Origin of the sequence: Aequorivita aquimaris (genome assembly GCF_001573155.1) — a bacterium.
Taxonomy (GTDB): domain Bacteria; phylum Bacteroidota; class Bacteroidia; order Flavobacteriales; family Flavobacteriaceae; genus Aequorivita; species Aequorivita aquimaris.
Genome location: NZ_JRWG01000006.1, coordinates 173,015 through 230,685, shown reverse-complemented (window position 1 = coordinate 230,685; position 57,671 = coordinate 173,015). Strand labels below are relative to the sequence as shown.

Here is a 57,671-nt window from a genome sequence, read left to right as displayed (position 1 = left end):
TGGAGGACGAAACCAAGGAGTGGGCAAAAGCTGGTCTTGCCGAAAATACCGGAATAGCAATAGTGCATCGCGACAGCAACGGCGTTATTTTGGAAGCGGGCGATTCTGTGGTTTTGATTAAAGACTTAAAAGTGAAGGGTAGCAGTATGGTTGCCAAACAGGGCACGGCCGTGCGCAGAATTTCTCTCGATCACGAAAACGAAAAATATATTGAAGGGAAAGTTGACGGACAACAGATTGTAATTATTACTGATTTTGTAAAAAAAATATAGACTAATATTTATAGTCCAATTTTTTCATAAACTCCTTGAAGCGAGTTTCGTTTCTATAGGCTTCAAACATAGGTTCGTTTGGCAATTCTATTAACCCAAGGTCATTGTACGTCCGGGCTTTTTCCAGCCAATAGTACATTTTTTCTTTATCTTGTAGTACTGCATAGGTTCCTGCAATTTGAAAGCTCCAAGCTTTTTCATATTCATTGATCATTTTAGTCAACGCGGCATTGGATTTTTCCTCATCTCCCAATAAATGATACACTATAGCTTCTATGTGTAACCTGAATCCTTCCAAAGGTTCTTTTTTTATGACTTCTAAGGCTTCTTTATATCTTTTCTGGTTTATTAATATTAGCGCATATAATGAGTATGCAACATCTTGATGGGCATTTAAGTCAATAGATTCCTTTATAGCTATTTCGGCCTCCTTGAATTTTTTCGCCATATAATAGGTGTTGGCTAGACTGTAATAATTGCCAGCATTTATGGGGTCGAGTGTAATTACTTTTTTGTGGATTGCAATGGCCTCTTCTGTATTGCCACGCAACAGCGCTACTTCTGACGCCCTGTGGAGGGCTGTTTCATTATTGGGCTCTAAGCGCAAAGCCTTTTCGGCGAGTCTTCCGGCTTTTCCGATATCATTTTCATATTCCAAAGATAACAACGACAGGAAGGCATAAGTTTCTGCATAGGTGCTGTCTGCTTGTATGGCTTTTTCTGCCACTTGATATGTGAGCTTTTTAGCCTCTTCATAATCAATAATTCCAAAATTATTTTTTGAGTGATATATATTGCCCAATGTTATTAAAGCTGGAGCATAAGTGGAATCTATAGCCAAAGATTTATTCAATAATTGTTCAGCTTTGAGCAAAGATGAATCGTCAAAATTATTGTGAAATATATGCCTGCCTTCCAAAAATAGGGTATAGGCATCGGTATTTGGTTCTTCTGCCTTTGGAATTATTTTATCCAATATCCGCAATTGAAGGTTTTCAGCCACTGCCTCGGCAATTTCATTTTGGATCTTAAAAATGTTTTTTAGTTCCTTTTCCCAACTCTGCGACCAAATATTGTTGTCGCCTTTAGTTTCAACAAGGTTTACACTTACTCTTATAACGCTGTCTTGGGAGCGTACACTGCCTTCAAGAATATAGGCTACTTGCAGGGTCTTGGCTATTTCTGACAAGTCCATTGCTTTATTTTTAAATGAAAAGGCGGAGGTACGCGAGGTAACCTGGAGTTCGTTTATTTTAACGAGCGAGTTCAGTACCTCTTCTGCCAGGCCATCGGCAAAATAGCCTTGTTGTTTGTTCGGTGACATGTCTGAAAAAGGCAAAACGGCGATGGATTTTTCCGGATTGGTTTCCAGGGCTATGGTGGGCTCGTTTTTTTGGGATCGCAACCTAAACCTATCCACAAACAATAAAATTATCGCGAGCGCCAAAAAAGCAATGATGAAAGTATTTAGTTTTTGACCCGTTTTTTGGGTTATGGATTTTTCTTTGGGAACGTTCCTGGTTTTTTTGATGCCATCGGCCGTAATTTCAAAAAACCATGAAATACAGACCCAAACCGGGAGCAGAACGATCAAAATGATTAAAATCATTTTTCCCACCCAAACGGGCGCATTAATAATAGGGGTGAGTATGGCTATGACCTGCAGCAAAACCCACGAAAACACCAAATATGAAACGGTGCCTTTAAAGACATTTCTTCTTCTCAGCTCGTTAAAAAAATCATTTAGATTCATTATTTACCGTTTTCAGTTTTAGGAAAGCCCATTTTGTCTATGAATTTTTGCCATCTTTTATCGGAGTGCAGATTCCGAAAGCGGGGTTCGGATAATACTTCGTTCAACCCAACATCGTGTACCTCGTACGCCTTATTCAGCCATTTGAAAGCATTTTCGGTATCATTTCTAAAGGAATAGCTTTCTGCAATTTGATAGGCCATATCATTGGTGTATTTTGCTATGAGTTCCTGCATATAGGCATCAGATTTTTCCATATCGCCCAATTTATAATATATGTCGGCATAAATTTGCAGGCTCCAGCCTTCATCCTCTTCTCTTTTAATAGCTTCCAAAGCGGTTTCAGTTCTGTTTTGTTGCAATAAGATTCGCGCGTAATAATAATGCACGGCATAGCGATTGGGCTGTAATTCTATACACTTTTTGGAAGCTGCCACGGCTTTGTCTAACTGGTCCGCACAATAATATGCATTCATCAACTGATAATAGGAGTCGGGATTTAGGGGGTCTAAACTTGCTGAATATTCCTGAAGTCTAACGGCACTATCCACATTGCCCAAAGCCAATGCAAGCGTAGATGTAAGGCTTATTATTTCGGGATTGGAGCCGTCCAGTTTTAGGGCTATTGCATTTAATTGTTGGGCTTTGGTAAAATTCCAGTCATAGCTTAATTCATAATCTGCCAAATATGCATAGGCCAATGCATTTTCGGGGTCTATTTCCAATACTTTTTTTGCAGCATCCTTTGCTAAAGTATAGCCCTGCTTAAAACCTAGGGTTCCATTGTTGGCCTGGGTTTCATACACTCTTGAAAGTAGCAGCCAAGCCGGCACGTACTTACTGTCTATTTGCAGTGCTTGTTTGGCTAGGGAAACAGCTTCTACCAGTTTTTGTTCGTCGCTGGAATAATTATATGCGTGCACTGCCTGTAAATATAATTTATAAGCTTCGGGATTGGTTTTTTTTGACTTTGGAAATGGTTTCGAATCCAACAGATTTAACTCCAGTGCTTTTACCACAGCTTCGGAAACCTCGTCCTGTATTGCAAATATGTTATCCATATTTCTATCATACGTTTCAGACCATAGGTGCTTATCTTCTTTTGCTTCAATAAGCTGTGCGGTAATACGCAGTAAGTTTCCAGATTTGCGCACGCTACCTTCCAAGACATAGGTAACGTTTAGTTTTTCTGCAATTTCGGGAATCTGTAAGTCTGAATTTTTAAAAGAAAAGGTTGAGGTGCGGGAAGTAACTTTCAGATTTTTGATCTGCGATAATAAATTCAGAAGTTCTTCCGTAAGTCCATCCGCAAAATATTCGTTGTCGTTTTTTTCAGAAAAATCCTCAAATGGAAGGACCGCAATGGTTTTGGAACTCATTGCTATGGGAAGATCAACGAAAGTATTGTTATTTTTTCTGTCGGTTATAATAAATCTGTCAATAACTAAAACAACAAGAATAAGCACTAATATTCCAATTATAATTTTATTGAGTTTTTTTCCAGTCTTTTTTCGGATGGAAGCAGATTCGGCTACTTTACTGGTTCGCTTTAAACCAGTTGGTGTAAATTCAAAAATCCAAGTAAGCAATAAATATATGGGAAAACCTATCAAAAGCAGGTAAAATAAGCTTTTGGAAATCCAAAGTGGCATTTCCGTAATATCCTTCAACAGTGCAGCAATGCGAATAAGGAGCCATGACACCACTATATATGAAATGGCTCCCTTTATTACATTGCGCCGCTTTAGTTCATCCCAGAAACTTTTGCCCCTCTTCACAACTCAAAATATTTGGTTAGCTATATTGAATCCTAAAGGTAGCGAATTTATTGATTATCAGTAGTTACACTTTTGGGGATGCAATCAGGGGATTTTAAAATGCCTTTAAATGAAACTTAGCTCATACGAAAATTACTTGCTCAATTCGGTGAAATAGTGATAAAACTGCGGAATGGTTTCAATCCCTTTTAAATAGTTCCAAATCCCAAAATGCTCATTGGGCGAGTGGATGGCATCACTATCCAAACCGAAGCCCATTAAAATGGTTTTGCTTTTCAGTTCTTTTTCAAACAAAGCTACAATAGGAATACTTCCGCCACTTCGCTGCGGAATCGGCGTTTTCCCAAAAGTTTCTTCGTACGCTTTTTCAGCAGCTTTATAGCCCAAACTATCTATTGGCGTAACGTAAGCCTGTCCGCCGTGGTGTGGTTTCACTTTTACGCGAACGCCTTCGGGGGCGATGTTTTCAAAGTGTTTTTTGAAAAGCTCGGTAATCTTTTTCCAGTCTTGGTTTGGCACCAAACGCATGCTTATTTTCGCAAATGCTTTGCTCGCTATCACTGTTTTGGCACCTTCGCCAATGTAGCCGCCCCAAATTCCGTTTACGTCCAAAGTTGGGCGGATGGAATTCCGTTCATTTGTGGAATATCCCTTTTCGCCATAAACTGCGTCAATGTCCAATGCTTTCTTATAATTTTCAAGACTGAAGGGCGCTTCCGCCATTTTCTCGCGTTCTTTTTTGGAAAGTTTTTCAACATCGTCATAAAACCCCGGAATGGTGATATGATTGTTTTTATCGTGAAGCGATGCAATCATTTTTGTCAAAACGTTTATCGGGTTTGCCACTGCGCCTCCGTACAATCCACTGTGCAGATCACGGTTTGGTCCGGTGACTTCCACTTCCACATAACTCAGGCCACGAAGCCCCGTTGTTATTGATGGAACGTCTTTAGCAATCATTCCCGTGTCGCTGATTAAAATAACGTCGTTGGCCAATTTCTTTTTGTTTTTGGTAACGAACCATTCCAAACTGCTGCTGCCCACTTCTTCCTCACCTTCAATCATAAATTTTACGTTGCAGGGCAGTTGGTCGGTTTTGGTCATATATTCCAAAGCCTTTACGTGCATATACATTTGGCCTTTGTCGTCACAGCTTCCGCGGGCGAAAATGGCGCCTTCGGGGTGCAATTTTGTTTTTTTTATGACCGGCTCAAACGGCGGACTGTCCCATAAATCCAACGGATCTGGCGGTTGCACGTCGTAATGGCCGTAAACCAAAATGGTCGGCAGTTTTTTATCAATTATCTTTTCGCCGTAAACAATTGGGTAACCGGGCGTTTCACAGATTTCGACCGAATCGCAGCCTGCTTTTTCGAGTTGCTTTTTTACGGCTTCCGCAGTTTTTAAAACGTCTTTTTTGTAAGCTGAATCGGCGCTGATGGAAGGTATTTTCAACAGTTCGATCAATTCATCCAAAAAGCGTTCTTTGTTTTTTTCAATATAAGGTTTTGCACTTTTCATTCTGATATATTATTTTTTCTAAAAGTACTAAAAATGCCGTAATTTGGCAGGTAAACCAACGCTTTCATTTTATGAAAACTGCTTTTTTGAAATTGCCTTTTCACTTTTCGGAAGAAAAACTTCTTAAGGATTTGGAGGTATGTAAAAGGTATGATTTCACTTCACACTTCAACGAAAATGATTATTCGGGCGATTGGACCTCAATCTCGCTGCGTTCCCAAAATGGCGAAATGAACAATATTTTTGCTCTTCCACAAACCGAAAAAAAATATAAGGACACGGAGCTGCTTCAAAAATGCACCTATTTCAAAGCAATTATCGATTCTTTTGAATGCGAAAAGGAATCCATTCGGCTTCTGAATTTAAAACCGGGTAGCGTTATTAAAGAGCATACGGATTATAATTTGGGCTATGAAGATGGTATTTTCAGAATCCACATTCCAATTACTACAAATGAAGGAGTTCATTTTTTTATCAATCATGATGAAGTAAAAATGCTACCCCAGGAATGTTGGTACGGCAATTTCAACTTGCCGCACAGCGTTCGCAACGAAGGAAAAACCGATAGAATCCACTTGGTGATGGACTGCTTGCGCAATGATTGGTCTGATAAATTATTTGCGGAAAGTGGCTATAATTTTGAAGCTGAAAACGTCCAACCTGAATATTCCCGAGAAACAAAACTGCAAATGATTGAACAATTGAAATTGATGGATACTGAAATTTCCAGGGAAATGATACTGCAATTACAAAAGGAGCTTTAATGGAACAGGGGAAAGAACGCGACTTGGTTTTGGAACGGATTTTTCAATTTTTTGATGAAATTTCCATCCGATATATTTTCACCGAAATTGAAACAGAAACCTTTTTGCCCGGTATCCAAATTAAAAATGGCGTCCTGCAAATTGATTTGCAAAAGCTTAAATACCCTGGCGATTTAGTGCACGAAGCGGGACATATTGCGGTAACAAAATCAGAAGAGCGAAATGGCTTAAACGATAACGTAATTGAAAACAATGCAGAAAAGGCTGGTGATGAAATAGCGGTATTGTTATGGTCTTATGCCGCAGCGAAGAAAATAGGTTTGGCTCCCGAAATTGTTTTTCACGAAGACGGTTATAAAGGGGAAGCAATCTGGCTTCGGGAACAGTTTGAGGGTAAAAATTATATAGGTTTGCCGCTATTGCAATGGATGGGACTTACTGATGTGGAAGGTAAGGATGCCTTCCCCAAAATGAAAGCTTGGCTGCGCGAGTAAAAATCCTTCAAAAAATTTTCAAAATAAGTTGGCGTTCATTTAGAAGTATTATTTATATTTGCACTCCTTTTACAATATGTCCTAAGTGTTGTAAAGGATTTTGATGCAGGCGTGGTGGAATTGGTAGACACGCTAGACTTAGGATCTAGTGCCGTGAGGTGTGAGAGTTCGAGTCTCTCCGCCTGTACAAATAAAAAAAGCTGACTTTAACGAGTCAGCTTTTTTGTTTTTAAAAATTTTTGTTTGTGAGAGTTCTCCCGAAGCCTCTGGGTCTCCGCCTGTAAAAGTTAAAAGCTCTTCAGAAATGAAGGGCTTTTTTATTGATTGTCTTTTCCGTTTTCAATCAACTCCTCAATCTCCTCTTTATCATCTCCGTTCAGTTTTGGGTTTTTCGGGGTCTGGACTTTTTTTTTGTGGTGAATTTCATAATACATAGCGAAATGATCACTGCCAAAGTTTTTGGAACGGACCATTTTCCCCACGTACAAATCGCGGGTGTGAAAAAGATGGTCCAACGGGAAACGCAAAAAGAAATAATCTGCGTGATAGGTAGAAAAGAAACCCCGGCCCACGCGCGGATCGATCATTCCAGTCATTTTTTTGAAAAGTCGGGTGGTGCGGCTCCAAACCACATCGTTCATATCGCCACAAACCACGGTGGGCTTGTCCAAATCACGAATTCTTTTTCCGGTAAGCATCAGTTCGGCATCGCGCTCTTTTGAAGTTTCGTTTTCGGTTGGGCTTGGCGGCGCGGGATGCAGGCAACAGAAAAAGATAGGAGGATTTCCTTCAAGGGGAAAATCGAAAAAGATTGAAGGCTTATCATCTTCAATCTGGTATTTCACTTCCACGTTTTTCAATTCCTTTTTTGAATAAAGGTGCATTCCGTAAAAATTCTCCAAAGGTACTTTTACGGTGAACGGATAGTCTTTTTCAATCTCGGAAAGACAATTTTCCCAGTCTTTGTTGCTTTCCATCGTTAAAACCAAATCGGGGTCAAAACGTTTCACTTCATTTAAAAAATCGGGATAGCAGGAATTGGTCTGCAGTACGTTTCCCGCTAAAATTGAAACATGCCCATCACTTTCAGCCTGCGATCTTCTTCGTGGGAAAAGAGAACTGTACGGAAATACTTTGTAAAGTTGATAAATCATGGTAGCCGCTAGACAAGCAAGCAATATCCAACTAAAAGCAGTAAAATTTTCTTCGAAATACAGAAACAAACCCAATAAAATAAGTTGGATAAATAACGATTGAAGCCTCACAAAATCTGCCGTACGGAAAAACCAATGCGGATTTCCCGTGGCTGGAAAAAAGGGGCTGATGATAAAGAAGATTATCAAAATGTATAGAACCATTTTCCAAAGTTAGTTTTTTTCAAAATGCTAAAGCGTACAAATATCTTTTTTGCTTAAACGCATATTCCTACTTTTACGGCTTCAAAAAAAATAAACCCATGAAAAAAATTATCCTCAGTACATTTTTACTTTTTCTAACTTTTATTGCCTTTGCACAGGATTATACTACACCAAATACGGGCGTAACCTGGACATTGGATGACATTGCAGCGGCAAGTCCCACAACAATTACAATTTCTGGAAGTGAATACACGCTTTTGGGAAATTTGACTATTTCTGAAAATGATACGGTAATAATAGATTCAGATTTGACGCTTTTAATTGATGATGCAAAGCTGGTAACAGTTTTTGGAACATTTACGGTAAATTCGAACGCGGTAACCATTACGGCTTTGGATGAAAATGCCCCTTACGAAGGTTTCCGTTTTGAGGAATTTTCAACTATAAATATCAGTAATGCCACTATTGAATATGGCGGCGGACTTCGAGTTTTGACCGAAACGTTTTCGATAGATGGCTGTACGCTCACAAACAACGTATCTGGCGCAACCACAAGTGCAGTAATCCAGCTTTCGCGCGGCTTGCCACAGATTACAAATAACACCATTTCTTTCAATGAAAATCCAGCAATCGGTTCCGCAGCAAACTCTGCAGTTTCGGCATATATTTTCAATAATATGATTGAAGGGAATAACCAGGCCAACAGCAACCGTCCGCAAATAAATTTGGGTACAACCTTGGCCAATGAACCGTTGGAAATTATCCAAAACACAATCATCGGCGATCCTGCTTTGGAACAAGCCGGCGGTATTGCCATAGCCAACTTTGTGGGTGGCAATGTAAATGTGGTTATTGATAACAACATCATTCGCGGCAACCGCTATGGAATCACTATGCTTGGAATAAACGATTCTGCGGAAATCACAAACAATATTATCGAGGACAACAACATACAGGGCGATCCAAATCTTGGCGGAAGCGGTATCAACCTTAATAGTTCCACTACGAGTGAAGATGTGATTATTTCGGGTAATGAAATAAGAAGAAACCTTTGGGGAATAACGCTTCAAGGTTTGGCATCCGCAAATCTTGGCGACGATACAAACAATCCTGGCCAAAATGTTTTTGCTGAAAACGAAAATGGCGGCCAAGTGTATGCGCTTTACAACAATACGGCAAACACAATTTCAGCAAAACACAATTGCTGGATTGAAAATCAACAAAGCACTGAGCAACAAGTTGAAGATGTTATTTTCCACAGCGTGGACGACCCAACTTTAGGCGAAGTAATTTTCGAACCATTCCTCTGCGGTATTTTGGGAGTTGTCGATAATACCCTTGAAAACGTCAGCTTTTATCCAAATCCGGTGAAAAACGAAATCAATTTCAACAATATTTATTCTTTTTCAACAGTTGAAATTTATGGTGTACAGGGCAATTTGATTGTTTCCGAAACTATTTCTGAAGGGCAAAACAGTTTATCTATAAATCTTCCTTCAGGATTGTATTTTGTGAATTTCAGCAATGACTTACAAAACGTTACGAAGAAAATGGTGGTGGAGTAATCTATCTATCCAATAGTAACAGACCCCAAAGGTTTCGAAAACCTTTGGGGTTTTTTTAGGATTTTTTTATCGTAAATCGCTAAATCCCTTCCTAAAACCGTAATTTTGCACCCGCCTGCCCCCTTTTCGGTAGGCTTTCAAAAAAATTCAAAAAACAAATACGTGAAAATTCAGAATAAAGCTACGCTGGAATTGAGCAAGGACGATATGAAAACCTACGGCTACGAAGTGGTTGACGCCATTGTAGAACACTTTGCAACGCAAAATGAAAAACTGCCCGTGGTTTCGGGATCCCGTGAAGAAATGGAAAAATTATTTCTTGAGGATGCGCCCGAAAAACCCAGTGACCCAAGAAAGGTGCTAAATTTTGTTTTGGACGAAGTAATGACCAAAAGTAACATTGTTTCGCATCCAAAATCGTATTCCTTCGTGCCGGGGCCGAGCAACTACATCAGTGCGATGGCCGATAGTTTGGCTTCTGGGTTCAATATTTTTTCCGGGGGTTGGGCGGCTTCGCCAGCTGCTGCAGAAATGGAAATCGTAGCGATGAACTGGCTTTTGAAAATGTTCGGTTTTCCACAAAAAAAGGGGGGCGGAATTTTTACCAGTGGCGGCTCCATGGCCAATTTAACCGCATTGGTTACGGCGCGTTCCGTAAAGTGCGGCGACGATTTCAGCAAGGCCGTAATTTATCTTTCTGATCAGGCACACTCTTCAAATATAAAGGCGATCCGCGTTTTGGGGTTCAGAAAAGAACAGATCCGCGTAATTCCCACGGATAGTGAATTCAAGTTTTCATTGAATAAACTTAAAAACGCAATCGCAAAGGACCGTTTGGAAGGCTTGCAGCCTTTTTGCCTGATTGCAACTGCCGGAACCACAAATACGGGAACGGTCGATCCGCTTTCCGATATTGCGAAAATCTGCAAAAAAGAAGACATTTGGTTCCACATTGACGGCGCTTACGGCGGGTTTGCAATTCTTGCCGAGAATGGGAAACAGCTTTTAAAAGGAATAGGAAAAGCCGATTCATTAACTGTCGATCCTCATAAATGGTTTTTCCAGCCGTATGAAATTGGCTGCCTGTTGATTAAAAACCACAAATGGCTAAAAGGAACTTTTACCGAAAAACCCGAATATTTAAGGGATATTGAAGGCAATACTTCCGAAATTAATTTTTACGATCACGGCATTGAGTTGACGCGCCGTTTCCGGGCATTGAAGTTTTACATGTCAGTAAAAACCTTTGGAATGGGTGAATTCCGAAAAGCGATTTCGTATAACGTGAAATTGGCCGAGGCTACGGAAGCATTTCTTCGAAAAAGCTCCAATTGGGAAGTGATTTCACCCGCAACTTTGGCTGTGATCAACTTTAGATATAACCCTATTGGGAATAAACTTTCAGAAAAAAAACTGGATGAACTGAACCAACGGATTTCCAAAAATGTGGTCGATTCAAAACAAGCCTTGCTCGTCACCACGGTGCTGAACGGACAGGTAGTTTTACGTATGTGTTTGATAAATCCGCGCACTACCTTGGAAGATGTAAAAGAAACCATCGCCCTCTGCGAAAGTTTTGCGGAAGAAAAAGTCCTGGCTTGAAACAGGCCGATGTCATAATAATTGGCGGCGGTGCTGCGGGTTTTTTTACGGCAATCAACGCTGCTGAGAATAATCCGAAACTTAAAATAATCATTCTCGAACGCGGAAAGGAAGTGCTCACCAAAGTGAAAGTTTCGGGTGGCGGGCGTTGCAATGTGACGCACGCCGAATTTCTTCCGAAGGAATTAACGCAAAACTATCCCCGTGGCGAAAAGGAGCTTTTGGGCCCATTCCACACCTTTATGACGGGCGATACTATTGAATGGTTTGAAAAAAGGGGCGTGGAACTAAAAATTGAAGAAGATGGACGGATGTTTCCAGTCTCGGATTCTTCACAAACGATAATCGATTGTTTTCTTTCCGAAGCGAAAAGATTGGGAGTTGGGGTTCTTCTCAATCAATCCGTAAAGGAAATCCAAAAGGATGGCGAATATTTCATAATAAATACAACTACCGATACTTTTTCAGCAAAAAAAGTTGTCATCGCCACGGGCAGCAATCCAAAGATTTGGCAATTGCTCGAAGGTCTGGGGCATACTATTGTGCCAGCGGTTCCGTCACTTTTCACTTTTAATATAAAAGATTCACGAATTATCGATTTGCCGGGTTTAAGTACGGATGCTTCTGTGAAAATTTTGGATGCGAAGAGAAAAACCATTTTGGAGAGTAACGGCCCGTTGCTTATTACCCATTGGGGAATGAGCGGCCCCGCAATCTTAAAACTTTCGGCTTGGGGCGCGCGATTGTTGGAGCCTTTGAAATATCATTTCAATATTGAAGTGAATTGGTTGAATAGCCTTTCCGAAGAAGAAGTTTTGGATTCTTTAAAGGAAATTAAAAACATCCAAGGAAAGCAGACCATTTTTAAATATGCGCAGTTCGAACTGCCGAAGCGACTTTGGCAAAGTCTGGTAAAAGCCTCCGGAATTGCCGAATCCCTTACTTGGGCCGATGCCACGCGGGAAAATCTTCAGAATTTGGCAAACCAACTCACGGCGGGCATTTTTGAGGTAACGGGGAAAAGTACATTTAAGGAAGAATTTGTAACTGCTGGCGGCGTGGATTTAAAGGAAGTGAATTTTAAAACCTTTGAAAGCCGAAAGGTTGACGGACTTTATTTCGCGGGCGAGGTTTTAAATATAGATGCTATTACGGGTGGTTTTAACTTTCAGAATGCCTGGACTGGCGGGTTTCTTGTTGCGCAGGCAATAACTAAGTGAATTATAAAAAATACATTGCGCTGGTACACGGAATTATAGAACGCTTGTTAGGTTGGTGGAATTGGCGGGATATTTTTTTTGTTTTTTGAAAGGTTATGCAATGCTGGACAAAAAAATTATACTTCTACACCTTCGTTTTTATTTTTCCACGCATTCATTAGCGCAGCAAGTTCTGTGGCTTTCATACCATAAGTTTGGGGTAAACCTCCTTGGTAAGAGGAAAGTATTTTGGAAATTTTCTTTCCCTTTTTATGTTCTTCAGTATAATCAAAAGCGACCATCGTATTAAAGCTGACATAATATATTCCAAAACCGCTTACATCGGTCCATTTTGTGAAATGGGAACGGTACAGGCTGCGCACTTCAAACCCTTCATTGGTCAGTTTTAGATAACTTGAGTTGGGTAATAATTGAATTATGAATACGACTATGCATAAACCAAAAAAGATAATTGTAACCCATTTAGTGAAAGTGTTTTCCTCCATTACTGTAAACCCTAAAACAACAAATAGAGTGCTTACAAAAAGCAGTATGACAATTGTTATTTTGTATGATTTTAATAATTTTGATTCTTTTTTCATTTAATAAACAGAAATAGAATATTAATATTTGTTGGAGTCTTCAAAAAATGCAATACTCATCGAATATCCAGCGCCACTGGAAATTTAAGATAAACCTCAACTATTTCGCCTTGATGTATTGCAGGGATTAATTGAGGAAGAGTCTGGAGCACTTCTATTGCGTTCTGGTTCAAAATTTCTGGTCCGCCAGAAGCAGTTATATCCTTTGGGTTTCCTTCCTTGTCTATTGTGAAAGTTACATCTATTCTTATTAATCCCGTTAGGCCTAACTCTGAAACGAGATCTGTATTAAGTTTTCTATTTACATGACCAAAAATATAATTGAGTGTGCATTTTTGTAGCTTTTCCAGCTTCCATTTTGCATTGCAGTCTGGCGCAAGTGGTGGAACATCGACGAGTTTAAATGCAATCGGTTTTGGTTCAGATGCTCTAACTTCTTCTGTATAGGTTTCTGTTTTTTCCGTTTCAATGGTTTGTGAGAAACTGATCGTGGTGAGAAATATGTAGAGTAGTAGGATGATTTTGGTTTTCATTTTGAATTTTTTAGCCTATAAAAGTTTAAATCTACAAAAATTTCCTTCCAAATGGTTGATGACATTTCAAGCTTTCACCTATATAATAATCTAACTATCGAGGAGTAGTTTTAAAATTGTAAATGTGAGGGGAAAAAGCTTCCGGGATGTTGTGACTCGGGGGCTTTTTTATTTTGATTGCGTTCCACGTCTATCTGTTAATGCCTTGTTAAACAAAAGTTCTCGGCTTACGGCGCAATATTATTTGCGTATTTTTAATAGCCAAAATTTTTCAGCCATGCAGCAAGATATTTACAACCTCAAAAAAACGCTTAAAACCAATAACGAAGAACTTACTTATTACAGTATTTCTGAACTCGAAAAGCAAGGACATAATATTAAAAAATTGCCGTTTTCGGTACGGATTCTCTTAGAAAATGCACTACGGAATTATGATGATTTCTCAGTAACCAAAGAACATTTGGATGCTATCCTCAATTGGAAACCTGCCAAAAGCGATAAAGACATCGCATTTAAGCCTGCCCGCGTACTGATGCAGGACTTTACGGGCGTTCCCGCCGTTGTTGATATTGCTTCGCTGCGTTCCGAAATGGCGCGAAAAGGAGGCGATGCCTCAAAAATAAATCCATTGATACCGGTAGATCTGGTGATAGACCACAGTGTACAGGTAGATTATTTTGCGGCTCAATACGCCTATCAGCAAAATATGGAAGAGGAATACAAACGTAACAGAGAACGCTATACTTTTTTGAAGTGGGCACAGAAATCGTTCAATAATTTTAGCGTGGTGCCCCCTGGAATGGGGATCTGCCACCAAGTGAATCTTGAGTATTTTTCTAAAGGTGTAATTGCTAGGGAGGGAATGGCTATCCCAGATACCCTTGTGGGTACAGACAGCCACACGCCAATGGTAAACGGAATTGGAGTAGTAGCTTGGGGCGTTGGAGGTATTGAAGCCGAGGCTGCTATCCTTGGCCAGCCTATCTATTTCATTAATCCTGAAGTAATTGGTTTAAAATTAACCGGAAAACTTCCCGTGGGTTCCACTGCTACCGATTTGGTGTTGACCATTGCCAACTTACTGCGTAAATATGGTGTAGTGGGCAAATTTGTTGAGGTTTTTGGCCCCGGTTTAGACAATCTTTCGGTACCTGATAGAGCCACCATTGGGAATATGTCGCCAGAATTTGGTTGTACCATTACTTACTTCCCTATAGACAATAAAACGCTGGAATATATGCGGAGCAGTAACCGAAGCGAAGAACAGATTCAGTTGGTTGAGGATTATTGTAAAGCGAATATGCTTTGGCGAGAGGATGAGGATAAGATTGAATACACCGATGTGTTGGAATTGGATATTTCAACTATTCAACCAAGTGTGGCTGGGCCAAAACGACCTCAGGACAAAATTTTGCTTAAAGATTTAAAGGAAAAATTCATAGAACTGGAACATGCTTCCTTTGGCAGAAAATATATAAAACATTCAGAAAGGGAAGATGCCATAACCCGCTGGAAGGAAGAAGGGGGCAGCCAGCCGGTAAAACAGTCTCACAATCCCGCACCCGACATTGAGATTGAAGCTAAAATTAAAAATGGCTTAAAAACTGTTTGGATCTCACAAGATAACGAAAAATACATGCTTTCAGACGGAGCTGTAGCCATTGCGGCAATTACATCTTGTACCAACACCTCAAATCCATTTGTCATGATAGGAGCAGGGCTGGTTGCAAAAAAAGCAAGGGAATGCGGTATTGATGTAAAACCTTGGGTGAAAACTTCTTTAGCTCCGGGTTCAAAGGTTGTTACGGATTATCTTGAAAAAGCAGACCTTTTAAAAGATTTGGAAGCCCTTCAGTTCCATTTGGTGGGCTACGGTTGTACTTCCTGTATTGGTAACTCCGGCCCATTACCTCCGGAGATTTCAAAAGCGGTAGAGGAAAACGACTTAATAGTAACGTCCGTATTGTCCGGAAACCGAAACTTTGAAGCCAGAATTCATTCCCAAGTAAAAATGAATTTCTTGATGTCGCCAATGTTGGTTGTGGCCTTTGCTATAGCTGGTCGCGTGGATATAGATTTGACGACGGAGCCACTGAGTTATGACCGCAACGGAAAGGCAATCTTTTTAAAAGATATTTGGCCTACGGATGATGAAATTCATGAGGTGATGAAAACCGTGCTTACTCCAAAAGATTTCAAGAAGAACTATGACGAAATTTTTGACGGCAACGAAATATGGCGAAACCTTGAAGTGCCGGATGATAAGCTTTATCAATGGGAAGATGACTCCACATATATTAAGGAAGTTCCGTTTTTCCACAATCTTTCAAATGAGGCGAAACCGCTTAAAAATATAGAGGGTGCCCGCGCACTTTTGGTAATGGGCGATAGCATTACAACGGACCATATTTCGCCTGCGGGAGCCTTTTCAGAAGATTCCGCTGCCGGAAAGTATTTGATATCAAAAGGTGTGGAAAAGAAAAATTTCAACAGTTATGGCTCACGCCGTGGAAATGATGAAGTAATGGTGCGCGGTACTTTTGCCAATGTGCGTATTAAAAACCAATTGGCAAACAGGGAGGGCGGTTACACTACTTATCTTCCGTCGGGAGAGGAAATGACGGTTTTTGAAGCTTCGCAAAAATATATAAAAGATAAAACCCCTTTGATTGTGCTTACTGGAAAGGAATACGGAAGTGGTTCTTCCCGCGATTGGGCAGCTAAAGGAACCATTCTTTTGGGAATAAAAGCCGTTTTGGCAGAAAGTTATGAACGCATACACCGCAGTAACTTAATTATGATGGGTGTGTTGCCGCTTCAGTATTTGGAAGGGGAAAGTGCCAAATCGCACGGGTTAACGGGAAAGGAATATTTCACAATTACAGGTATTGAAAACGATTTGACCCCTTCAAAAAAAGTAACCGTAACTGCCAAGGACGAAAACGGCAAGGAAATTGAATTCAAAGCCATAGCAAGACTGGATTCGCCCATTGAAATTGCATATTACCAAAACGAGGGGATCCTTCAATATGTATTGCGCCAATTTTTAAAAAAATAAATTAGGGAAGAGAAAATTAGAGAAGAACGGAGGGTAAATGGAAATTAACCCAACGGAAATATTTAATTTTTATAACCTGAAACATGAAACCTGAAATAATTTGATCCTAATCGTCCGCCCAAAACTTCTCCGAAAAAATTACAACGGAATGACGCTTTGGCCATTTGTGGTTTTAAAACACCATTCCTTAAAAGAGGATGCCGTTTTTTTGAACCACGAAAAAATTCATTTGCGCCAGCAAGCGGAATTGTTGATTGTTTTTTTCTATATATGGTATGTCCTTGAGTTTTTGCTGCGTTGGCTTCAATTTGGAAACCGTTATAAAGCATACCGAAATATTTCTTTTGAACGCGAAGCTTATTATCACGAAAGTGAAATGGATTATTTAAAAAAACGAAACATTTACAGATTTTTAAAATTCATGTAATAATTTGTAAGTCTGAGTGAAGTCGAAAAACCATCTAAGAATACGCAATAGCAATAATATATATATGAGCCTCCTTTTTTCCCCCTTAAAAATAAAATCCAAAACCTTTAAAAACCGAATGGTCGTTTCGCCTATGTGTATGTACAGTAGCGTTGATGGCTTTGCGAACCAATTTCACCTCGTGCATTTGGGAAGCCGCGCCGTGGGAGGTTCGGCATTGATAATACAAGAAGCCACCGCAGTTTCGCCAGAGGGAAGAATTACACACGGCGATATGGGTCTTTGGAAAGACGAACATATTGAAAAATCTAAAGAAATTGTCAACTTCGTGCATTCGCAAAATGCTTTGATAGGAATACAGTTGGCCCACGCCGGCAGAAAAGCCAGCCACCAACTTCCGAAGGACGGGGCCAAAAAAATAGCTCCCGAGCTTGAAAATGGTTGGCAAACAGTTTCTGCATCAGCTTTGCCTTTTCGAAAAGGTGAACCTGCTCCTGTTGCATTGGATACCGCAGGAATTGAAAAAGTGAAAAGTGATTACGCTGCAGCCACGCGCCGTGCCGAACAAGCGGGATATGATGTGGTTGAAATCCACGCTGCCCATGGCTATCTTTTTCATCAGTTTTATTCGCCTTTGGCAAATGAAAGGACCGACGAATATGGCGGCAATTTTGATAATAGAATTCGTTTTTTACTGGAAGTTACTGAAGTAGTTCGAAAGGAATGGCCAGAGGAAAAGCCATTATTCGTTCGTATTTCAGCCACAGATTGGACCGAAAGGGGTTGGACGGTTGAAGATTCCGTCAAACTTTCCATGAAACTAAAGGAATTAGGGGTTGATTTAATCGATACTTCCTCCGGCGGAAACGTTCCCAAAGCAACCATTCCCAGCAAACCGGGTTATCAGGTTCCCTTTGCGGCGCAGATTAAAAAAGAGGCGAATATTTTAACGGGTGCCGTGGGCCAAATCACAACGGCCGAGCAGTCTGAGGAAATTTTAAAGACTAAAAAGGCCGACTTGATTCTCTATGCCCGCGAAAGCCTAAGGCAACCGTATTTTCCGTTGCACGCCGCTACTGAGTTGGGAGTGGATGTGGAATGGCCTTTGCAATACCAAAGGGCCAAAATATAAACAGGATGAATATGAAAGCTTTGTTACAAAATATCCCTTTTTCTGTGTTGGATTTGGTACCCGTTATTCAGGGAAGCAGCCATAAAAAGGCTATGGAAAATAGTTTGGCTTTGGCACAACAGGCAGAGAAATTAGGGTATAAGCGCTTTTGGATTTCGGAACACCACAACGCCGAAAGCCTTGTAAGTTCCGCCACACCGTTGCTGATAGGCTATGTAGCGGAAAACACCAAAACTATCCGCGTAGGTTCGGGCGGGGTTATGCTGCCCAATCACGCCCCGCTTATTGTTGCGGAACAATTTGGGACCCTCGCTACCCTATATCCAGATAGGATTGACCTGGGTTTGGGCCGTGCGCCGGGTACCGATCAAGTTACCGCCAGAGCGCTTAGGCGGGAACGGATAGAAACGGTCAATGACTTTCCAAATGACGTTCAGGAACTTTCAAATTATTTTTCAAAATCCAATTCCCACAGCCCCGTCCGTGCCATTCCGGGGGAAGGCTTGGAAGTGCCGCTATATCTTTTGGGTTCGAGTACGTTTAGTGCCCAACTGGCAGGCGCATTGGGATTGCCCTACGCTTTCGCGAGCCATTTTGCGCCCACCCATCTGCACGATGCACTGCGATTATACCATTCAAACTTTGAGCCTTCAAAACAGTTGCAAAAACCCTATACCATGGCCTGTATTAACGTAGTGGTAGCGGATACCGATGAAGAAGCTGAATATTTGTCCACAAGCATGAAATTATTTATGCTGAACGTAATCCGAAATACCCGGAAACCGTTGCAACCGCCGGTAAAAAGTATGGATGGACTTTGGAATTCCCTTGAAGAGGCGCACATTTCACAAATGATGCAATATTCCTTCGTGGGAAGCACCGAAACAGTACAAAAAAAATTAAATGCGTTCGTTGCCGAAACCAGGGTTGACGAGCTGATTACCGTTGCCCATATTTATGATCAACAAGCCAGGCTGAAGTCTTTTGAATTATTGGCGCAACTGAAAAAATAAAAAGTTTGTTTTCTGTACCTTCGCAAAAAAAGCCGATATGCTAAAAGCCGTACTTTTTGACATGGATGGGGTAATTGTGGATACCGAACCCCTACACCGAAAAGCCTACTTCAGAATGTTTGAGGATATGAAAATTGACGTGGACCAAGCAATGTATGATTCCTTTACTGGGCAGGCAACCTTGCCTATTTGCAGAACGCTTTGTGAACATTTCGGTATTTCTGAAAGTCCCGAACATCTGGTTGCGACCAAAAGAAAACATTTTAAATACCTTTTTGAAAACGATAACGACCTTGCGCTTTTGGATGGCGTTCACGATTTAATAAAAGACTACCACGCCAATGGCTTGACTTTAGTTTTGGCATCTTCGGCTTCCATGCCAAACATCAACCGTATTTTTGAGCGGTTTGATCTCGATAAATATTTTAAGGCCAAAATAAGCGGCGCAGATTTAAAAGCCTCAAAACCGCATCCCGAAATTTTTACAAAAGCCGCCGAACTTGCTGGCGAACACCCAAACCATTGCATGGTAATTGAAGATTCCACCAACGGAATTGCCGCGGCAAAAGCTGCGAATATTTATTGCGTAGGTTTTAAAAGCCCCCATTCTGCCAACCAGGATTACAGCAAGGCGGATAGGGTGATTACAAGTTTTGAGGAGATTCTGTTTTCAAATCTAACTTTGTGATAAATTATAATCAAATATTCCTCCCTTTTTTTCAAGGGGAGGTGTCGATAGGCGGAGGGGTTCAAAATAGACCACATTCCGTTCTCCATTCTTTTTAAGATAACTGCGAATGATGGCGTGGGTGTGATAACTGGCCTGTTGCAATTTCAAAAAAGGTTCATAATCTTCAATATTGCAGATGGCTTCACTTCTGTCAAAAAAACCAAAACCTTTGTATTCTCCCTCGGCTACCAAGGCAAAGGCAATTTCGTCCTTCGTTCTTCCTTTTCCCTGTATAGCAAAGCTGGGTTTATTTTCTTTTAGGGCCTTAATGGCAGCCTGCACTTTTAGGTTATACTCCGTTACGCTTTCATCACCCTCACAAATACCTTCACAGTTTTTTATACGGTAGTGGGAACATTTTTCAGAAGTGCTCTGCAAGGTGCAAAAACGCGGACACAATTTAAAAGTTTCGCAGATCTCTTCCAGTTGTACCGTGGCCTCGGTTCGGTTGTAAAAAGTACCTACGGAATCATTAAGTGCTTTTGTTTTACCCAAAGCCAGTTGGATAATGCCGCGTTGGTTTACATAACTGATTATTTGGAAAATTGTGGCGGGCCATTTCTGCGCCCGATTGAATTTTGGATAGTGTTTTCTGATGTGTTCAGATTCTAGCAGCAACGCTACGAGCTCATTCCCCGTTAGTTCGAAATCTATAAAATGCGTTTCCTGCCCCAGTTGGTATTCCTTCGTTTTTTTGTCGTAAAAATGCGAAAGCACCCGTTTTTTAATATTCTTTGCCTTCCCGGCATACACCACTTGATGTTTTTGGTTTTTGAAAAGATAAATACCAGGCTCCTCGGGCAGTTCGTTTATCTGTTCGGCAGGAATATGTGGCGGTAGTGTTGCTTGTTTGGAACGTGGATTCAAAAAGGAATTGATAGTGTTAAAATCTTCATCAAGTGAAAGCAATCGCTGAAAAAGAATTACAGTGGCATCCACATCGCCTTCGGCGCGGTGACGGTTATGGTGCGGAATGCTTATGGTATTGCAAAGTCTTCCCAAACTATAGGAAAGCATTCCGGGAATCAACTTTCGCGAAAGCCGGACGGTACAGAGTTTCTTGCGGTTGTAATGCTGCCCCAATAGCCGAAATTCACCGCGGATTACATTGTAGTCAAAACTAACGTTGTGCGCTACAAAAATAGCATCTTGTGTAAACGCTTCAATTTTTTCAGCAATTTCAAAAAACCGTGGCGCATCTGCAACCATTTCATTGTCAATGCCAGTTAGTGCAGTAATGTGGTGTGGTATTTCCCGCTCCGGATTGACGAGCGTGGTGTACTTATCTACCACTTCGCCATTATTCATCAATGCGATGCAAATTTCGGTAATACGATTGCCTGCTATCCCACCACCAGTGGTCTCTACGTCAATAATTGCGAAAAGTTGTGATTGCATTTTTCTTTGCTGGGAAAACAAATATAGTGAAAGAATTTTAAAGTATTGGATTATTTCCTATTAAATGGAAATAATCCAATAGAGAAACGAACCATTCGTACCAATTAACTCAGAAAATCTCCGCATTATCAATATCTTTGAACAAATATTTACAGCCTTATATGACTCTTGAAAAAAACCTTAAGGAAAGAATAAAAGAACTTACCTGCTTGTATGAGGTCTCTTCTATTATAGTAAACAATGATTACAATGAGCTTGACAAAACACTATATTCAATCGCATTAAGTTTGCGAAAATCATTGCAGTTCGGCAAACACACTACTGTTGAGATCAACTCAGAACCTTTCCATCTCATTTCTTCTGCACTTCCCAAAAAAAGTGTTTTTATTGAAAGTAATATCACCATTTTCAATGAGCCAAAAGGTTTTATAAAAATTCATTATCCCGCAGATAAATTCACCAAAAAAGATTTTTTAAAGGAAGAGAAAAAACTATTGAAAAACGTTGCAATTAACGTAGGCGATTTGTTGGAACGAGTAGCCATCCGTGAAAATGAAACTGTGATGAAACGCAAAATGGAACACGCGGACCGCTTGAGTATTTTGGGCGAAATAACCGCGGGAATAGCCCACGAACTCAACACCCCACTTGCAAATATTTTGGGCTTCGCCGAGTTGCTAAAAAGTAAAGAACCCAAAACCACACAGACCAGCCAAGACCTAGATAAAATAATAAATAGTGCCATTTTTTCACGCGAAGTGGTAAAAAAATTAATGTTCTTCGCCTGCGAAATGCCGCAAAATTTAGGACAGACAGACATCGTTCCTGTAATTAACGAAGCGATGAATCTGCTAGACCCCACATTTAAGAAGAACGAAGTAAAATATAAAGTGAATCTTCCAAAAGGTGAAGTTTTAATGAAAGCCGACACCATTCAGTTGACCCAGGTTATCTTCAATTTAGTGCTGAACGCAATCTATTTTTCACCCAAAAATGGTTTGATTACTATTTCTTTGGAAGAAACAAAAAAGAAAATCACGCTTAAAATTTCAGACGAGGGCCCAGGCATTTCTCCCGAAAACGTGCAGAAAATATTCCAGCCTTTTTTCACAACAAAAACAGTGGGCGACGGCTCCGGTTTAGGGCTTAGCGTAGTGCACGGAATTATTCGCAGCCATCGTGGAACTATAGATTATCAACACAATATTCCCACGGGTGCCATTTTTATTATTACATTTCCAAAACAATAAACCCCGATGCTACAAAAGGAAAACATACTGATAGTAGATGACGACATCAACATTTTGGAACTCCTCCAGCGGCATCTCCATTCGCTCAATTATCACACTTATAAAGCAGTTTCTGTAAAAGAGGCCGTTGCCATTTTGCGCGATACCGAAATAGATTTACTGATTACAGATCTAAAAATGCCCGAAGTGGACGGTTTTCAACTTATTCAGTTTGCTTCGGAACATTACCCAAATATGCCAAAACTGGTGGTTACAGGCTATCCTTCGGTTCAGGATGCGCTTTCCGCAATAAAATCGGGCGCGGTAGATTATTTGGTAAAACCTTTTACGAAGGAAGAATTGAAACAAGGTGTTTTAAAATCCCTTTCTACCAAAACGAAGCGGAAAAACGTAACCGAAATTACTGCAACAAAAAAATATAATGAAATAATTGGCGAGAGTGAAGCCATTAAAAACGTAACGCAAATAATAGAACGCGTAAAGGACAACAAAGCCACTATTTTTATAAGTGGTGAAAGTGGAACGGGAAAAGAGCTGGTGGCACGATCCATTCACTACAACGGCAAGTTTTCGCGCGCACCGTTTATTGCGGTAAACTGCGGCGGAATTCCTGAGAATCTTTTGGAATCGGAACTTTTTGGTTATGTAAAAGGTGCTTTTACAGGAGCCAATGACAATCGCGAAGGTTTTTTCCAAGCTGCAGATGGCGGAACCATTTTTTTGGATGAAATAGGAAACGCTTCTTTGGCTGTTCAATCCAGACTTTTACGAGTCCTTCAAGAAAAAGAAGTAATGAAAGTTGGCGATCGAAAAACTGAAAAAATTGACGTACGCGTCATTGCCGCCACCAATAGCAATCTAAAGGAAATGATTGCGAAGGAAACCTTTCGTGAAGACCTTTTTTATCGTTTAACGGTTGTAGAAATCAACGTGCCGCCTCTTCGGGAACGGAAAGAGGATATTCCATTACTAGCAGACAAGTTTCTCTTCAAATACGGCAATGAATATAAAGATCGCTACATTACCATTGATCCAGAGGCTCAAGAGCTTTTGCAACGTTATGATTGGCCGGGCAACATTCGTGAACTGGAGAACGTAATTCAACGTGCCGTGATTATGTGCGACCGTACCATAGGTATAAAAGATTTGCCCGAAACTTTAAAATATAAAATTGATTTTCCTGAGGAAAGTCTGCTTTCTTTAAAGGAAATGGAGAAGAAATACATTCAAAAAGTACTTGCCGCAACTGACAACAACCAAACCAAAGCTGCGGAGATTCTCAACATTGACCGTAAAACACTTCGTGGGAAAATTAAGTAATTGGTCATTAAGCGAAAGCGTTACTTAGTTTAAGCACTCTCACTAATTACCTCATACTTTCCACTTCCAACTTCCCACTTCATCTTCATTGGGTAATTTTTCCCCACTGCGGAAAATATGCCCCACTCACTTCACAGAAAAATTAGATATAAATCATTATAACTATTTGTAATACAGTAATTTAGCGTTTTTATTGAATATTTTTTGTGCCAATGGCACACACCTTGCCAATAGGAATGTCAAACAATTAATGATTATGACTAATAACCCTACAAACCTTTGCCTTGAATGTGCGCACGCAGCTTATTGCGTGCTAACGCACAATCATTCAGCGGTGTTTTCCTGTAGTGAGTTTGACGAACTGCAACACCGTGCTCCCGAGCCTTTACTGACAATAACCCAAAGAGAGCCAGAAATGGCAACTATTTAAAAACAATTATTAAAATGACAAATACACAAACCTTGGAAAAACCGCAACCTGTAAAAAGAGGAATGTTGGACAACGTGTTGGAGCAATTCAACAGCGCTGCAGACAAAATTGATCTGAACCCAAACGTTCGCAAAATTCTTAGCATCACAAACACTGAAATCATCATTCACTTCCCGGTTCGTATGGACAATGGTAATGTGGAGATATTCACTGGCTACCGTGTGCAGCATAACAACGCACTTGGCCCATACAAAGGAGGCCTTCGTTACCACCCAACGGTTGATATTGACGCCGCACGTGCCTTGGCCATGTGGATGACCTGGAAAACATCTTTGGCAGGATTACCTTACGGAGGCGCAAAAGGAGGAATCCAGATCGACCCTTCAAAATATTCAAAAGGAGAATTGGAGCGCATTACGCGAAGATTCACCTATGCGCTGGGCGAGAATATTGGCCCGGAGCACGATATTCCTGCGCCAGACGTAAATACCAACGACCAGACCATGGCGTGGATTGCAGACACCTATATGAGTACAAAAAGCACTAGTGAACGTTCCAAAAACCAACACGTAGTTACAGGAAAACCTGTTGGCAGTGGTGGTTTGGAAGGCCGTGATCGTGCCACTGGTTACGGTGTATTTTTGACCATTAAATTTTGGGCAGAAAAGAACAATGAGAGTCTAAAAGGTAAAACCTTTATCGTTCAAGGTTTTGGAAACGTAGGCTATTGGGCTTCACATTTCTTGGAAAAAGAAGGTGCAAAAATGGTAGGTGTCCAGGATGCCTACGGAAGCCTTCAAAACAAAGAAGGGATTACAGTTGAGGATCTTTTCAATTATGGAAAAGCCAATAACGGCAGCATCGTAGGTTTCCCAGAAGCAGACGCCTTGGACGGCAAGGAATTTTTCGGCTTGGATTGCGACATCTGTATTCCAGCAGCTTTGGGCAACCAGATTACCAAAGAAAACGCACATTCCATAAAAGCTACTTTGATTGCTGAAGGCGCCAATGGCCCGACAGATGTGGAAGGCGAAAAAATATTGTTGGAGCGTGGCATCACCATCATTCCAGATATTATGTGCAACTCCGGTGGCGTAATAGGAAGTTATTTTGAATGGCTTCAAAACCGTAACGGAGAGCTTTGGCAGATGGACGAGATTTTGGAAAAACTGGAGAAAAAACTTCGGTCAACCTTTAAGAAAGTTTCGGCCTATTCCGAAGAGAAAGAAATCGATATGCGTACCGCAGCTTTTGCAATCGCTATCGAAAGAATTGAAAAAGCCTATGTGCTTAGAGGGATTTTCCCATAATTAATTTGAATCCATAAAGATGGAACATCGCTCCTCAATTGTCTTAAATGACAATGATGTTCCATCTTTAATAATACAGAAATAGAAACCATGAAATATGGAAATTTGATATTAGAAAAAAAAGAGTATGTTTTTTTAAAACGCCTACTCAACGTTACAGGTTATTATAAAGATGAAAACACCAAGGTTTCCCTTAAAAAATTAAGCGGGGAGCTTACAAGTGCCATTATTTACGACCACGAAGAAATGCCTGCAGATGTAATTCGCTTTAACAGTGTTGTTACAGTTGAATCAGGAACCTGGCAAACCGAATTTCAATTGGTCATCCCCACCGAACGAAATATCGCGGCGAACAAGATTTCTATTTTGGCCCCAATGGGTTCAGCCGTAATGGGTTATGCCGAGGGCGATTCCGTTATTTGGAATTTTCCAAATGGTACCAAAGAACTAAAAATTACAAGTGTTAAGCAGGCTGAAAGACCCATCGATATAGACGTTCTTTCATAGAAATTTAAAAATATTTATATAAGTCATGCAGATTTACGATCACGATTCCCCCGAAGCAATAGCATTTAAGAATAATTCCATAGAGTTGGACAACTGGATAGAACATCTCAACTATATCGAAAAGGAGATTGTCAACCTGTTGAACCTTGGGAATTCGGAACTTTTAAAGGTGTTTGAATCCAAGAACGTAATAGAAAAACTGGCTCGTGAAAAAGAGAAAAACGTAGCTACCATTGACGCTTTCCTAAAATACAAAGAGGGCTTGCCAAAGGCCGCGGAATGCGAAGATGTGGATTGCGACATGTTTTATGTAACCGAGCATGAAAAGTTTAGAAAAACATATTTGGCCCATTTAAAAAGTTACCGGGAAGTAAAGGAAGAATACTTCGGTATGCTAAGCAAATAAAAAGGAAAAATAAAAATTTCAATAAGAACTTATGAGCGAACAGCTGCAGCCCAATACTATAGGAATCCTAAAAACCCCAAACGATCCGCGGGTTTGTTTGTTGCCCAAGGAAGTAAAAAGACTTACCGGGGAGTTGAAGCTCAATATCCTTTTTGAGCCGGGGCTGGGCAGTTCGCTACAAATTGACGATGCTGAATATTTACAGGCGGGAGCTATCAGTAAATCTCGCGAGTCAATTTTTAAAAATTCGGATACCATCGTATCCATAAACCATACTTTTAGCGAAGTGGAAATGAAGGGGGGTTGTTGCTTCATTGGTATTTTCAACCCCCTCTTTCATGATTCCAAACTCGCTATTTATCAAAAAAATTCAGCCACGGTTTACAGTTTGGATTTGCTTCCAAGAACTACTCTTGCGCAGTCTATGGATGTGCTTTCGTCCATGGCCTCCCTTGCGGGATACAGGGCGGTGATAAAAGCAGCGGAAGTGTATAATGGTGTTTTCCCAATGTTTACAACCGCCGCGGGAACACTTACCCCGGTCAAGATTTTAGTGCTCGGTGCAGGCGTTGCAGGACTGCAAGCCATTGCAACGGCCCGTCGATTAGGTGCAGTTGTTGAGGCCTTTGACGTGCGCAAATCTGCCGGAGAGGAAGTCCGCAGCCTTGGTGCCACCTTTATTGAAGTAGAAGGCTATACCGAGTCTGCAAATGCAGGAGGGTATGCGGTAGAGCAAAGTGAGGAATATCAAAAAAAGCAGAAAGAATTGATACACAATCACATTCTAACGGCAAATATCGTAATCAGTACTGCCAATATTCCGGGGAGAAAAGCACCCTTGCTCATTGAAACACGATCTGTGGAAGCAATGCAGCCCGGCAGCGTGATCATTGACCTGGCGGCAGAACAGGGCGGAAACTGCGAGCTTTCAAAAAACAAGGAAATTATCAATCACAACGAAGTTACTATTCTGGGTCACTCAAGCCTTTCCGCAGAAATACCCGCGGCTGCTTCAAAATTGCTTTCCAATAACTATTTCTCATTTATAAAGTACAAACAAAAGGCAGAAGACCAACCAGATGATCCATTGCTCACCGCTTCCCAAATTATGAAGGAAGGCCAATGGACGCACCCACATTTCACCAAACAACTACAACCAGCATAAATTATGGATTTCATAAATCAACACATCCAGGAAATTTATTTTGTCATTTTTTGTGTCTTTATCGGCATAGAAGTAATCGCCAATGTGCCCGCTATTTTGCATACGCCTCTAATGAGCGGCGCCAATGCCATTAGTGGGGTTATTTTGGTAGGAGCCATTATCGTGATGCTACGGGTGCCGGCGGACGATTACCTCAACCTCACTTTGGGGGGAATCGCGGTTTTTCTCGGCACCCTTAACATTTCTGGCGGATTTTTCGTTACCGGACGTATGTTGAAAATGTTTAGTCCTAAAAAATAATTCCTCAATTATTGACTCAATACTGAAAGACACAAAACATAAGCAACCTCAATTTAAAAAATCGCTTATGTTTTGGTCTTTTTTTAAAGTCGTTCTATTTTCCAATAAAAACAAAACTTCATAATTAAACCATGTACGCAATCATAGAAGTAGGTTATTTAATTGCCACCCTGTCCTTTCTGGGAGGTTTGAAATTTATGAGTTCCCCAAAAAATGCGAAAACGGGAAACCTAATAGCCGCCTTGGGCATGGTCCTCGCCGTGGTCCTCACTTTTATGGCTGCGGTAACGGCAACCGTTCCCTATACCAATTTAATAATTATGCTCTTGGCAATCGCCGTAGGAACGGTTATCGGCAAAAGGCTCTCAGACAAGGTTGAAATGACTGGCATGCCCCAACTGGTCTCGTTATTCAATGCCACCGGCGGCGGCTGTGCAATGCTTCTTGGCTTGGTAGAGGCCAACCAAATGGATCCCTTCACTACCATTCTGGGCAATAAAATCCTACTTATAGCCGGTTTGATAACGGGGGCAGTAGCCTTAACGGGAAGTATTATAGCAGAGCGAAAATTGGCCGGTAAAGTAAAAGACAGACGCAGTAAAACCGTCATCCTTTCCGCAAGGATACTTTTGGGTTTGATGGTATTGTTGCCTGTGCTTTATTTTTTCGGAATCATTCCTATCGGGTTTACCGCTTTTATGTATGTACTGGCAGCCATAGCCATGGTTTATGGCGTGCTCTTCGTTCTTCCGATTGGGGGTGCCGATATGCCGGTAGTAATTTCTCTTTTAAATAGTATCACAGGTATAGCTACCGCTTTCGCCGGTTTCGTTTATGGAAACAAGGCAATGATAGCGGGTGGTATTTTTGTAGGTGCCGCTGGTATTCTGCTCACTATTTTAATGTGTAAGGCGATGAACCGTTCCCTGTTAAAAGTACTTGCAGGAACGTTTAAAAAGAGTAAAAATGGTGCCGTTGAAGAAGCGCAGGAGATTAAGGAAATAAGCATTTCGGAAACGGCCTTATCACTTTCGTTTGCGCAGAAGGTGGCCATCGTTCCCGGTTACGGACTTGCGGTTGCACAAGCGCAACATATTTGTGGTCAATTGCAACAATTATTAGAAAAGCGTCACGTGGGGGTAGATTACATAATCCATCCCGTCGCTGGCCGTATGCCAGGACATATGAACGTGCTGCTTGCAGAGGCCAATGTGGAATATTCCCATCTAAAGGAAATGGATGAAGGCAATGAAAACATGGAACAGTACGATGCTGTTTTGGTAATTGGTGCCAACGATGTAGTAAACCCAGCAGCCGAAAACAACCCCGACAGCCCCGTTTATGGGATGCCCATCATTCGTGTGTACGAAAGCAAGCAGGTTATAGTAATGAAACGAAGTATGGGCAAAGGCTATGCAGGCGTTCAAAATGACCTTTTCGCACTGGATAATTGCAGTATTCTTTTTGGCGATGCGAAGTCTTCTTTGCAGGAGATCGTGAATCAATTAAAACTGATTTAAGCTATAGTTAGCAGGTATAACTTCCTTAAATATCCTCTACATTTCATACGGCGTATAATCGCGTTTCTTATTTCTGCCACCGTTAAAATATCGTGAAACCCCGATTGCCTTTCCCGCATTAGCATTATTTTTAATGAAAATGCTATGATTATGAGATCAATTTGGAATGGTTTAATAAGCTTTGGCCTAGTGTCAATTCCCATAAAAATGTACAGCGCATCGGAAGACAGAAAACTCGATCTGGACATGCTCGACGTTCATGACAATGCACGCATCCACTACAAACGCGTAAATGAGGAAACAGGCAAGGAAGTGGAATGGAAGGATATCGTTAAAGGGTTTAAGAAAGGCGACAGTTATATTGTGCTGGATAAGGAAGATTTACATTCCATTAGGCGGTAATTACAGCTACAATGAGGCGCGAGATTTTACCAAACTGCTGTGCTATTTTATCCACGAAAAATTGCCAAAGCTCACCAGTATGGAGCGTGCAGTAAAGAATCGGAAAGGCAAGATTTACTTGGATTACTTACAAAACCGCAGGGGCCAAACCTTGGCGGCTCCCTATTGCGTAAGGCCCAAAAAAGGCGCGCCTGTTTCTGCTCCACTATCTTGGAAGGAAGTAAAGTCCGGCCTTGCCATCTTGGATTTTACCATAAAATCCATGCCCCAGCGCCTTACGGAAATGGGCGATTGGTTTTCTCCGGTTTTGGGTAAGGGGGTAGATATAGCTAAGGCAATTGATAATCTGGAAGCCTAAGCAAAGGGAAAGGCATCACAAAAAAGTAATTCCTTAAAACTTAATTTCTAATCCTCATTCTCTAATCTCCTACCTCGAGCTTCGAATTTTGAATGTTGCAAATCTTCCTTTTAACTTCCTTGTCTACATCATAGTTATTTCAATTATATTTATCGCCCCAAACTTGCTTATGAAAAATTCTATCTACCTATTTCTCTTCCTTTGCATATTTACTGACCTCCAAGCCCAAAATCCGGAAATAGACAGGCTCAACAAAAAGATAGAAAGCCATGTGCGTAATCCAGATTCTACCAAGTTTTATTTATTTCAACTCTTAAAGTTTTCTTCAGAACTGCATGATACCATAATCGGAAAATCGTACAGCACTATAGGCATACAGTACAATAAACTTGCGGTGCCCGATTCGGCGGAATTTTATATGGAAAAGGCGCTTGACTATACTGAAGATTATCCTTTGCAGCATGCCAAAATGTATCTTAATCTAGCCATAAACTATCGTATAGGGTCGCAATATCAGGAATCATTGCAAGCTAGTGAAAATGCCATTGAACAGTTTAAAAAAGCAGGTAATCAGGAAGGAGTGGGGAGGGCCTATGGCGAAATGGCCTCCAATTATAATTATATGAAGAACAGCGAGAAGGCGCTGGAATATCTCAAAAAAGCCATCGCTATTTTAAAGAAATCGGGCAGCGAACGCGAATTGAGCATCGTAAGGCAGAAACTTGCGAACCTATATTACAACAATAGTAACTTTACTTTTGCCAGGGATATTTATGAAGAAATTTTGCCGGTCTTCGCAAAGGAAAAAGGAACCAACTATTATGTTACTTTATTGAGTTACGCCGATTGCCTACTTCAGTTGGAAGAAAATTATAAAGAGGCGGAAGAAGCCCTAAAAGAGGCGGAAAATGCCTTTAAGGAAATGAATCAAAAGGAGTATATGTGGATAGCCGTGAGCAATCTTGCCCAAGTATATGTAGCTATGGGCAAATCACAGCAGGCGCAAGAAGCATTCCAACGCGCTTATGATGGCATGTACCAAATAAGTTCGCCTCGCTCTTTGGAAACGAGTGTTCGTTATCTTGATTTTTTGAATAGTAAAAAACAGTATTCTAAGGCTCAAAAGGTAATTGAAAGGGTAAAAGCCTCAACAAACAGCACGAGAATGAAAATGAATGCCGACAACGAAATCGACTTTCTAAAACAGGCTGTATTCACCTATGGACAAAACGGAATGGTGGAAAAATCATTGCAAGCTTTTGAGCGTTTGGATTTTTTAAAAGACTCCCTCAATACTGCCTTAAACCATGCCAAATCCTTGGAGCTGCAGGAAGCCTATCAAAATGATTTGCAACGCGAACGAAATCTCGTGCTAAAGAAAAACAATGAACTTTTGATTGAGAATAATAATAAAAAGGATAATATCCTACTCTTGGGCTTTCTTAGTTTTATACTCCTCCTAGCCATCGGCTTGGTTCTCTATAGGACCAATAGAAACAAACTGAAATTGCAACAGGAACTGGTAGCAAGCTTGGAAAATTCAAAGAAGGTGTTGGAAGAGAAAAATACCCTTGAGGGAGAGCTGCGCCTTGAACGCGAGAGGGTTTTGGAAAACAAGGAAAAGGAATTGGTGCAAGTGAGTATGGAAATGTCCAACCTACAGAACCAGATTATAGAGCTTATTGAAAATAGAGACAATCTAGAAAGTTCCACCGTTCTGGCAGAAAAGTTAAAAAATCTTTTGGGCCAAAATAATTATTGGAAATATTTTAAGGGGAAATTTATAGAGGTGCATCCTGTCTTTGCCCTTCAGCTAGCAGAGATGTTTCCCAACCTGTCTGAAAACGATGTGGCCTTTTGCTGTATGTTGAAATTGCAGCTATCTGAAAAAGAAATCGCAGCGCTTATGGGCATCAGTACCGATCAGGTAGAAGTTAAAAAGACTACACTACGTAGGAAAATAGGTATGGGTGATGATATCCTAGGGTTTGAAAAATTGATAGATCATTTGGAGTAATGTCAGGCTATGCCTTACAAAGTAAATGTACTACTTAGGTTGAAGAGACACCAAAACTTTTCCCATCAATAATATCAGCGCTAGTTGTAGCTTGGCGGGCGTTTGTCAATAAACACATTTCAAATTTGAAAAAATCGTATAAAACTGCTGCTGTTATTGGTTTTGTGTCCAAGGGCATTATCTATGTGGTAATAGGAGTGCTCTCTCTTATGGCAGCTTTGAACATGGGAGGCGATAGTTCGGGCACCAATCAGGCGCTATTGTTCCTGAAAAAACAACCTTTTGGGCAGGTATTATTGCTGCTCCTTGGCGTAGGTCTTCTTTGCTATTCTTTCTGGATGTTTCTTCAAGCTTTTAAAGATCCTGAAAATATTGGTTCGGATTACAAGGCGAAATTACGGCGCTTTGGTCTTTTTACCACGGGCTTAGTCTATGTAGTTGTGGCTTTTCTATGTTTTTATCATCTTTTTTCCTATCCCATGGAGGAAAGCTCAAACTCGCGCTATCTGGATTTTTTGGGACCTACAACCTTAAGCTACGTTTTTATCGGCATTGGTATTGTTTTGACCATGCAGGGGATTGTACTTACCGTTGGAGTTATTAAGGGCGGGTTGTTGGATCAGTTTAATCTGGAAGGAAGGAAAGGTGCGGCCATTATAAGGACAGTGGGGCAGTTCGGGTTTTACGCCCGTGCCTTTGTGGTGGCCATTATTGCCTACTTCTTTTTCAGGGCCGCAATTTATACAGGCAATCACGATATAAAGGGAATTCAGGATGCTTTTAAATTCTTGGATCAATCCACCTTTGGGAGAATATTGATGGCTATTACCGCTGTTGGATTTATTTCATACGGAGCATTTTTTGTATTGCTAACGCGGTATCGGAGTTTTGAAAAGGAATGATCTGGTTTTTTATAAAACTTGGAATTTTCCAACTTATAAAAATAGAGTGTGCATGACCCAATTACTTATAAAATTGCAGCAGAATTCCTACTCACACTTTCCTTGTGTCCAAGAAATAATCCCAGCACGATCTGCGGCACAGGGGTTACTATAAGTCTTGCCATCGCAACCACATACTGGATTGTATTCCATGGTGCAGGGGCCATCACTTATCTTTGCAGGGTCTATGCAAGCTCCGGATCGGGTTACGCCACAAGCTGCTATACATAAACTGACAGGTATTGCTGCCAAAATTAATTTTTGGTTGAAGTATTTCATAAATAGGTGGTTTTAGGAAAGCTAAGGTAAGCGAAAGTTAGCTACTATATAAAGGGTGCGTCTTAAATTTTTTCTACTATTATGAACGTCTTCTCGCTATTCCAGTTTGGGAGTTCATGAAAGTGGTATTCTAACTTTAGGTATAAAAAAACCTCCCATTGGGAGGTTTTAACTATTTTATGAAATGTGGTTTTACAGTCCAAGAATGGTAAGTAAAATCACTTGGATGGTTACTTCGGTGTTTGCCGAAACCATAACTTCCATAAGGTCTAGGCCCAAATCGCCCTCTGCCTCAATCATTCCGGTAAACTCGTATTCGCCGTCGCTATTGGTATCTTCGTAAGACGCAAAGTGAATTTCATAGGTTCCTTCCGTTAGGTAATGCAAGCTAAACTCGTTACTGCCACCTGTGGCCATACTACTTGTTACTGCATTGGCAAAACGTACGCCGGCTGCGTTCTCGTTTTCTTCGCTTTCGCTATAGCTGCCTTTGGTATATGCGTATGCAACTGTTTTTATCTCGTTGTTTCCGGTGTTGTTAGTAGCTGTTCCGTTAATGGTACCCGCATCCAATACGTTTACTACCCTAATGCTGTTTTCCAATTGGGCTTGACCAGCAAAATTATAGCCTGAGTTACCAGCATCTGCTACGATAGACTTACGTAAATCAAAGTCAATTATTATTTGGTTGGAAGATGAGGCTTCAATATCATAACTATTGTTCACATTAATGGTGCTGTTTTCTGCGGTTAGCTCAACCTTATTGTTGCCAGTAGTAAGTACGTAGTTAGCGGGAGCATTGCCCGAGGCGTCGCTTTCTGTGTCCAACACCAAGGTTACTTGGTTGTAGGTGTTTGCGGCCAGGTCAATGTCTCCCAACAATTGGGTGTTGCCATTTTGTAGGGCGTGCAGGTTCACGGTGGTTTTTGTAAAGCCATCTAAGCTAGTACCGTTTAGCTTCACATCGGCAATAGTAACGAAAACCCCTTCTACTTCAGCGTTGTCTATTGGACCATCGGTAATATAGACTTGGGCATTATACGCCAATTGATCTGTTTCATTAGCATCGTCTTCACTACATGAGGCAAAGCCTACAATTAGTAAAAGCGCAAGCATCGATTTGTAAATCACATTTGTTTTCATAGATTGTTTTTTGTTATTGTTAATGCTATTTTAGGTTTGTTTGTTATGGATGACACGCATTGCCACACCGCAATATTAGCGTAGTATCTCCGCAATTATTGTAAGTATTAACGTACGTTAACGTTTTTTGGGAAATGGGCGGGGCACTACGATTTTAGCAGATATGTCTCTAAAAAAACACCCCAAACCTTTTGAGGAACAAAAGATTATTGGGGTATGATTAGATAGTATTACAATTGCTTTTTAGGCAAAAGCAATAACGTTTAATTAACACTCAGCGCTTGTCTGATTTTAACAATGGTTTGTAATTGAAGAGGGTTTTTCGAGGGTTTAAATCATCTGCTTTAAAAAAATATTCTGGCTTTTTAATAGTCGCTTATACTTTTAAAATGTCCAGATTGCCCATTCACTCACAAATTTTTCTCCATACATTTACGACAAAGTTTACAATAAATGGCAGCGCACTCGCTAAAATCATTTTTCATTCTTTTAAAGGAGGCCATAGCGGGCAAGGAGATTGACCTTACCCAAGCCAGTATCAAGAAAGCCATTTTCTTACTAGCCGTGCCCATGATTTTGGAAATGAGCATGGAATCCATTTTTGCTTTGGTAGACATTTTTTATGTGTCCCAAGTAAGCACAAATGCTGTGGCTACAATTGGATTAACCGAATCTGTAATCACCCTTGTATATGCCTTGGCGGTTGGTTTAAGCATGGCTGCCACGGCTATTGTTGCAAGGCGAATAGGCGAAAAAGACCCTGAAGGCGCCAAGCGAGTGACGGTGCAAGTTATTTTTTTGGGAATATTGGTTTCTTCAATAGTTAGTGTGATAGGAATTCTTTTCCCGAAAGAAATTTTAGGATTGATGGGGGGAGAGCAATCCTTAATTGATGAAGGGTATCGCTATACACAAATCCTTATAGGTGGAAATTTCACTATTGTATTATTGTTTCTTATCAATGCTGTTTATAGGGGTGCCGGTAACGCCTCCATGGCAATGTGGACGCTCATTCTCTCTAACGGCATCAATATCGTACTAGATCCAATTTTCATTTTTGGATGGGGCCCAATTCCGGAATATGGAGTTGCGGGTGCTGCAATTGCAACAACAATTGGTCGTGGAACTGCAGTGCTTTTCCAACTTTATATTTTATTCTATGGAAGTACTCGCATCAGGCTGGCATTAAAGAATTTTGTGGTAAACATAGGGGTGATGATCAACTTAATTCGTGTTTCCCTTGGCGGAATTGGCCAGTTTATTATTGGCACTAGCAGTTGGATTTTCTTAATGCGCATTATTAGTGAATTTGGCAGCGAAGTGCTGGCAGGCTATACTATTGCAATTAGGGTTATTATGTTCACAATGATGCCTGCTTGGGGGTTGAGCAATGCGGCGGCCACATTGGTTGGGCAAAATTTAGGTGCCAACCAACCTGAACGCGCTAAAACTTCCGTCTGGAAAACCGCCAAATACAACGCCTTTTTTATGGTTGCTGTTTCTGTAATATACCTTTTGTTTGCTAAAAGCATTATTGGCTGGTTCAGTGTGGATCCCGAAGTTTTAAAATATGGAGCGCTTAGTTTGCAAATTGTAACTATAGCATATTTTCTTTTTGCCTATGGAATGACGGTAACTATGGCTTTTAATGGTGCGGGCGATACCAAAACCCCGACCATTATAAACTTTTTCTGTTTTTGGGTGTTTCAGCTACCGTTTGCATATTTTACTTCCCTGGTTTTGGATTGGGGTCCCATTGGGGTGTTTGTTGCAATTGCTTTGGCAGAATCCTTAATTGCAGTTATAGCAATTGTTTGGTTTAAAAAAGGAAAGTGGAAAATGATAAAGGTTTAGTTTTATAAGGCTTTATCGGCTTAATGGATTATTTTTGCATCCTTTAAATAATTCAAAATAATGAAAAAGACATTTGACGTACTGATAGAAATTCCCAAAGGAAGCCGCAACAAATACGAATACGATTTTGAGCTGAAGAAAATTCGTTTTGACCGTATGCTTTTCAGTAGTATGATGTACCCTGCCGATTATGGTTTTATACCAGAAACCTTGGCGTTGGACGGCGACCCGCTAGATGTATTGGTATTGGGTGGCGAACCCACCTTCCCCATGTGCGTAATGGAGGTGAAGCCTATCGGTGTGTTTCACATGGCCGATGAAAAGGGCCCAGATGAAAAGGTAATCTGCGTTCCCGTTTCCGATCCTATATGGAGCAGCTTGAATGACCTTTCTGATATGAATCCACATTTAGTTCGCGAAATAGAACATTTCTTTCAGGTATATAAAGATCTTGAAAAGAAAAAAGTTGACGTGGACGGCTGGGGAGATGCCAGTGAGGCTATCGAAATTTACAACCAATGCGTAAAACGTTATAAAGAAACTCCCGAGGTTCAAGGACATTTCAGTATTTAATATAATTAGGGATGAAATTTACTGTTTCGTATCCCAAACCATTTCCCTATTTTTGCAGTCGCAAATTTGAAACCAATCTAAATTAATTAAATAATGGAACAGAACATTATATTTATTCCTATTGCTCTTGCCGTATTGGGCCTTTTGTTTATGCTCGTTAAAATGAGCTGGGTAAAAAAGCAGCCCGCAGGTAGCGATCGCATGCAGTTTATTTCAAAAAGTATCAAAGAGGGCGCCTTGGCGTTCCTAAATGCAGAATACCGTTTGTTGGTAGTTTTTGCCGTTATTGCCGCAGTACTTTTGTTTGTGGTTTCACAAATGGTTCCGTCCACCAGTTGGATGATTGTGCCCGCCTTTATCTGTGGGGCAATCTTTTCAGCATTGGCCGGAAATATCGGGATGCGTATTGCCACCGATGCCAATGCCCGTACTGCCGAAGCTGCCAAAACCAGCCTTCCGCAGGCACTTAAAGTTTCCTTTGGCGGCGGTACCGTTATGGGTCTTGGCGTTGCAGGCCTTGCAGTATTAGGATTGAGCTTGTTCTTCCTGTTCTTCATTGGCCAATTTATTGGAACCGATCCTTTGAATTTTTATGATGAAATGACCATCGTACTTGAAGCCCTTGCAGGTTTCTCCCTAGGTGCGGAGAGTATTGCACTTTTTGCCCGTGTGGGTGGTGGTATCTATACAAAAGCTGCCGACGTAGGTGCTGACCTTGTAGGTAAAGTGGAAGCGGGTATTCCTGAGGATGATCCTCGTAACCCTGCAACCATAGCCGATAACGTGGGTGATAACGTAGGTGACGTAGCGGGAATGGGTGCTGACCTTTTCGGAAGTTACGTAGCTACCGTACTTGCCGCAATGGTATTGGGTAATTACGTAATCCGCGATATGTCCCTTGACATTCCATTTACCGATAATTTCAACAATATGGGGCCTATCCTCTTGCCTGTGGTAATTGCAGGTGTGGGTATTCTTGCTTCTATTATTGGAACCTTCTTTGTAAAAATCAAGAATAATGACGCAAAAGAAGCCCAAGTTCAAAAGGCTTTGGATACCGGAAACTGGGCAGCGATCATCCTAACGCTTATCGCCAGTTGGTTCTTGATAGACTGGATGCTTCCGGACACTATGAATATGAAATTTTTCGGCGAAGGCTATAAAACCATCCCTTCAATAAACGTTTTCTGGGCGGCCTGTATCGGTCTTGCCGTAGGGGCGCTTATTTCCTTCGTAACCGCTTATTATACAAGTCTTGGTAAAAAGCCGGTTCTTGATATTGTGAAAAATTCTTCCACCGGCGCCGCTACCAATATTATTGCAGGTCTTGCCGTAGGTATGAAATCTACCTTTGCTTCCGTGATTCTTTTTGCGGCTGCTATTTACGGATCGTACGAACTTGCTGGTTTTTACGGAGTTGCTTTGGCCGCTTCAGCAATGATGGCTACTACAGCTATGCAGCTTGCTATTGATGCTTTCGGTCCTATCGCCGATAATGCAGGTGGTGTTGCTGAAATGAGCGAACTGGATCCACAGGTGCGTGAGCGTACCGATGTTTTGGATTCCGTTGGAAACACTACGGCTGCCGTTGGGAAAGGTTTCGCAATCGCTTCTGCTGCCTTGACAGCTTTGGCTCTGTTTGCAGCTTATGTAACCTTTACAGGTATTGACGGTATCAATATTTTCCGTGCTGATGTGCTTGCAATGTTGTTCGTGGGTGGGATGATTCCGGTGGTATTCTCTGCAATGGCAATGAAATCTGTTGGAAAGGCCGCTATGGAAATGGTACAGGAGGTACGTCGCCAGTTCCGTGAAATTCCTGGTATAATGGAAGGTACCGGAACTCCGGAATACGCAAAATGTGTGGATATTTCTACAAAAGCTGCTTTGAAGGAAATGCTCCTTCCAGGCTTACTTACTATTATCACTCCTGTTATTATCGGTCTTGTATTTGGTGCCGAGCCGCTTGGTGGCTATATGGCCGGGGTTTGTGTGAGCGGTGTTATGTGGGCTATTTTCCAAAATAACGCGGGCGGTGCTTGGGACAACGCTAAAAAGTCTTTTGAAGCCGGTGTAATGATTAATGGTGAAATGACCTATAAAGGAAGTGATGCGCACAAAGCTGCTGTAACGGGTGATACCGTGGGTGATCCATTTAAGGATACTTCGGGCCCTTCAATGAACATTTTGATTAAACTTACCTGCTTGGTCGGGTTGGTTATCGCTCCAATCCTTGGAAACCACGGCGATGTGGCAATGGCTACTGAAACCTCTTCGGAAGAAGTTTACTTTATTGATGCCGAGGGCAACAAAACCATCCTTACCGAGAAGCAAGTGGAATACCTTGAAAATGGGGAAACTAGCACTATTGAAGGAGGGGAAAACCTAAAAAACAAAACTGAAACTGTTGTTGAAATGTTGAAAAACGAAAACAATGATCAAGTAACTGCAAACGTAACGATCATAAGAACCGTTGAAGGTGTTGAAACTACCGAAACCAAAACCTTTACAGGCACCGAAGAAGAAGTTCGCGCTCAGTTGAAGGATGTGGACGGGGTAAAAATAAAAATAAAGGATAAGGAATAAAGGGAAATTCCAAATTCCAAATTCGCTATATTAACCTACAAAGTTTTCAAAACTTTGTAGGTTTTTTATTTTTCCAAAATACCAATCCTTTATCCCCAATTAACAAATTCACCCAACTTAGCGTAGATATTTTAGAATTTACTATCTTGGTGCTGCTATGAATTATCACGACATTGTTACTTTGGCTATTGCCTTTGGGTTGGGAATGCTTGTAGGGCTCCAAAGACAGAAAAGCGACCACGAAATGGCGGGTGTACGCACCTTTACCCTTATCTCGATAATGGGGGTTGTTTCTGCATTTTTGGCCCGCGATTTTGACAATCCCTTTATTCTTCCTGTTTTGGGCCTATGTATAACCGCACTTTTGGTAACCGCCAATGTGATAAAACTCAAAAAATTAAATGATACCGATATAGGCCAGACCACGGAAGTTGCCGCCCTACTTATGTTTGCGGTAGGAGCTTATTTGGTTATGGGCGATAGGATGGTGGCCGTGATTGTAGGAAGTTCTATGGCCATTCTGCTCTATGTAAAAGAGCACCTACATAATTTTATCGAAAATCTAAAGGAAAAGGATCTTGCCGCCATCATGACTTTTGTGGGAATTTCCTTGGTAATCCTTCCGCTGTTGCCCGATAAAACCTATGGTCCGCTGGATGTGCTAAACCCACGCAATATTTGGCTTATGGTAACCTTGATTGTAGGCATAAGCGTTGTGGGTTATTTCATCTATAAATTTGTGGGTAAGAAGGTAGGGATCATTTCCAATGGAATTTTGGGCGGTCTCATTAGTAGTACCGCTACCACCGTTAGCTACGCACGAAAGACGAAAGATGCTGAATCAATTAATAAAATGGCGGCATTTGTTATTACCGCAGCCTCTGCCGTTGCCTTGATAAGGGTTTTGGTTGAGGTGGGCGTGGTAATTCCAGAAAAATTGCCAGAAATAGTATTACCGCTTATAACGGTCTTTGTACTTATGGCACTGCTATGCATAGGTTTATTCTACATAATCAGTAAAAATGGAGGAGGCGAAGAAATGCCCGAACCCAAAAATCCGGCGCAATTTAAAAGTGCGTTGATATTCGGCTTGCTTTACGGCGGAATTTTATTGGCAGTAGCCTTTACCAAACAGGAATTTGGAAACGAGGCACTGTATGTAGTCGCAATTATCAGCGGGCTTACCGATGTGGATGCCATTACACTTTCCCTTTCACAACTTATGAAAGGTGGTGGCCTTAATACTTCCACTGGATGGCGGCTTATTTTATTGGCTACGCTTTCCAATCTACTCTTTAAAGGAATTATGGCAGCCGTTCTTGGCACGCATCAATTAGCCAAGTGGATTGGTATTTCTTTCGGCATAACCATCGCGTTTGGATTATTGGTAATGTGGCTTTGGCCCGAAGGCTGGCATCTATAATTGCGTATGTTCAAAAAAGACCCGGTTCAAATTGTTACCTTTCACAGTTACGGCACTGCCAACCATCTATATATAAAAGGCAGGACAATACAGGATGAAGGTATCGACCTTTCCAAAACAGGTTTTCTCAATCTGCTTTGGAACAGTTGGAAACGTTTTGAAACCGATAAGGTTAAGAATGCCAAGCTCATTCTTAAACTTGCAGATGGAAGAACGCTGGAAACAGTATCAGATTCCCAAGGCTATTTTTTAATCGATATTACAATAGAAAACCTGCTTTCCCTGACGGATGCCGAAGGTTGGCTTGAATACTCCATTTCTTTCGCAACAGAAATTAAGGGAAGGGAAATTCAACAGAATAATAATTTTAAAGGGGAAATATTAATCCCTTCGGAAGAAGCAAAGTTTGGCGTAGTCAGCGATATTGACGATACCATTCTCCACACGGGACTGACGTCTTTTTTTAAATGGGCAGTAATTAAAAACACCTTTTTCAAAAGAGCTGAAAAGCGTATTCCCTTGGAAGGCGCAGCAGGTTTTTATCATCAATTGCACGATGGGAAGTCAGGCAGCGACTGCAATCCAGTTTTTTACGTAAGCCACAGCCCTTGGAATCTGTACCGTTATTTGGAAGTATTCCTTCAAAAGAACAACTTTCCGAAAGGCCCCATTCTGCTTCGCGATTTCATAAATCCATTCGGCAAAAAACCGCCAAGGGGCGAAAAGCCGCAAAAACAGAAAGAGATTTTGAATATTATGAAAACCTATCCGAAGTTGCCATTTATCTTAATTGGCGACAGCGGTGAGCACGACCCCGATATTTACATCGAAATTGCCGAGGCGCATCCCGAACGTATTCTGGCCCTCTATTTGCGAAACGTAAACCACAAAAGGAAAATGATACGGGTGAAAGGACTCTTTAAGGATTATGAGACCGTGCCCGTACTTTTGGTCGAAAACAGTAAAGCCGCAGTGGCACACGCCCGAGAGATGGGTTTTATTCAGTAAGATTTTTGAAATATTCATAAATCGCAAGTTGCGACTGTACTTTCTTTGCCGAATTTTTTACGTATTCATTCTTTTGTTCGGCATCGATAATTCGGGCTTTTACATTGTCGTTCAACTCTATATTGATAATGTCGCGAATGGTTTTTTTATGGTCTTCATCCAAAATGGGCGTTACCACTTCAATGCGGTGGGTCAAGTTGCGCGTCATCCAGTCTGCCGAGCCTATAAAAAGTTGCTCGTCGCCATCATTTCCGAAAATATAAATTCTTCCGTGCTCCAAAAAGAGGTCAACTATACTGGTAATGGAAATATTTTCACTCTGGCCTTCTATTCCGGGAACAAGGGAGCACATTCCGCGAATCAATAACCGTACTTCAACCCCTGCATTGCTGGCTTTGTAAAGTTCCTTTATCATGTTCTCGTCCTGCAGGCTGTTCATTTTTAGAATAATCAAACCCTTTTTGCCTTCATTGGCAAGGGCGATTTCCCGTTCCACCAAAGCCGTAAAACGCTCGCGGGTGGTAAATGGCGACACCAATAATTGTTTCGTTTTGGGAACAATCATATCGCGCTCTAAGACCATAAATACTTTCTTAAGGTCTTTGGTTATTTTTTTGTGGGCGGTCATCAATCCAAAATCTGTATAAAGGGTGGCCGTATTTTCGTTGAAATTGCCCGTGGCAATGTAGGCATAGCGCTTCATTTTTTCTTCAACTTCCCTTTCAATATAAAGTATTTTGGAATGCACCTTAATATCGGGATAACTGTAAATGACCCGCGCCCCATTTTTTCTGAAAATGGCGCCCCATTTTAAATTGTTTTGTTCGTCAAAACGGGCTTTCACCTCAATAAAAACCGTTACGTCCTTTCCGTTTTTGGCGGCTAGGGCAATGGCATCGTTCAAATCAGATTCGTCTGCCGCGCGGTAAATTGTGATTTTTATGGTTTTGACCTGTGGATCATTTGCCGCTTCCTGCATCAGTTTGATTACAGGTTTAAAACTTTGGTAAGGATAGTGCAGCAATTGGTCTTTTTTGTCGATAACCTCGAAAATCGAATTACAATTTTCCAATACCGGATGGGGAAGTGGCGGCAGCTTTTCATTGGACAGCTTTTTCTGCGTGGGGTTGGGGAACTGCATAAAATCCTTAAAATTATGATAGCGTCCGCCCAGGACAACATCGGTATGGGTTACGTCCAGTGCCTTTTTCAGAATTTCCCTGAAATCCTCTGGCATTTCGGGGTCTATTAAAACCCGTGTGGCCTGCCCCGTATCGCGATTGGGAAGGGCGGCTTTTATCTTTTCCATCAAATTGCCGGAGAATTCATCCTCGATATACAGTTCGGCATCGCGCGAAATTTTAAGGGAATGAAAGGCCGTATCCCTTTTTTCTGAAAATTCCTTTTGAAGATTGTATTTTAGAATATCATCAATAAAAGTGATATAAAACTCTTTATCATCTTCCGAAGGAAATACAAAGAAACGTGGCTCCGTCTCCGGAATTTCCACCATTAAAAATTCATCTTCCGCGGTTTGGGCGGCCAAGTAAAGCCTTTCGTTTTTTACGAATACCGAATGTTGCTCGGTGCAGGGATTGCAGCTTATTTCGGTAATCTGCTTTAGGCTTTCCTCATAATATTTGGTCGCGATTTCCCGCTGTTCTTCCGTAAAATTCTCGTGGCGTATCAAATGTATTCCTTCCGAAGCCAACTGCGGAATTATTTCTTCATTGAAAATTTTTCCGAATTCATTTTGCTGGATATCGACCTGTTTTTTGATTTCCTTTAAAACCTTGTTTGGTTTGGTAATCAGCTTTTTCCGAAGCGGTTTTTCAATGTTTTTTATCTGCCGAATATCGGAAACCCGAACGCGAAAAAATTCATCGAGATTTGATGAAAAAATTGCCAAAAACTTGATGCGCTCATAAAGTGGATTGCGCACGTCTGCCGCTTCTTGTAAAACACGGTGATTAAAGCGAAGCCACGAAAGGTCGCGGTGGTAAAATTTATTATTGTAGAGTGATGCCATAGTATAAATGGCAAAATAATGGTTTTACAGATAGAATACTGTAAGGGAAACGTTAAGGTTTAAATATTAAAATTTCTAAAAAAAATAACCCCTTTTCATTTGAAAAGGGGTTGAAAGCTTTAGCCGAAAGAATTTACTGTTTTGTAAAAGTCAAAATGATATTTGTGGTAGAAGTTACAGTAAATCCACCTTGAGACATCGTTTGAACTTCTTGACCTTTTAATACCATAGTATCATCAGTTAATTGTACAATTGTTATTTCATCAGTTTCATTATCAACTGTTACATTGAGCGTGTTTCCATTCATGCTCCACTCGCCACTTGAAAGAAATTCTAAATTCTCAATGTTTTGGGTAGTTGACTGACCATTAGCAGTTGTTGTCAGTTCAATACTATAACTGCCGTCAGAAACTACTTTGTTGGGATTTTCAGTAAAAGTAAGCGTGTAGTCTACATCATAGCCTTCTCCATTAAAAGTAGCCGAAATATTTTGACCTTGTCCAGAAGTTTCTGTTGCTCCAGAATAATCTACTGTTGTTCCTTTCCATACGCCAACAATATTGCCATTATTTTCAAGTGCAGGATTATCATCATCTTTGGAACAAGAAATGGATAATGAAATAAATGCTGTAAAAAGGATTAATTTAAAAATTTTCATAGGTAATATTTTACGTGTTAATAAAAAGTTAAAGCGCGCAATATATAACTTTTATCAAACGTAAAAAAAGAGTTTTTTGTTTTTTTAAAATTGCTTAAAACAGCCCGTGAAGTTCCGCGTCTATCTTATTGATTACCTGACCTAAATGCTCCGGATCGTCCACAAAATTTATGTTGTCCACGTCAAAAATAATGAGGTTTCCTTTGTCATAATTATGAATCCACGCTTCGTAACGCTCGTTCAAACGACTTAAATAATCAATACTAATAGAGTTTTCATAATCGCGACCGCGTTTGTGGATTTGATTTACCAAATTCGGAATACTGCTTCGCAAATAAATCAATAAATCAGGACCTTTTGTAACGCTCTCCATAAGATCAAAAAGCGAGCGGTAGTTTTCAAAATCGCGGTTGGTCATCAAGCCCATTGCGTGCAGGTTTGGCGCAAAAATGTAGGCATCTTCGTAAATGGTCCTGTCCTGGATTACGTTCTTTCCCTTTTCGCGAATTTCGAGAATCTGGCGAAATCGGCTGTTCAAAAAGTAGATTTGAAGGTTGAAGGACCAACGTTCCATTTGATTGTAAAAGTCATCCAAATACGGGTTGTCTTCCACATCTTCATAATGGGCCTGCCATTTGTAATGTTTTGCCAATAAACGGGTAAGGGTGGTTTTTCCGGAACCTATGTTTCCTGCAATTGCAACGTGCATAGTTATTCTTTAGTTGGGATGGTTAGTTTAAAAGTGTGCAAATTTTCGCCGTCATAAATATACAGGAAATCATTGGTAAGCTGCAAGTCCTTAATTGTTATTTCGGGTAATTTCAGCATCACGGTTGTGTGATTTACTGTTTCGTTGCGTCTAGCAAAATCTGGAAGGTAATAAAGTGCGTTTTCCTTTAAAGCGACCAAATTTTCATTTTGTTGAACAATTTTTTCATAGTCTTCAGAAGGTACTTCGTTCAGAATACTTCCGTAGATATTGAAGGCGCGCAGTTTTTTTTCAGTCAGTGTAAAGCAGTAATTAAAATTACTGGCCTGCGAGAGCAATTTCCCCGGAAATGGTTGCGATACTACTGTTTGCAGTTTTGAGCCGTAATTATACATTTCCAACTGTTGCGTGTCCACATTAAAGAGCCATAAGCTGTTGCCGCCGGCGTTTGTGGCGGTACTTACGTTCAAAAATTGCGGTAGGTTGTTAAAGTTGATGCGTTCTATCTCGTTCAGTTTGTTGTCCAGCATTACCACCGTGTTTGTGTCCTGGAAAAAGGCAATCACTTTCAGTGGATTGATTATGTCAATCGATGTTATCCGCCCTAACTGTAAATCATTAAAAAGAAAGTTACCATCTGGGCCTTGTTTTTTCAATACCCGGTCTTTTATAAAGTAGGCATTTTTGTAGTTGTCAAAACCAATAAACTTATCGGCAGCAAATGGAACTTTACCCTCAAGCGTAACGCTTTGGGCAATGCCAAGGTGGCAAACGAGCAATAAAAAGAGGAAAAGCTGTTTCATCTGTGTAAGATATTTGAGAAATAGGAAGAAGGAATGCCGCGACATAGATATTCATTTCGTTTACAATTTGTTAATCGGCATTTCATAAAGTTGGCAAGTTACAAAATGAAGGTTTTATTTAAACGAAAAATAATGTAACAGATTATAACTTGGTTCGTCTTAGTGGTAGTGGACAGAAATTTGTTCAAACAAATTAAACTAATTTTAAACATTTTAGTCAAAGTGTTTTAACTTTGACACTTACCATCAAAATACTATTTATGATACGATATACCCTAATACTCCTATTATTTTTCTCATTTAGCATAAACGCCCAAAACATAAGCGGCCAAGCCTTTTACGAATCCAAGACCACGGTAGATATGGACGCCCTTGGCGGCGGCCGTGAAATGAGCGAGGAGATGAAAAAAACCGTCGCCCAAATGATGAAGAGTGCCTTGGAAAAAACCTACATTCTTACTTTCAACAAAGACGAGTCCATTTATAAGGAACAGGAAAAGCTGGATGCCGCCCCGATGAATCCCGGTTTTAAAATGATGATGAGCAGCTACACGCCCGGGGCACAGTATAAAAACCTTAAAACAGGGCAGATTGTAGAAGAGAACGAATTTTTTGGAAAGCAATTTTTAGTGACAGATTCCATTAAGGATTTAGATTGGCAAATAACTAAGGAATCTAAAACTATTGGGCAATACATCGCTTTTAAAGCTACAGCTATGAAAAAGGTAGATCCCAATGATTACAGCATGGCACGCCCAAAAAAGAAAGACGAAAGGGAAAATGCCGAAACAAAAAATGACACCGCCCAACCACAAGACCCAATGGATATGATTGAAATACCAGAAGAAATTGAGGTTACGGCGTGGTTTACGCCACAGATTCCCGTGAGCAACGGTCCGGGCGAATATGCTGGTCTTCCAGGTCTTATTTTAGAATTAAATGTTTATCGAACCACACTTTTATGTTCCAAAATAGTGATGAATCCAAAAGAAGCAGAAAAAATTGAACCACCCAAAAAGGGAAAGGAAGTTACCCGTGAGGAGTATATTAAAATTGTAAAGGAAAAGACTGATGAAATTCGCGAGAATTTTAGAGGTCGCGGCGGCAATGGCGGTGGTGGTCGTCGTGGCGGCGGATTTTAAAAAAAGTTTCACTGTAAATTATCTGTCCGTCGGGAGCGCAGTCGATATTTTATTTCCTCAATACATACTATGAAAAAAATCTTTTGGTTATTTATACTTCTTTTTAGCTTTTCCCTTTCCGCACAAAGTATAAAGGTGAAAGGAACCATTAAAGACAGCGTTGGCAATACGCTTGAATTTGCCAATGTTATTGCCAGCATTAAAGCTACTGGCGCTACAGAATCTTACGGAATTACGAATTACCAAGGACGTTACCAGTTAGATCTTCCCAAAGGAAACATTTATATTTTAAGAGCAAGCTTTCTTGGGTATGAAACCAAGGAACAAACGGTAAATGTTCCCGCTGATGCGGAAAATATTGATTTGGATTTCATTTTAAACCCGCAAGAAAACCAACTGGACGATGTGGAAATTGTTTATGAAATGCCCGTAACCGTTAAAGGCGATACCATTGTTTACAATGCGGATAGCTTCACCAATGGCGATGAAAGAAAGTTGGGCGATGTAATGAAAAAACTTCCGGGAGTGGAAGTTAATGATGAAGGTGAAATCCAAGTAGAAGGGAAAACCGTGAGTAAAGTTATGGTGGAAGGCAAAGATTTTTTTGATGGAGACAGTAAGCTAGCCACAAAAAACATTCCCGCCGATGCCGTTGATAAGGTTGAAGTACTTCGAAACTATAACGAAGTAAGCCAAATGCGCGGTCTTGGAAACGATCGCGACAATGTTGCCATAAACATCAAATTGAAAGAAGGGAAGAAAAATTTCTGGTTTGGGGAAGTTACGGCTGGCGCAGGAATTGCAGATGAATATGGCGATGATAATGGACGCTATTTAGTGCATCCGAAGCTTTTCTATTACAGTCCTAAATACAGTATTAATGTAATTACCGATTTCAACAATATTGGGGAAGTGCCTTTTACTTTTCGGGATTATTTCAACTTTACAGGTGGGTTTAAAAACTTCAATAAAGGTGGCGGAACCAGTTTTAGAATTAGCGATAGCGACCTTGGGTTTGCGGTTTCACAAAACGACCGTGCAAAGAATATAGATGCCAAATTTGTTGCAGGAAACTTCAGCTACGCCCTAAACGAAAAACTCGATATAAGTGGCTTTGGAATTTTGAGCGACAACAAAACAAACATCGTGAATAATTCCATTCGGCAGTACATTGATGAAGGAATTACAGAAAACACAAATACTGAAAACGACCAGCGCAACCAATTGGCTATGCTGAAATTGAGCAGTATTTATAAACCCAGTACAAGCTTTCAGTTAGATTATGATGCGCTGCTAAAAACTTCAAAGCAAACCGAAGACGATACTACCATTTCAATAGTGGACGGTAACCAAAATGACATTTCTGAAGTAAAGGAAAACAAGCCTTTTTCTATCAATCAGACTGCGAATGCCTATTATACTTTAAATGACAAGAATATTTTTGCAGCAGAGGTTCAGCATTTGTACCAAAAAGAAGATCCGTTTTATCAAGCTGTGCAGGATTCCATTCCGTTTCGTGGCGTTTTTACACAGATTAATCCGTTGGATCCTTTTAATAGCAATGCCGATACTTTTGATCCATTGGAACAATCAGACCGTTATAATATAAACCAAGATAAAACGGTAAAAAGCAACAAACTGGACGCAAAGATTGATTATTACTATATTTTGAACAACATTAGCAACCTTAATTTTACTGTCGGGACTACATATAGCAACCAAAGTTTTAACTCTGCGATTTTTCAGATTTTGGATAATGGTACTCAAAACGCTTTTACTGAAAACGACTTCAACAATGATATAACTTACACTTTTACCGATGCTTTTTTTGGACTTCACTATAAATTGAAAAGCGGCAAATTCATCTTCAACCCTGGTGTTACACTTCATAATTACGATTTGAAAAATGAGCAGCTGGGAACTACGGCAACCCAAAACAAGTGGATGGTACTGCCCGATGTCAACGTAATTTTGGAACTGAAGAAAAGTGAAAATCTGCGTTTCAATTATGCAATTACTTCAGAATACAGCGATGTTAATAATTATGCCCAGGCATATGTTTTCAATAATTACAATCAGCTTTTCCGGGGGAATCGCGAACTGGAAAATTCGCTTTCGCACAGTTATAATTTAACTTATTTCAGTTTCAATCTTTTCAACTATACAAACATTGGGGGTAATTTGAGCTATACCCGCAAGATTGATGCTATTAAAACAAACACACAATTGGTGGGTATTAACCAGGTGAGCAGCCCCATAAATTTTGACAGCAATTTCCCCGACGAAACTTTTTCAGTAGTAGGAAGATTCAGCAAAACCGTTAAAAAAGTACAGTTTAAACTCGATGCGGCTGTGTTTTTGACTAAAACAAGTAATACCATAAATGAAGAAATTCGTGAGAGCCAAAGTCTAACGCAAAACTATAATGCTAGTGTACTAAGTAACTTCAAAAGTTTTCCAAATTTTGAAGTAGGGTATCGGTATATCAAAAACGATTATGACAACGGTGGGATTGAGCAGGCATTTTTTACAAACCAGCCCTATGCTAACGTGAATCTTCGCTTTTTAAGAAATTTCAATCTTTTTGCCGAATGGGATTATTATAAGTACACAAATGATGCAAATACAATTGAAAACAGTTATTCTTTTTTCAATGCAAACTTATACTATCAAAAGGGTGAAAGTCCGTGGGAATTTTCAGTGCGGGCCACAAATATTCTCAATACAGAATTCATTAATAACGATAGTTTTAATGACCAGTTCAACACAACTTCGCAGTATTTTGTGATGCCGCGCATTGTTATGTTTGTGATAAAATATGATTTGTAACCGTCATTGCGAGTGCAGCGACGCAATCTCATGTTTTTTCCTTAATTTCCCTTTTAAAAATTCTCCCATGCGAAACATCCTTCTAGGAATTGTAATTGCCTTTGTAATCGTCTTCGGCCTGCGGTATTGTGAAAACAAAAAGGAAAACCGTGAAATACTTGAAGCGAATACAGCCCTCATTCAAAAAGAACTGAAAAACGTGGGCAAATTGATTGTTACCGAAGGTAGTTATGCACAGGTTTTTACATATAACGACAGCAAAGATTTAATGTACGGATTATTCGATGCGCGAAAGAAAGCCTTGATTGTTGTCAATGCAAAGGCAACAATCGCTTATGATCTAAGCGAAGTGAAAACTGATATTGATGAGACTACAAAGACGGTAACCATTACAAATATTCCCGAACCGGAGCTTTCCATAAACCCAAACATACAGTATTATGATGTTACCCAAGATTATCTCAACCAATTCACCGCATCTGATTACAACAAAATAAAAAGCCGGGTTGAAAAATCACTCAAAAAGAAAATTGAAGCTTCGGAATTGCGAACGAATGCCGAAAACAGGTTGATTTCCGAACTTCAAAAAATTTATATTCTCACCAACTCAATGGGGTGGACGTTGAAATACAATTCCAAAGTAGTTGAAAACGAAGCGGAACTGCAAAAGCTGAAACTATAGCATATATTCTTTTGCGTGCCCGTTTTGCACTAACCATTTGTTCAAATCTATATCGTCAATGATTATGTTTGCTAGGTAGCGACCGTATTTTTCCTGTTTGTCCTTGTACGAATTGATGGTAACTTCCTTATCCAGAATCATTGCCCGCACAATATCGCGAACCACCAATCCTTTTTCCCGTTCCTCACCACGAATTTCCGGAGTGTCTATTCCGTAAAGACGAAATTTCATTTGTTGAAAATGGTAAAACCCCAAATCTACCATTGCGGTAATGGTATCACCGTCATAAACGTCTATAACTTTTGCTTTGTATTGATACATAATTTCAAATTTTTGTTAGTCATTATAAAACTACAAAAAACTGAAATTCAACACTTTAAAAAATATAGAAATTTTATCCCTCCCTTCGGGAGGGTCGGGTGGGCTTATAATTTCTTGCTCAAACCAAACCAGCCGCCGCCATTCATCGCCTCTATGCCGTTGCTTTTTAAAATTCCGGCCGCGCTGGCGCTGCGCATTCCACTGGCACAACAGGCAATTACCGGTTTGTTCCATTTTTTTATTTCGTCTATTTTAGAAGAAATATTCTGAAGCGGAATATTTTTAGAGCCCGGAATCGCCCCGCTTTCATATTCGCCTTTGCTCCGAACATCCACGATTATGGCACCGCGGCTTTTAAAATCCTGTATTTTCTTAGTCTTATTTCCGAATAAAAAATCAAATAGTCCCATATAATTTTTTTTGCCACCCTGAGCGCAGTCGAAGGGTCTTTTTATTTAATAATTTCTTTTGTTTTTGTTTCTAAAAGTTCCAATCCCCCTTCAATCAAATGCGCGACTTTTGGTCGCTGTTGCTTCAAATTTAAAAGATGCTTTAAAACTTGTTCAGAAAAATCTGAATCAAATTGTGCAACCAATTCATAAATTTCCAGTGGCAGCAGCCAATCGGTCGGATGATTTTCTTCTAAAATTTTAAAGATTTCCTGAAGTTTTGTCGTATCACCTTCTTTAGAATTACGAATGGCTCTAACTTCTTTATAAAGCGAATTCAGTTCAATCTCTTTTTCAGAAAGTTGGGGTCGGATGGTTTCGCTGGTAGCAGTGTGCGTTACCAAATCAAAGGAATTATAATCTGCCGCTCCCGCAAAGGCTGAAACAATTTCCTTGCCCACGGCCATATCAAAATCGCCCATTTCCGGAGAGAAAAGGACTTCGTTTTTATATTTTACCGTGCAATCCGTAAATTGGATAAGCATAAGTTCTCCGCGAAGGTTTCGTATTCCGGTGACGTTCAAACCTGCAACGGTTATTCCGCTTTCAAACTCGAAAGCAATTGGTTTTCCGTCGTAAAAATTATAAGCCTGCAAATCGCGCGGCCCCATATTTTCTATAGCGAGATTGATTCCTTTCAATTTCCCCAAAGGCGAACGGAATCCGTTTTTATGGCGGCTCACCCCGTGGCCAATTACTTCTTTTTCGCGGTAGGAGAGTGCAGTTTCGCCTTCAGTTTCAAAATACACCACCTCATTATCCTCATTTTTTATCATTCTCGAGAAATGGCCGCTAATTTGAAGTCCCGTGCTTATTTCAATAGTCCCGAGCTGTTTGGATTTTATGAGTTTTTTTAAACCTCGCCAACCGCCTTTCCGAACGGCCATGGTGTTTGCAAATTCTTCCAAAACTTCTTGTAAATACGCAAAATCTGGTGTTACATAAAGTTGCGGCTGTGGTTTCGTAATGTCAAAATCTTGGTAAGCCGCATCAATGGAGTAGGGGATTTTCTTCACTTCCTCTTTCATACACCAAACACTTTCGCCAATGGAAGAAAGCAGTCCGGCCCCGTAAATCTTCGGATTTTCAACCGTACCAACCATTCCGTATTCCACGGTCCACCAATGCAGATTTCGAATCAGGGAAATTTCCGAAGGTTTCACTTTTTTATTTTGAAGTTCTTCAACCCGGGCTTCGGCGGCGTTTATCAGTTCCTGCGAAATTCCTTCGGCTTCCTTTAAAATGGAAAGCTCGCGAACGGCTTCATACATATCTATATCGTGTGCGCTGGAAATTGCTTTAGCGCCTACTTCTCCAAAACGACGCAGATATTCCGCGTAATCGGGACTTGCAATAATGGGGGCGTGGCCCGCGCCTTCGTGAATAATATCAGGGGCTGGGGTGTATTCTATGTTTTCAAGTTGGCGGATGTCGCTCGCAATAACCAGCACTTTATAAGCCTGAAATTCCATAAAAGCATTCGGCGGAATAAACCCATCAACGGCAACGGCAGCCCAACCAATTTCCTTTAAAATACGGTTCATTCCGTACATGGAAGGAATTTCATCTATGGAAATACCAGTTTTTTTGAGGCCGCCCAAATAACTTTCGTGGGCAACCTTTGCCAGATAATCTACGTTTTTTCGCATTACATAGCGCCACACCGCTTGGTTTATGGGCGTGTATTGCTCATAGTTTTGCGGTTTTATGTACTGTTTCAAATGCGGCGGCAACCGGTCCAGCAATTCGTTGGTTTCAATGTTTGTTTCCATAGGTCAAAAGTAGCTTAGACTCGGCAGGTTTCCAAAGCGATAAAGACCTAATTTTTGTATCTTGCAACTTAAAGCAAAAAACGTAGTTTTGTTTATCATTTTTAAACCCCGTACGTGGCAAAATTTCATAAAATAAAAATAAAGGACGTTTACAAAGAAACCGACGACTGTTCGGTGATTACCTTTGATGTTCCCGCCAACTTAGCAGAGGAATTTAACTTTAGACAGGGACAGCATTTAACCTTAAAGGCCGATATTGAAGGCGAAGATACAAGGCGTTCCTACAGCTTGTGCTCCAGCCCTATTGATAAACAATGGCAAGTGGCTGTAAAAACCATTCCGGGCGGCAAGTTTTCAACCTTTGTAAATTCAAGGTTACAGGCTGGCGATACGCTGGAGATTATGGAGCCAAGTGGGATGTTTGGCGTGGAAATTGAACCTGAAAAAGCCAAAAACTATCTGTTTTTTGCGGCTGGAAGCGGTATTACGCCCGTGCTTTCTATGATTAAAACACATTTGGCTTTGGAGCCCAACGCAACTTGCAAGCTGTTTTATGTGAATAGAACGGCGAAATCCATTATCTTTAAGGAAGCTTTGGAACAGTTGCGGAACCAGTATTTTGGCAGATTGGAAATCTATTATTTCCTTACGAAGGAACGCCGCGATATCGAACTTTTCAACGGACGTTTTGACGATGAAAAGATGCGGGTTTTGACTAAAACCTTTATCGACATTCCAGATACCAGTGAAGTGTTCCTGTGCGGACCCGAAGAAATGGTGAGCTACGTGAGCAATTATTTGGTGGAAGCAGGTTTGCCGAAAGAATTGATTCATTTTGAATTGTTCGTAACCGGATTGACCGAAGAAGATAAAAAACGCGCCGAACGCTTGGCGCAACAAAATGTGGAAGGTGTTGAGGTGACCATTGTGGATGCCGGAAAGGAATTCCAATTTACAATGACAAAGGATTTTGACAATATCCTCGATGCTGCTTTGGCTGCAGGTGCCGATTTGCCCTTTGCCTGCAAAGGCGGGGTTTGCAGCACTTGCAAATGCCAAATTTTGGAAGGCAGTGTGGAGATGAAAATAAATTACGCTTTGGAAGAAAAAGAAGTTGCGCAAAACTTTGTATTGAGTTGCCAAGCAGTTCCAACTTCCGAAAAAGTGAAAGTAGATTTTGATGTATAACTAGCTTACGGTTTACAGCCTAAAGCTTAAAGCATAAACAGATGAGTGAGAAAGAAGTAAAAAACCTAGAAGAAATTTTCGAAGCCCGCATTGCGCGCGATGAAAAGATAGAGCCGAAAGACTGGATGCCGGAGAAATACCGTCAGACCCATATTCGGCAGATAAGCCAGCACGCACATTCCGAAATCATTGGGATGCTTCCCGAAGGCAACTGGATTACCCGTGCACCTTCATTGCGAAGAAAAGCTGCGTTGCTTGCAAAAGTGCAGGATGAAGCCGGACACGGATTGTACCTGTATTCAGCTTGTGAAACCTTGGGAGTTTCCCGCGATGAACTATACGAACAATTACATTCCGGAAAGGCAAAATACTCTTCCATTTTCAATTATCCAACAATCACTTGGGCCGATATGGGCGCGATTGGCTGGTTGGTTGACGGCGCCGCGATTATCAATCAGGTACCGCTTTGCAATACGTCTTTTGGCCCGTATGCCCGTGCAATGGTACGTGTTTGCAAGGAAGAAAGTTTTCACCAGCGTCAAGGTTATGAAATTATGTTAACACTTTGCCGCGGTACGGAAGAACAAAAAGCCATGGCGCAAGATGCGCTAAACCGATGGTGGTGGCCAAGTTTGATGATGTTGGGCCCAACCGATGCGGAGTCGGTTCACACCGAGCAATCCATGAAATGGAAATTGAAACGTAAAAGTAACGACGAGCTTCGTCAGCAATTTATAGACCAGACTGTACCGCAGGCAGATTTGCTGGGACTTACAATTCCGGATCCAGATTTGAAATTTAATGAAGAAACCGGACATTACGATTTCGGCGAAATTGATTGGGATGAATTTTGGCAAGTAGTAAAAGGCCACGGCCCGTGCAACAAAGAACGAATGAGCGCCCGAGTGAACGCATGGAACAATGGCGAATGGGTTCGCGATGCAGCAATGGCGTATGCTGAAAAGAACGAAAAAAGAAAAGTAGCAAAAGCGAGTTAAGATGGAAAACACTAAAAAAAACTGGCCCCTTTGGGAAATATTTGTCCGCAGTAAAAACGGATTGGAGCACCGCCATTTTGGTAGCCTCCACGCCGCCGATGCCGAAATGGCATTGGAAAATGCCCGCGATGTTTACACACGCCGAAACGAAGGAGTGAGCATTTGGGTGGTGGAAAGCAAACATATTACAGCCTCCAATCCCGCTGATAATGGCGAACTTTTTGAGCCTGCGCAGGACAAAGTATATCGCCACCCCACTTTTTATGATTTGCCGGATGAGGTGAAGCATATGTAGAGGGAAATCGAAATCTAAACTGAAATCGAAAAATGAAAAGTTATAATTTAGATAATCGGTTTGAAGATTTCGCCGCTTCGATTGTTGTAATTTTTAAGATGCCACCAAAATCCTTTGCCGCCGATTATCTCGCTAAACAACCTATAAGATCTTCATGTTCATCTGCTTTAAATTTCGGAGAATTTGAAGGCGCAGGTTCAGATAAAGATAGAGCTAACAAATTAAGGATTACATTGAAACAATTAAGAGAGTCACTGAGGAATATTAATATTCAAGTTAAAGCGAATCTCATTGATTCTAGTAATATTGCAGCAATAAGAAATGAAAATGACGAACTTATAAGAATTGTTGTTTCACTTCTCAAAAAATATAGCTAATGTTTTCGATTTCGATTTGAGTTTCGATTTCGATTTTAAAAACTGAAAATGAAGAATCTATATAACTATATTCTCACCATCGCAGACAACTCCCTAATCCTAGCCCAGCGCTTGGGCGAGCTCTGCGGCCACGGCCCAAATTTGGAAACGGATATCGCCCTAACCAATATTGCCCTGGATCTGCTGGGTCAGACCCGAAGCTATTACCAATATGCCGCAAAGATTTCCGATGAAAATAAAACTGAAGATGATATTGCCTTCCTAAGAATTGAAAGGGAATACAAAAACTGTCTGTTAGTGGAACAGCCAAACACACATTTCGGCTACGTCATTGGCCGTCAGCTTCTCTTCGATGTTTACCATTTTATGTTTATGGAAAAATTGCAGAACAGTCCGGATGAAACTTTGGCCGCAATCGCCAAAAAAGGAATTAAGGAAGTAAGTTACCACAAACGATTTTCTTCCGATTGGGTAAAACGCTTGGGCGACGGCACCGAGGAAAGTAACGCAAAAATGCAGGAAGCAATCGATGACCTCTGGCGATTTACGGACGAGCTTTTCTTTATGACCGAAGCTGAAACGACAATGGCAAAAGAAGGAATTGGTGTTGATGTTTCAACATTCAAAGAAAAATATTACGAAGAGGTTTCCGAAGTTTTAAAAGAAGCAACCTTGAAAGTTCCCGAAAACAAATATTTTACTAAAGGTGGAAAAGAAGGCGTCCACACGGAGCATATGGGCTATATTTTGGCAGAGTTGCAATATATGCAGCGCACCTATCCGAATATGCAATGGTAACAAATTCCCGCGCAGGCGGGAATCCCATCTATTGAAAGCAAAATTATGATCACCAAACCTGCAAATATTGATTATGAATTGATTCCAATTTTGGAACAAGTAAGCGATCCTGAGATTCCTGTACTTTCGGTTTTGGATTTGGGTGTAATTCGTGAAGCGGTTGAAAAGGATGGAATTGTTCAAATTAAACTTACACCCACATATTCCGGTTGCCCGGCAATGGATGTGATTGCAGATGATTTAAAAAAAGCCTTTTCAGAAATAGGAAAAAATGTAGAAGTTGAATTGGTTCTTTCCCCAGCCTGGTCAACGGATTGGATTTCAGAAGAAGGACTCCAAAAAATGGAGGAATACGGCATTGCCCGACCGCTTTCAGAATCCCATGATAAAGACGTTTTACTTGGCGAAAAAAAACTGGTAAAATGTCCGCAATGTGGAAGCACGAATACACATTTGGTAAGCCAGTTTGGTTCCACGGCCTGCAAAGCTTTGTTTAAATGTGATGATTGCCAGGAACCGTTTGATTACTTTAAATGTCTAAAATAAAAATGAAAAGCATAACCACCCAAATAGAAAACAAAATAGCAACACTAACGCTGAACCGCCCAGAGGTTTTTAACAGTTTCAACC

General features: G+C 40.8%; 54 protein-coding genes, 1 tRNA gene and 1 pseudogene (2 of these 56 running past the window's edge). 40 read left to right on the top strand and 16 right to left on the bottom strand.

Translation table 11 applies throughout. The features are described 5' to 3' along the window. Window positions 1–272, top strand: the 3' portion of a protein-coding gene (locus LS48_RS11235) for a PhnA domain-containing protein (protein WP_062622610.1). The gene continues 304 nt to the left of window position 1, outside the view; 272 of the gene's 576 nt are visible here — the last part of the coding sequence; its start codon lies off the left edge, out of view; the stop codon is at window positions 270–272. 1 nt (window position 273) lies between these two features. Here the strand turns inward: LS48_RS11235 and LS48_RS11230 are convergent, their stop codons facing one another. From LS48_RS11230 to LS48_RS11220, 3 genes are all read right to left on the bottom strand, one after another. Then, a complete protein-coding gene (locus tag LS48_RS11230; RefSeq protein ID WP_062622609.1) occupies window positions 274–2,025 on the bottom strand; it encodes a tetratricopeptide repeat protein in 1,752 nt (583 codons plus the stop codon). Then, on the bottom strand, window positions 2,025–3,803 hold the full coding sequence (locus LS48_RS11225; protein ID WP_062622608.1) for a tetratricopeptide repeat protein: 1,779 nt from the start codon (window positions 3,801–3,803) through the stop codon (window positions 2,025–2,027). The genes LS48_RS11230 and LS48_RS11225 overlap by 1 nt, the downstream gene beginning before the upstream one ends. 132 nt (window positions 3,804–3,935) lie before the next feature. Further along, complete coding sequence (locus tag LS48_RS11220; RefSeq protein ID WP_045079106.1) at window positions 3,936–5,324, bottom strand: dipeptidase; 1,389 nt, start codon at window positions 5,322–5,324, stop codon at window positions 3,936–3,938. Window positions 5,325–5,395: 71 nt separating this feature from the next. Between LS48_RS11220 and LS48_RS11215 the strand changes: the two genes are divergently transcribed. The 3 genes from LS48_RS11215 (at window position 5,396) to LS48_RS11205 (ending at window position 6,769) form a co-directional block, all read left to right on the top strand. After that, window positions 5,396–6,088: an aspartyl/asparaginyl beta-hydroxylase domain-containing protein gene (locus tag LS48_RS11215; RefSeq protein ID WP_062622607.1), complete on the top strand. Its 693-nt coding sequence runs from the start codon at window positions 5,396–5,398 to the stop codon at window positions 6,086–6,088. Then, window positions 6,088–6,582, top strand: coding sequence for a hypothetical protein (locus tag LS48_RS11210; protein WP_062622606.1), 495 nt, complete (start codon window positions 6,088–6,090; stop codon window positions 6,580–6,582). Before LS48_RS11215 ends, LS48_RS11210 begins: the two co-directional genes overlap by 1 nt. Window positions 6,583–6,687: 105 nt before the next feature. Beyond that, window positions 6,688–6,769: transfer RNA gene (locus tag LS48_RS11205), tRNA-Leu, on the top strand. A gap of 130 nt (window positions 6,770–6,899) precedes the next feature. Here the strand turns inward: LS48_RS11205 and LS48_RS11200 are convergent. Next, window positions 6,900–7,940 carry an endonuclease/exonuclease/phosphatase family protein gene (locus LS48_RS11200; RefSeq protein WP_062622605.1) on the bottom strand — a complete coding sequence of 347 codons (1,041 nt, stop codon included), beginning with the start codon at window positions 7,938–7,940 and terminating at the stop codon, window positions 6,900–6,902. A 98-nt stretch (window positions 7,941–8,038) separates the two neighbouring features. Here LS48_RS11200 and LS48_RS11195 point away from each other — a divergent pair, with 98 nt between their 5' ends. From LS48_RS11195 to LS48_RS11185, 3 genes are all read left to right on the top strand, one after another. Further along, window positions 8,039–9,505: a T9SS type A sorting domain-containing protein gene (locus tag LS48_RS11195; protein WP_062622604.1), complete on the top strand. Its 1,467-nt coding sequence runs from the start codon at window positions 8,039–8,041 to the stop codon at window positions 9,503–9,505. A 207-nt stretch (window positions 9,506–9,712) separates the two neighbouring features. Continuing rightward, window positions 9,713–11,107, top strand: a complete 1,395-nt coding sequence (locus tag LS48_RS11190; protein WP_062622631.1) for a pyridoxal phosphate-dependent decarboxylase family protein — start codon at window positions 9,713–9,715, stop codon at window positions 11,105–11,107. After that, a complete protein-coding gene (locus LS48_RS11185; protein ID WP_062622603.1) occupies window positions 11,104–12,327 on the top strand; it encodes a BaiN/RdsA family NAD(P)/FAD-dependent oxidoreductase in 1,224 nt (407 codons plus the stop codon). Before LS48_RS11190 ends, LS48_RS11185 begins: the two co-directional genes overlap by 4 nt. A 116-nt stretch (window positions 12,328–12,443) precedes the next feature. On the opposite strand, the gene LS48_RS11180 is transcribed toward LS48_RS11185, so the two are convergent. Both LS48_RS11180 and LS48_RS11175 read right to left on the bottom strand, forming a co-directional pair. Then, on the bottom strand, window positions 12,444–12,908 hold the full coding sequence (locus tag LS48_RS11180; RefSeq protein WP_062622602.1) for an STM3941 family protein: 465 nt from the start codon (window positions 12,906–12,908) through the stop codon (window positions 12,444–12,446). Between the two features lie 56 nt (window positions 12,909–12,964). Next, entirely contained in the window at window positions 12,965–13,441 is a 477-nt protein-coding gene (locus tag LS48_RS11175) for an energy transducer TonB (protein WP_062622601.1), read from the bottom strand. Window positions 13,442–13,718: 277 nt separating this feature from the next. Here LS48_RS11175 and acnA point away from each other — a divergent pair, with 277 nt between their 5' ends. From acnA to LS48_RS11150, 5 genes are all read left to right on the top strand, one after another. Next, a complete protein-coding gene (gene acnA / locus LS48_RS11170; RefSeq protein ID WP_062622630.1) occupies window positions 13,719–16,499 on the top strand; it encodes an aconitate hydratase AcnA in 2,781 nt (926 codons plus the stop codon). 100 nt (window positions 16,500–16,599) lie between these two features. Next, complete coding sequence (locus tag LS48_RS11165; protein ID WP_062622600.1) at window positions 16,600–16,926, top strand: hypothetical protein; 327 nt, start codon at window positions 16,600–16,602, stop codon at window positions 16,924–16,926. Window positions 16,927–16,990: 64 nt separating this feature from the next. After that, a complete protein-coding gene (locus LS48_RS11160; protein ID WP_062622599.1) occupies window positions 16,991–18,058 on the top strand; it encodes an NADH:flavin oxidoreductase/NADH oxidase in 1,068 nt (355 codons plus the stop codon). Window positions 18,059–18,063: 5 nt separating this feature from the next. Continuing rightward, window positions 18,064–19,071, top strand: coding sequence for an LLM class flavin-dependent oxidoreductase (locus LS48_RS11155; protein WP_062622598.1), 1,008 nt, complete (start codon window positions 18,064–18,066; stop codon window positions 19,069–19,071). A 37-nt stretch (window positions 19,072–19,108) separates the two neighbouring features. After that, the gene (locus LS48_RS11150; RefSeq protein WP_062622597.1) at window positions 19,109–19,759 is read left to right on the top strand and encodes an HAD family hydrolase; all 651 of its coding nucleotides are present in this window, start codon (window positions 19,109–19,111) and stop codon (window positions 19,757–19,759) included. Here the strand turns inward: LS48_RS11150 and LS48_RS11145 are convergent. Beyond that, window positions 19,748–21,199 (bottom strand): exonuclease domain-containing protein, encoded by a 1,452-nt coding sequence (locus LS48_RS11145; protein ID WP_078056424.1) that lies wholly within the window; start codon window positions 21,197–21,199, stop codon window positions 19,748–19,750. The genes LS48_RS11150 and LS48_RS11145 overlap by 12 nt on opposite strands. Before the next feature lie 161 nt (window positions 21,200–21,360). On the opposite strand from LS48_RS11145, the gene LS48_RS11140 reads away from it, so the two are divergent. From LS48_RS11140 to LS48_RS11080, 13 genes and pseudogenes are all read left to right on the top strand, one after another. Further along, window positions 21,361–22,449: a sensor histidine kinase gene (locus tag LS48_RS11140; RefSeq protein ID WP_062622596.1), complete on the top strand. Its 1,089-nt coding sequence runs from the start codon at window positions 21,361–21,363 to the stop codon at window positions 22,447–22,449. 6 nt (window positions 22,450–22,455) lie between these two features. Continuing rightward, entirely contained in the window at window positions 22,456–23,769 is a 1,314-nt protein-coding gene (locus LS48_RS11135) for a sigma-54-dependent transcriptional regulator (protein ID WP_062622595.1), read from the top strand. 256 nt (window positions 23,770–24,025) lie between these two features. Further along, the gene (locus LS48_RS15345; RefSeq protein WP_157881733.1) at window positions 24,026–24,199 is read left to right on the top strand and encodes a hypothetical protein; all 174 of its coding nucleotides are present in this window, start codon (window positions 24,026–24,028) and stop codon (window positions 24,197–24,199) included. A 14-nt stretch (window positions 24,200–24,213) separates the two neighbouring features. Then, window positions 24,214–25,509 carry a Glu/Leu/Phe/Val family dehydrogenase gene (locus LS48_RS11130; RefSeq protein WP_062622594.1) on the top strand — a complete coding sequence of 432 codons (1,296 nt, stop codon included), beginning with the start codon at window positions 24,214–24,216 and terminating at the stop codon, window positions 25,507–25,509. A 105-nt stretch (window positions 25,510–25,614) separates the two neighbouring features. Further along, the gene (locus LS48_RS11125) at window positions 25,615–26,016 is read left to right on the top strand and encodes a GreA/GreB family elongation factor (protein ID WP_317038840.1); all 402 of its coding nucleotides are present in this window, start codon (window positions 25,615–25,617) and stop codon (window positions 26,014–26,016) included. Window positions 26,017–26,041: 25 nt separating this feature from the next. Next, window positions 26,042–26,422, top strand: a complete 381-nt coding sequence (locus LS48_RS11120; protein WP_062622592.1) for a hypothetical protein — start codon at window positions 26,042–26,044, stop codon at window positions 26,420–26,422. 31 nt (window positions 26,423–26,453) lie between these two features. After that, window positions 26,454–27,587: an NAD(P) transhydrogenase subunit alpha gene (locus LS48_RS11115; protein ID WP_062622591.1), complete on the top strand. Its 1,134-nt coding sequence runs from the start codon at window positions 26,454–26,456 to the stop codon at window positions 27,585–27,587. Between the two features lie 3 nt (window positions 27,588–27,590). Next, entirely contained in the window at window positions 27,591–27,887 is a 297-nt protein-coding gene (locus tag LS48_RS11110) for an NAD(P) transhydrogenase subunit alpha part 2 (protein ID WP_045079123.1), read from the top strand. 131 nt (window positions 27,888–28,018) lie between these two features. Then, a complete protein-coding gene (locus tag LS48_RS11105) occupies window positions 28,019–29,407 on the top strand; it encodes an NAD(P)(+) transhydrogenase (Re/Si-specific) subunit beta (protein WP_062622590.1) in 1,389 nt (462 codons plus the stop codon). Between the two features lie 150 nt (window positions 29,408–29,557). Continuing rightward, a pseudogene (locus LS48_RS11095) lies at window positions 29,558–29,788 on the top strand (Ku protein); the annotation flags it as partial. Then, window positions 29,700–30,167, top strand: coding sequence for a non-homologous end-joining DNA ligase LigD (ligD, locus tag LS48_RS15700; RefSeq protein ID WP_369038063.1), 468 nt, complete (start codon window positions 29,700–29,702; stop codon window positions 30,165–30,167). The pseudogene LS48_RS11095 and the gene ligD, both read left to right, overlap by 89 nt. 169 nt (window positions 30,168–30,336) lie before the next feature. Beyond that, window positions 30,337–32,184: a tetratricopeptide repeat protein gene (locus tag LS48_RS11085; RefSeq protein WP_062622586.1), complete on the top strand. Its 1,848-nt coding sequence runs from the start codon at window positions 30,337–30,339 to the stop codon at window positions 32,182–32,184. A 125-nt stretch (window positions 32,185–32,309) separates the two neighbouring features. After that, complete coding sequence (locus LS48_RS11080) at window positions 32,310–33,086, top strand: DUF1206 domain-containing protein (protein WP_062622585.1); 777 nt, start codon at window positions 32,310–32,312, stop codon at window positions 33,084–33,086. Between the two features lie 87 nt (window positions 33,087–33,173). On the opposite strand, the gene LS48_RS14925 is transcribed toward LS48_RS11080, so the two are convergent. Together LS48_RS14925 and LS48_RS11075 are read right to left on the bottom strand one after the other, a co-directional pair. Continuing rightward, window positions 33,174–33,377, bottom strand: a complete 204-nt coding sequence (locus tag LS48_RS14925; protein WP_204376470.1) for a Kazal-type serine protease inhibitor domain-containing protein — start codon at window positions 33,375–33,377, stop codon at window positions 33,174–33,176. A gap of 219 nt (window positions 33,378–33,596) precedes the next feature. Then, window positions 33,597–34,547 carry a DUF4382 domain-containing protein gene (locus LS48_RS11075; protein WP_076692458.1) on the bottom strand — a complete coding sequence of 317 codons (951 nt, stop codon included), beginning with the start codon at window positions 34,545–34,547 and terminating at the stop codon, window positions 33,597–33,599. 453 nt (window positions 34,548–35,000) lie between these two features. Between LS48_RS11075 and LS48_RS11070 the strand changes: the two genes are divergently transcribed. The 5 genes from LS48_RS11070 (at window position 35,001) to LS48_RS11050 (ending at window position 41,991) form a co-directional block, all read left to right on the top strand. Then, window positions 35,001–36,401, top strand: coding sequence for an MATE family efflux transporter (locus LS48_RS11070; protein WP_062622583.1), 1,401 nt, complete (start codon window positions 35,001–35,003; stop codon window positions 36,399–36,401). Window positions 36,402–36,461: 60 nt separating this feature from the next. Beyond that, the gene (locus LS48_RS11065; protein WP_062622582.1) at window positions 36,462–36,974 is read left to right on the top strand and encodes an inorganic diphosphatase; all 513 of its coding nucleotides are present in this window, start codon (window positions 36,462–36,464) and stop codon (window positions 36,972–36,974) included. Window positions 36,975–37,067: 93 nt separating this feature from the next. Further along, window positions 37,068–39,560 (top strand): sodium-translocating pyrophosphatase, encoded by a 2,493-nt coding sequence (locus LS48_RS11060; RefSeq protein ID WP_062622581.1) that lies wholly within the window; start codon window positions 37,068–37,070, stop codon window positions 39,558–39,560. Between the two features lie 157 nt (window positions 39,561–39,717). Continuing rightward, window positions 39,718–40,983, top strand: a complete 1,266-nt coding sequence (locus LS48_RS11055) for an MgtC/SapB family protein (protein WP_062622580.1) — start codon at window positions 39,718–39,720, stop codon at window positions 40,981–40,983. Window positions 40,984–40,989: 6 nt separating this feature from the next. Beyond that, window positions 40,990–41,991, top strand: a complete 1,002-nt coding sequence (locus tag LS48_RS11050; protein WP_062622579.1) for an App1 family protein phosphatidate phosphatase — start codon at window positions 40,990–40,992, stop codon at window positions 41,989–41,991. Here the strand turns inward: LS48_RS11050 and ppk1 are convergent. The 4 genes from ppk1 to LS48_RS11030 all read right to left on the bottom strand — a co-directional run bounded on the left by ppk1 (window position 41,981) and on the right by LS48_RS11030 (window position 46,190). After that, window positions 41,981–44,020 (bottom strand): polyphosphate kinase 1, encoded by a 2,040-nt coding sequence (ppk1, locus tag LS48_RS11045; protein ID WP_062622578.1) that lies wholly within the window; start codon window positions 44,018–44,020, stop codon window positions 41,981–41,983. The genes LS48_RS11050 and ppk1 overlap by 11 nt on opposite strands. A 133-nt stretch (window positions 44,021–44,153) precedes the next feature. Beyond that, the gene (locus LS48_RS11040; protein WP_062622577.1) at window positions 44,154–44,678 is read right to left on the bottom strand and encodes a lipocalin family protein; all 525 of its coding nucleotides are present in this window, start codon (window positions 44,676–44,678) and stop codon (window positions 44,154–44,156) included. 94 nt (window positions 44,679–44,772) lie between these two features. Continuing rightward, the gene (locus LS48_RS11035; RefSeq protein ID WP_062622576.1) at window positions 44,773–45,387 is read right to left on the bottom strand and encodes a deoxynucleoside kinase; all 615 of its coding nucleotides are present in this window, start codon (window positions 45,385–45,387) and stop codon (window positions 44,773–44,775) included. Between the two features lie 2 nt (window positions 45,388–45,389). After that, window positions 45,390–46,190, bottom strand: a complete 801-nt coding sequence (locus LS48_RS11030) for a hypothetical protein (protein ID WP_062622575.1) — start codon at window positions 46,188–46,190, stop codon at window positions 45,390–45,392. Between the two features lie 260 nt (window positions 46,191–46,450). Here LS48_RS11030 and LS48_RS11025 point away from each other — a divergent pair, with 260 nt between their 5' ends. The 3 genes from LS48_RS11025 (at window position 46,451) to LS48_RS11015 (ending at window position 50,843) form a co-directional block, all read left to right on the top strand. Further along, window positions 46,451–47,332, top strand: coding sequence for a GLPGLI family protein (locus LS48_RS11025; RefSeq protein ID WP_062622574.1), 882 nt, complete (start codon window positions 46,451–46,453; stop codon window positions 47,330–47,332). A 69-nt stretch (window positions 47,333–47,401) separates the two neighbouring features. After that, a complete protein-coding gene (locus tag LS48_RS11020) occupies window positions 47,402–50,161 on the top strand; it encodes a TonB-dependent receptor (RefSeq protein ID WP_062622573.1) in 2,760 nt (919 codons plus the stop codon). A 67-nt stretch (window positions 50,162–50,228) separates the two neighbouring features. Next, complete coding sequence (locus tag LS48_RS11015; protein WP_062622572.1) at window positions 50,229–50,843, top strand: DUF4230 domain-containing protein; 615 nt, start codon at window positions 50,229–50,231, stop codon at window positions 50,841–50,843. Here the strand turns inward: LS48_RS11015 and LS48_RS11010 are convergent. From LS48_RS11010 to LS48_RS11000, 3 genes are all read right to left on the bottom strand, one after another. Beyond that, a complete protein-coding gene (locus LS48_RS11010) occupies window positions 50,838–51,164 on the bottom strand; it encodes a thermonuclease family protein (protein ID WP_062622571.1) in 327 nt (108 codons plus the stop codon). The genes LS48_RS11015 and LS48_RS11010 overlap by 6 nt on opposite strands. Window positions 51,165–51,268: 104 nt before the next feature. After that, complete coding sequence (locus LS48_RS11005; protein WP_062622570.1) at window positions 51,269–51,574, bottom strand: rhodanese-like domain-containing protein; 306 nt, start codon at window positions 51,572–51,574, stop codon at window positions 51,269–51,271. Between the two features lie 41 nt (window positions 51,575–51,615). Beyond that, window positions 51,616–53,385, bottom strand: coding sequence for an aromatic amino acid hydroxylase (locus LS48_RS11000; RefSeq protein WP_062622569.1), 1,770 nt, complete (start codon window positions 53,383–53,385; stop codon window positions 51,616–51,618). Window positions 53,386–53,499: 114 nt separating this feature from the next. Here LS48_RS11000 and LS48_RS10995 point away from each other — a divergent pair, with 114 nt between their 5' ends. The 7 genes in view from LS48_RS10995 to LS48_RS10965 are tightly spaced (at most 48 nt apart) and all read left to right on the top strand, a layout consistent with a single transcriptional unit that may run on beyond the window. Continuing rightward, window positions 53,500–54,573: a 2Fe-2S iron-sulfur cluster-binding protein gene (locus LS48_RS10995; protein WP_062622568.1), complete on the top strand. Its 1,074-nt coding sequence runs from the start codon at window positions 53,500–53,502 to the stop codon at window positions 54,571–54,573. Window positions 54,574–54,614: 41 nt separating this feature from the next. Then, entirely contained in the window at window positions 54,615–55,571 is a 957-nt protein-coding gene (gene paaA / locus LS48_RS10990; protein ID WP_062622567.1) for a 1,2-phenylacetyl-CoA epoxidase subunit PaaA, read from the top strand. Between the two features lies 1 nt (window position 55,572). Beyond that, window positions 55,573–55,866, top strand: coding sequence for a 1,2-phenylacetyl-CoA epoxidase subunit PaaB (gene paaB, locus LS48_RS10985; RefSeq protein ID WP_062622566.1), 294 nt, complete (start codon window positions 55,573–55,575; stop codon window positions 55,864–55,866). A gap of 32 nt (window positions 55,867–55,898) precedes the next feature. Next, window positions 55,899–56,243 (top strand): four helix bundle protein, encoded by a 345-nt coding sequence (locus LS48_RS10980; RefSeq protein ID WP_062622565.1) that lies wholly within the window; start codon window positions 55,899–55,901, stop codon window positions 56,241–56,243. A gap of 48 nt (window positions 56,244–56,291) precedes the next feature. Beyond that, complete coding sequence (paaC, locus tag LS48_RS10975) at window positions 56,292–57,041, top strand: 1,2-phenylacetyl-CoA epoxidase subunit PaaC (RefSeq protein WP_062622564.1); 750 nt, start codon at window positions 56,292–56,294, stop codon at window positions 57,039–57,041. Between the two features lie 45 nt (window positions 57,042–57,086). Continuing rightward, window positions 57,087–57,587: a 1,2-phenylacetyl-CoA epoxidase subunit PaaD gene (gene paaD / locus LS48_RS10970; RefSeq protein ID WP_062622563.1), complete on the top strand. Its 501-nt coding sequence runs from the start codon at window positions 57,087–57,089 to the stop codon at window positions 57,585–57,587. Between the two features lie 2 nt (window positions 57,588–57,589). Beyond that, on the top strand, window positions 57,590–57,671 hold the start of the coding sequence (locus LS48_RS10965; RefSeq protein ID WP_062622629.1) for an enoyl-CoA hydratase-related protein. Its footprint extends 698 nt past the window's final position; only the first 82 of its 780 coding nucleotides appear in the window; the start codon lies at window positions 57,590–57,592; its stop codon lies off the right edge, out of view.

What these genes read in the sequence shown, in the direction of transcription:
- LS48_RS11230 (WP_062622609.1), bottom strand. Translation starts at nt 2,025, where the DNA reads ATGAATCTAAATGATTTTTTTAACGAGCTGAGAAGAAGAAATGTCTTT.
- LS48_RS11220 (WP_045079106.1), bottom strand. Translation starts at nt 5,324, where the DNA reads ATGAAAAGTGCAAAACCTTATATTGAAAAAAACAAAGAACGCTTTTTG.
- LS48_RS11215 (WP_062622607.1), top strand. Translation starts at nt 5,396, where the DNA reads ATGAAAACTGCTTTTTTGAAATTGCCTTTTCACTTTTCGGAAGAAAAA.
- LS48_RS11210 (WP_062622606.1), top strand. Translation starts at nt 6,088, where the DNA reads ATGGAACAGGGGAAAGAACGCGACTTGGTTTTGGAACGGATTTTTCAA.
- LS48_RS11200 (WP_062622605.1), bottom strand. Translation starts at nt 7,940, where the DNA reads ATGGTTCTATACATTTTGATAATCTTCTTTATCATCAGCCCCTTTTTT.
- LS48_RS11195 (WP_062622604.1), top strand. Translation starts at nt 8,039, where the DNA reads ATGAAAAAAATTATCCTCAGTACATTTTTACTTTTTCTAACTTTTATT.
- LS48_RS11190 (WP_062622631.1), top strand. Translation starts at nt 9,713, where the DNA reads ATGAAAACCTACGGCTACGAAGTGGTTGACGCCATTGTAGAACACTTT.
- LS48_RS11180 (WP_062622602.1), bottom strand. Translation starts at nt 12,908, where the DNA reads ATGAAAAAAGAATCAAAATTATTAAAATCATACAAAATAACAATTGTC.
- LS48_RS11175 (WP_062622601.1), bottom strand. Translation starts at nt 13,441, where the DNA reads ATGAAAACCAAAATCATCCTACTACTCTACATATTTCTCACCACGATC.
- acnA (WP_062622630.1), top strand. Translation starts at nt 13,719, where the DNA reads ATGCAGCAAGATATTTACAACCTCAAAAAAACGCTTAAAACCAATAAC.
- LS48_RS11160 (WP_062622599.1), top strand. Translation starts at nt 16,991, where the DNA reads ATGAGCCTCCTTTTTTCCCCCTTAAAAATAAAATCCAAAACCTTTAAA.
- LS48_RS11155 (WP_062622598.1), top strand. Translation starts at nt 18,064, where the DNA reads ATGAATATGAAAGCTTTGTTACAAAATATCCCTTTTTCTGTGTTGGAT.
- LS48_RS11150 (WP_062622597.1), top strand. Translation starts at nt 19,109, where the DNA reads ATGCTAAAAGCCGTACTTTTTGACATGGATGGGGTAATTGTGGATACC.
- LS48_RS11145 (WP_078056424.1), bottom strand. Translation starts at nt 21,199, where the DNA reads ATGCAATCACAACTTTTCGCAATTATTGACGTAGAGACCACTGGTGGT.
- LS48_RS11140 (WP_062622596.1), top strand. Translation starts at nt 21,361, where the DNA reads ATGACTCTTGAAAAAAACCTTAAGGAAAGAATAAAAGAACTTACCTGC.
- LS48_RS11135 (WP_062622595.1), top strand. Translation starts at nt 22,456, where the DNA reads ATGCTACAAAAGGAAAACATACTGATAGTAGATGACGACATCAACATT.
- LS48_RS15345 (WP_157881733.1), top strand. Translation starts at nt 24,026, where the DNA reads ATGACTAATAACCCTACAAACCTTTGCCTTGAATGTGCGCACGCAGCT.
- LS48_RS11130 (WP_062622594.1), top strand. Translation starts at nt 24,214, where the DNA reads ATGACAAATACACAAACCTTGGAAAAACCGCAACCTGTAAAAAGAGGA.
- LS48_RS11120 (WP_062622592.1), top strand. Translation starts at nt 26,042, where the DNA reads ATGCAGATTTACGATCACGATTCCCCCGAAGCAATAGCATTTAAGAAT.
- LS48_RS11115 (WP_062622591.1), top strand. Translation starts at nt 26,454, where the DNA reads ATGAGCGAACAGCTGCAGCCCAATACTATAGGAATCCTAAAAACCCCA.
- LS48_RS11110 (WP_045079123.1), top strand. Translation starts at nt 27,591, where the DNA reads ATGGATTTCATAAATCAACACATCCAGGAAATTTATTTTGTCATTTTT.
- LS48_RS11105 (WP_062622590.1), top strand. Translation starts at nt 28,019, where the DNA reads ATGTACGCAATCATAGAAGTAGGTTATTTAATTGCCACCCTGTCCTTT.
- ligD (WP_369038063.1), top strand. Translation starts at nt 29,700, where the DNA reads ATGAGGAAACAGGCAAGGAAGTGGAATGGAAGGATATCGTTAAAGGGT.
- LS48_RS11085 (WP_062622586.1), top strand. Translation starts at nt 30,337, where the DNA reads ATGAAAAATTCTATCTACCTATTTCTCTTCCTTTGCATATTTACTGAC.
- LS48_RS11075 (WP_076692458.1), bottom strand. Translation starts at nt 34,547, where the DNA reads ATGAAAACAAATGTGATTTACAAATCGATGCTTGCGCTTTTACTAATT.
- LS48_RS11070 (WP_062622583.1), top strand. Translation starts at nt 35,001, where the DNA reads ATGGCAGCGCACTCGCTAAAATCATTTTTCATTCTTTTAAAGGAGGCC.
- LS48_RS11065 (WP_062622582.1), top strand. Translation starts at nt 36,462, where the DNA reads ATGAAAAAGACATTTGACGTACTGATAGAAATTCCCAAAGGAAGCCGC.
- LS48_RS11060 (WP_062622581.1), top strand. Translation starts at nt 37,068, where the DNA reads ATGGAACAGAACATTATATTTATTCCTATTGCTCTTGCCGTATTGGGC.
- LS48_RS11055 (WP_062622580.1), top strand. Translation starts at nt 39,718, where the DNA reads ATGAATTATCACGACATTGTTACTTTGGCTATTGCCTTTGGGTTGGGA.
- LS48_RS11050 (WP_062622579.1), top strand. Translation starts at nt 40,990, where the DNA reads ATGTTCAAAAAAGACCCGGTTCAAATTGTTACCTTTCACAGTTACGGC.
- ppk1 (WP_062622578.1), bottom strand. Translation starts at nt 44,020, where the DNA reads ATGGCATCACTCTACAATAATAAATTTTACCACCGCGACCTTTCGTGG.
- LS48_RS11040 (WP_062622577.1), bottom strand. Translation starts at nt 44,678, where the DNA reads ATGAAAATTTTTAAATTAATCCTTTTTACAGCATTTATTTCATTATCC.
- LS48_RS11035 (WP_062622576.1), bottom strand. Translation starts at nt 45,387, where the DNA reads ATGCACGTTGCAATTGCAGGAAACATAGGTTCCGGAAAAACCACCCTT.
- LS48_RS11030 (WP_062622575.1), bottom strand. Translation starts at nt 46,190, where the DNA reads ATGAAACAGCTTTTCCTCTTTTTATTGCTCGTTTGCCACCTTGGCATT.
- LS48_RS11025 (WP_062622574.1), top strand. Translation starts at nt 46,451, where the DNA reads ATGATACGATATACCCTAATACTCCTATTATTTTTCTCATTTAGCATA.
- LS48_RS11020 (WP_062622573.1), top strand. Translation starts at nt 47,402, where the DNA reads ATGAAAAAAATCTTTTGGTTATTTATACTTCTTTTTAGCTTTTCCCTT.
- LS48_RS11015 (WP_062622572.1), top strand. Translation starts at nt 50,229, where the DNA reads ATGCGAAACATCCTTCTAGGAATTGTAATTGCCTTTGTAATCGTCTTC.
- LS48_RS11010 (WP_062622571.1), bottom strand. Translation starts at nt 51,164, where the DNA reads ATGTATCAATACAAAGCAAAAGTTATAGACGTTTATGACGGTGATACC.
- LS48_RS11005 (WP_062622570.1), bottom strand. Translation starts at nt 51,574, where the DNA reads ATGGGACTATTTGATTTTTTATTCGGAAATAAGACTAAGAAAATACAG.
- LS48_RS11000 (WP_062622569.1), bottom strand. Translation starts at nt 53,385, where the DNA reads ATGGAAACAAACATTGAAACCAACGAATTGCTGGACCGGTTGCCGCCG.
- paaA (WP_062622567.1), top strand. Translation starts at nt 54,615, where the DNA reads ATGAGTGAGAAAGAAGTAAAAAACCTAGAAGAAATTTTCGAAGCCCGC.
- paaB (WP_062622566.1), top strand. Translation starts at nt 55,573, where the DNA reads ATGGAAAACACTAAAAAAAACTGGCCCCTTTGGGAAATATTTGTCCGC.
- LS48_RS10980 (WP_062622565.1), top strand. Translation starts at nt 55,899, where the DNA reads ATGAAAAGTTATAATTTAGATAATCGGTTTGAAGATTTCGCCGCTTCG.
- paaC (WP_062622564.1), top strand. Translation starts at nt 56,292, where the DNA reads ATGAAGAATCTATATAACTATATTCTCACCATCGCAGACAACTCCCTA.
- paaD (WP_062622563.1), top strand. Translation starts at nt 57,087, where the DNA reads ATGATCACCAAACCTGCAAATATTGATTATGAATTGATTCCAATTTTG.